This is a genomic window from Bradyrhizobium sp. LeoA1Lang (assembly GCF_055413685.1).
The window spans coordinates 1-56000 of sequence record NZ_JBVAPG010000040.1 but is presented as its reverse complement, the minus strand read 5'-3'; the positions used below and the strand labels follow the sequence as shown (position 1 = coordinate 56000).

The 56000-nt window shown below is 62.5% G+C and carries 55 protein-coding genes, 1 tRNA gene and 1 pseudogene (1 of these 57 running past the window's edge); 42 read left to right on the top strand and 15 right to left on the bottom strand.

The window, feature by feature from the left end; genetic code table 11:
* From ACZYOF_RS16105 to ACZYOF_RS16095, 3 genes are all read left to right on the top strand, one after another.
* On the top strand, nt 1–503 hold the 3' end of the coding sequence (locus ACZYOF_RS16105; RefSeq protein ID WP_463716366.1) for an acetyl-CoA carboxylase biotin carboxylase subunit. The gene continues 1513 nt to the left of window position 1, outside the view; the window shows 503 of its 2016 coding nt (coding positions 1514–2016); the start codon falls outside the window, past its left edge; the stop codon is at nt 501–503.
* Nucleotides 504–573: 70 nt separating this feature from the next.
* Nucleotides 574–1440 carry an isocitrate lyase/PEP mutase family protein gene (locus ACZYOF_RS16100; protein WP_394566739.1) on the top strand — a complete coding sequence of 289 codons (867 nt, stop codon included), beginning with the start codon at nt 574–576 and terminating at the stop codon, nt 1438–1440.
* Nucleotides 1437–1736: an acylphosphatase gene (locus tag ACZYOF_RS16095; RefSeq protein WP_130577735.1), complete on the top strand. Its 300-nt coding sequence runs from the start codon at nt 1437–1439 to the stop codon at nt 1734–1736. The genes ACZYOF_RS16100 and ACZYOF_RS16095 overlap by 4 nt, the downstream gene beginning before the upstream one ends.
* A gap of 106 nt (nt 1737–1842) precedes the next feature.
* Here ACZYOF_RS16095 and ACZYOF_RS16090 read toward each other — a convergent pair whose 3' ends face one another.
* Nucleotides 1843–2217 carry a winged helix-turn-helix transcriptional regulator gene (locus ACZYOF_RS16090; RefSeq protein WP_130577736.1) on the bottom strand — a complete coding sequence of 125 codons (375 nt, stop codon included), beginning with the start codon at nt 2215–2217 and terminating at the stop codon, nt 1843–1845.
* 48 nt (nt 2218–2265) lie between these two features.
* Between ACZYOF_RS16090 and ACZYOF_RS16085 the strand changes: the two genes are divergently transcribed.
* The 4 genes from ACZYOF_RS16085 (at nt 2266) to ACZYOF_RS16070 (ending at nt 5877) form a co-directional block, all read left to right on the top strand.
* Nucleotides 2266–3075 carry an SDR family NAD(P)-dependent oxidoreductase gene (locus tag ACZYOF_RS16085; RefSeq protein WP_282528225.1) on the top strand — a complete coding sequence of 270 codons (810 nt, stop codon included), beginning with the start codon at nt 2266–2268 and terminating at the stop codon, nt 3073–3075.
* A 124-nt stretch (nt 3076–3199) separates the two neighbouring features.
* Nucleotides 3200–3757 (top strand): GbsR/MarR family transcriptional regulator, encoded by a 558-nt coding sequence (locus ACZYOF_RS16080; protein WP_282528226.1) that lies wholly within the window; start codon nt 3200–3202, stop codon nt 3755–3757.
* A 21-nt stretch (nt 3758–3778) separates the two neighbouring features.
* Entirely contained in the window at nt 3779–4444 is a 666-nt protein-coding gene (locus ACZYOF_RS16075; RefSeq protein WP_463716365.1) for a DUF4166 domain-containing protein, read from the top strand.
* Nucleotides 4441–5877, top strand: coding sequence for a TIGR01777 family oxidoreductase (locus ACZYOF_RS16070; RefSeq protein ID WP_463716364.1), 1437 nt, complete (start codon nt 4441–4443; stop codon nt 5875–5877). The genes ACZYOF_RS16075 and ACZYOF_RS16070 overlap by 4 nt, the downstream gene beginning before the upstream one ends.
* A gap of 14 nt (nt 5878–5891) precedes the next feature.
* On the opposite strand, the gene lipB is transcribed toward ACZYOF_RS16070, so the two are convergent.
* The gene (gene lipB, locus ACZYOF_RS16065; protein ID WP_463716363.1) at nt 5892–6617 is read right to left on the bottom strand and encodes a lipoyl(octanoyl) transferase LipB; all 726 of its coding nucleotides are present in this window, start codon (nt 6615–6617) and stop codon (nt 5892–5894) included.
* Nucleotides 6618–6677: 60 nt separating this feature from the next.
* Here lipB and ACZYOF_RS16060 point away from each other — a divergent pair, with 60 nt between their 5' ends.
* Both ACZYOF_RS16060 and ACZYOF_RS16055 read left to right on the top strand, forming a co-directional pair.
* Nucleotides 6678–6920: a FliM/FliN family flagellar motor switch protein gene (locus tag ACZYOF_RS16060; RefSeq protein ID WP_028164002.1), complete on the top strand. Its 243-nt coding sequence runs from the start codon at nt 6678–6680 to the stop codon at nt 6918–6920.
* A gap of 99 nt (nt 6921–7019) precedes the next feature.
* Nucleotides 7020–7104: transfer RNA gene (locus tag ACZYOF_RS16055), tRNA-Leu, on the top strand.
* Between the two features lie 24 nt (nt 7105–7128).
* On the opposite strand, the gene ACZYOF_RS16050 is transcribed toward ACZYOF_RS16055, so the two are convergent.
* The 8 genes from ACZYOF_RS16050 to ACZYOF_RS16015 form a co-directional block, all read right to left on the bottom strand.
* On the bottom strand, nt 7129–7569 hold the full coding sequence (locus ACZYOF_RS16050; RefSeq protein ID WP_463716362.1) for a hypothetical protein: 441 nt from the start codon (nt 7567–7569) through the stop codon (nt 7129–7131).
* Nucleotides 7570–7986: 417 nt separating this feature from the next.
* A complete protein-coding gene (locus ACZYOF_RS16045; RefSeq protein ID WP_130577742.1) occupies nt 7987–8835 on the bottom strand; it encodes a VOC family protein in 849 nt (282 codons plus the stop codon).
* Nucleotides 8836–8857: 22 nt separating this feature from the next.
* The gene (locus tag ACZYOF_RS16040; protein ID WP_463716370.1) at nt 8858–9739 is read right to left on the bottom strand and encodes a VOC family protein; all 882 of its coding nucleotides are present in this window, start codon (nt 9737–9739) and stop codon (nt 8858–8860) included.
* A 2-nt stretch (nt 9740–9741) separates the two neighbouring features.
* A complete protein-coding gene (locus tag ACZYOF_RS16035; RefSeq protein ID WP_463716361.1) occupies nt 9742–10491 on the bottom strand; it encodes a TetR/AcrR family transcriptional regulator in 750 nt (249 codons plus the stop codon).
* Nucleotides 10478–11563, bottom strand: coding sequence for an SDR family NAD(P)-dependent oxidoreductase (locus tag ACZYOF_RS16030; protein WP_463716360.1), 1086 nt, complete (start codon nt 11561–11563; stop codon nt 10478–10480). The genes ACZYOF_RS16035 and ACZYOF_RS16030 overlap by 14 nt, the downstream gene beginning before the upstream one ends.
* A 12-nt stretch (nt 11564–11575) precedes the next feature.
* A complete protein-coding gene (locus ACZYOF_RS16025; RefSeq protein ID WP_463716359.1) occupies nt 11576–12061 on the bottom strand; it encodes an aromatic-ring-hydroxylating dioxygenase subunit beta in 486 nt (161 codons plus the stop codon).
* An 11-nt stretch (nt 12062–12072) separates the two neighbouring features.
* Nucleotides 12073–13368 (bottom strand): aromatic ring-hydroxylating oxygenase subunit alpha, encoded by a 1296-nt coding sequence (locus ACZYOF_RS16020; protein WP_463716358.1) that lies wholly within the window; start codon nt 13366–13368, stop codon nt 12073–12075.
* Between the two features lie 23 nt (nt 13369–13391).
* Nucleotides 13392–14603 carry an NAD(P)/FAD-dependent oxidoreductase gene (locus ACZYOF_RS16015; protein ID WP_463716357.1) on the bottom strand — a complete coding sequence of 404 codons (1212 nt, stop codon included), beginning with the start codon at nt 14601–14603 and terminating at the stop codon, nt 13392–13394.
* 173 nt (nt 14604–14776) lie between these two features.
* Between ACZYOF_RS16015 and ACZYOF_RS16010 the strand changes: the two genes are divergently transcribed.
* The 6 genes from ACZYOF_RS16010 (at nt 14777) to ACZYOF_RS15985 (ending at nt 20737) form a co-directional block, all read left to right on the top strand.
* The gene (locus ACZYOF_RS16010; RefSeq protein WP_463716369.1) at nt 14777–15808 is read left to right on the top strand and encodes an amidohydrolase family protein; all 1032 of its coding nucleotides are present in this window, start codon (nt 14777–14779) and stop codon (nt 15806–15808) included.
* Nucleotides 15809–15812: 4 nt separating this feature from the next.
* Complete coding sequence (locus ACZYOF_RS16005) at nt 15813–16295, top strand: hypothetical protein (protein ID WP_394566754.1); 483 nt, start codon at nt 15813–15815, stop codon at nt 16293–16295.
* Nucleotides 16292–17809, top strand: a complete 1518-nt coding sequence (locus tag ACZYOF_RS16000; protein ID WP_463716356.1) for an AMP-binding protein — start codon at nt 16292–16294, stop codon at nt 17807–17809. Before ACZYOF_RS16005 ends, ACZYOF_RS16000 begins: the two co-directional genes overlap by 4 nt.
* Before the next feature lie 31 nt (nt 17810–17840).
* The gene (locus ACZYOF_RS15995; RefSeq protein ID WP_207230891.1) at nt 17841–18650 is read left to right on the top strand and encodes an alpha/beta fold hydrolase; all 810 of its coding nucleotides are present in this window, start codon (nt 17841–17843) and stop codon (nt 18648–18650) included.
* Entirely contained in the window at nt 18647–19426 is a 780-nt protein-coding gene (locus ACZYOF_RS15990) for a 2-keto-4-pentenoate hydratase (protein WP_282528238.1), read from the top strand. The genes ACZYOF_RS15995 and ACZYOF_RS15990 overlap by 4 nt, the downstream gene beginning before the upstream one ends.
* Nucleotides 19427–19507: 81 nt before the next feature.
* Nucleotides 19508–20737 carry an ABC transporter substrate-binding protein gene (locus ACZYOF_RS15985; protein WP_394566760.1) on the top strand — a complete coding sequence of 410 codons (1230 nt, stop codon included), beginning with the start codon at nt 19508–19510 and terminating at the stop codon, nt 20735–20737.
* 108 nt (nt 20738–20845) lie between these two features.
* Here ACZYOF_RS15985 and ACZYOF_RS15980 read toward each other — a convergent pair whose 3' ends face one another.
* Together ACZYOF_RS15980 and ACZYOF_RS15975 are read right to left on the bottom strand one after the other, a co-directional pair.
* Nucleotides 20846–22048: an ABC transporter substrate-binding protein gene (locus ACZYOF_RS15980; RefSeq protein WP_463716368.1), complete on the bottom strand. Its 1203-nt coding sequence runs from the start codon at nt 22046–22048 to the stop codon at nt 20846–20848.
* 52 nt (nt 22049–22100) lie between these two features.
* On the bottom strand, nt 22101–23240 hold the full coding sequence (locus ACZYOF_RS15975; RefSeq protein WP_463716355.1) for an acyl-CoA dehydrogenase family protein: 1140 nt from the start codon (nt 23238–23240) through the stop codon (nt 22101–22103).
* Nucleotides 23241–23261: 21 nt separating this feature from the next.
* On the opposite strand from ACZYOF_RS15975, the gene ACZYOF_RS15970 reads away from it, so the two are divergent.
* The 4 genes from ACZYOF_RS15970 to ACZYOF_RS15955 are packed head-to-tail and all read left to right on the top strand — an operon-like array spanning nt 23262 to nt 28504.
* Nucleotides 23262–24188: a FadR/GntR family transcriptional regulator gene (locus ACZYOF_RS15970; RefSeq protein ID WP_463716354.1), complete on the top strand. Its 927-nt coding sequence runs from the start codon at nt 23262–23264 to the stop codon at nt 24186–24188.
* A 55-nt stretch (nt 24189–24243) separates the two neighbouring features.
* Nucleotides 24244–25053, top strand: a complete 810-nt coding sequence (locus ACZYOF_RS15965; RefSeq protein ID WP_130577756.1) for an enoyl-CoA hydratase/isomerase family protein — start codon at nt 24244–24246, stop codon at nt 25051–25053.
* Nucleotides 25054–25060: 7 nt separating this feature from the next.
* Nucleotides 25061–27301, top strand: coding sequence for an acyl-CoA dehydrogenase family protein (locus tag ACZYOF_RS15960; RefSeq protein ID WP_463716353.1), 2241 nt, complete (start codon nt 25061–25063; stop codon nt 27299–27301).
* A 15-nt stretch (nt 27302–27316) separates the two neighbouring features.
* Nucleotides 27317–28504, top strand: a complete 1188-nt coding sequence (locus tag ACZYOF_RS15955) for a CaiB/BaiF CoA transferase family protein (RefSeq protein WP_282528244.1) — start codon at nt 27317–27319, stop codon at nt 28502–28504.
* Nucleotides 28505–28535: 31 nt separating this feature from the next.
* Here the strand turns inward: ACZYOF_RS15955 and ACZYOF_RS15950 are convergent, their stop codons facing one another.
* Complete coding sequence (locus ACZYOF_RS15950) at nt 28536–29036, bottom strand: MarR family winged helix-turn-helix transcriptional regulator (protein ID WP_463716352.1); 501 nt, start codon at nt 29034–29036, stop codon at nt 28536–28538.
* Between the two features lie 217 nt (nt 29037–29253).
* On the opposite strand from ACZYOF_RS15950, the gene ACZYOF_RS15945 reads away from it, so the two are divergent.
* The 15 genes from ACZYOF_RS15945 (at nt 29254) to ACZYOF_RS15875 (ending at nt 44825) form a co-directional block, all read left to right on the top strand.
* Entirely contained in the window at nt 29254–29571 is a 318-nt protein-coding gene (locus tag ACZYOF_RS15945; RefSeq protein ID WP_463716351.1) for a hypothetical protein, read from the top strand.
* Nucleotides 29572–29610: 39 nt separating this feature from the next.
* On the top strand, nt 29611–30930 hold the full coding sequence (locus ACZYOF_RS15940) for a Rieske 2Fe-2S domain-containing protein (RefSeq protein ID WP_463716350.1): 1320 nt from the start codon (nt 29611–29613) through the stop codon (nt 30928–30930).
* Entirely contained in the window at nt 30927–31988 is a 1062-nt protein-coding gene (locus ACZYOF_RS15935) for a PDR/VanB family oxidoreductase (protein ID WP_463716349.1), read from the top strand. Before ACZYOF_RS15940 ends, ACZYOF_RS15935 begins: the two co-directional genes overlap by 4 nt.
* 35 nt (nt 31989–32023) lie before the next feature.
* A complete protein-coding gene (locus tag ACZYOF_RS15930) occupies nt 32024–33247 on the top strand; it encodes an ABC transporter substrate-binding protein (RefSeq protein ID WP_463716348.1) in 1224 nt (407 codons plus the stop codon).
* An 84-nt stretch (nt 33248–33331) separates the two neighbouring features.
* Nucleotides 33332–34621 carry a CaiB/BaiF CoA transferase family protein gene (locus tag ACZYOF_RS15925; protein WP_463716347.1) on the top strand — a complete coding sequence of 430 codons (1290 nt, stop codon included), beginning with the start codon at nt 33332–33334 and terminating at the stop codon, nt 34619–34621.
* Nucleotides 34618–35808, top strand: a complete 1191-nt coding sequence (locus ACZYOF_RS15920; RefSeq protein ID WP_463716346.1) for a thiolase C-terminal domain-containing protein — start codon at nt 34618–34620, stop codon at nt 35806–35808. The genes ACZYOF_RS15925 and ACZYOF_RS15920 overlap by 4 nt, the downstream gene beginning before the upstream one ends.
* Nucleotides 35805–36272 carry a Zn-ribbon domain-containing OB-fold protein gene (locus ACZYOF_RS15915; protein ID WP_463716345.1) on the top strand — a complete coding sequence of 156 codons (468 nt, stop codon included), beginning with the start codon at nt 35805–35807 and terminating at the stop codon, nt 36270–36272. Before ACZYOF_RS15920 ends, ACZYOF_RS15915 begins: the two co-directional genes overlap by 4 nt.
* A 333-nt stretch (nt 36273–36605) precedes the next feature.
* On the top strand, nt 36606–37847 hold the full coding sequence (locus ACZYOF_RS15910; protein WP_463716344.1) for an ABC transporter substrate-binding protein: 1242 nt from the start codon (nt 36606–36608) through the stop codon (nt 37845–37847).
* Complete coding sequence (locus ACZYOF_RS15905; RefSeq protein ID WP_463716343.1) at nt 37844–38773, top strand: NAD(P)-dependent oxidoreductase; 930 nt, start codon at nt 37844–37846, stop codon at nt 38771–38773. Before ACZYOF_RS15910 ends, ACZYOF_RS15905 begins: the two co-directional genes overlap by 4 nt.
* Before the next feature lie 56 nt (nt 38774–38829).
* On the top strand, nt 38830–39672 hold the full coding sequence (locus ACZYOF_RS15900; RefSeq protein ID WP_463716342.1) for an ABC transporter ATP-binding protein: 843 nt from the start codon (nt 38830–38832) through the stop codon (nt 39670–39672).
* Nucleotides 39644–40354, top strand: coding sequence for an ABC transporter ATP-binding protein (locus ACZYOF_RS15895; protein ID WP_463716341.1), 711 nt, complete (start codon nt 39644–39646; stop codon nt 40352–40354). Before ACZYOF_RS15900 ends, ACZYOF_RS15895 begins: the two co-directional genes overlap by 29 nt.
* A gap of 61 nt (nt 40355–40415) precedes the next feature.
* A complete protein-coding gene (locus ACZYOF_RS15890) occupies nt 40416–41297 on the top strand; it encodes a branched-chain amino acid ABC transporter permease (protein ID WP_130580654.1) in 882 nt (293 codons plus the stop codon).
* Nucleotides 41294–42367, top strand: coding sequence for a branched-chain amino acid ABC transporter permease (locus tag ACZYOF_RS15885; protein ID WP_463716340.1), 1074 nt, complete (start codon nt 41294–41296; stop codon nt 42365–42367). Before ACZYOF_RS15890 ends, ACZYOF_RS15885 begins: the two co-directional genes overlap by 4 nt.
* Nucleotides 42368–42436: 69 nt before the next feature.
* A complete protein-coding gene (locus ACZYOF_RS15880) occupies nt 42437–43957 on the top strand; it encodes an aldehyde dehydrogenase family protein (protein WP_463716339.1) in 1521 nt (506 codons plus the stop codon).
* A 208-nt stretch (nt 43958–44165) separates the two neighbouring features.
* Nucleotides 44166–44825, top strand: coding sequence for a GntR family transcriptional regulator (locus ACZYOF_RS15875; protein ID WP_130580668.1), 660 nt, complete (start codon nt 44166–44168; stop codon nt 44823–44825).
* A 36-nt stretch (nt 44826–44861) separates the two neighbouring features.
* On the opposite strand, the gene ACZYOF_RS15870 is transcribed toward ACZYOF_RS15875, so the two are convergent.
* The gene (locus tag ACZYOF_RS15870; protein WP_463716338.1) at nt 44862–45536 is read right to left on the bottom strand and encodes a GntR family transcriptional regulator; all 675 of its coding nucleotides are present in this window, start codon (nt 45534–45536) and stop codon (nt 44862–44864) included.
* 118 nt (nt 45537–45654) lie between these two features.
* On the opposite strand from ACZYOF_RS15870, the gene ACZYOF_RS15865 reads away from it, so the two are divergent.
* The 8 genes from ACZYOF_RS15865 to ACZYOF_RS15830 all read left to right on the top strand — a co-directional run bounded on the left by ACZYOF_RS15865 (nt 45655) and on the right by ACZYOF_RS15830 (nt 55264).
* A complete protein-coding gene (locus ACZYOF_RS15865) occupies nt 45655–46446 on the top strand; it encodes an enoyl-CoA hydratase/isomerase family protein (protein ID WP_463716337.1) in 792 nt (263 codons plus the stop codon).
* A gap of 10 nt (nt 46447–46456) precedes the next feature.
* Nucleotides 46457–47701, top strand: a complete 1245-nt coding sequence (locus ACZYOF_RS15860; protein WP_282528260.1) for a CaiB/BaiF CoA transferase family protein — start codon at nt 46457–46459, stop codon at nt 47699–47701.
* 72 nt (nt 47702–47773) lie between these two features.
* The gene (locus ACZYOF_RS15855; protein ID WP_130580660.1) at nt 47774–48766 is read left to right on the top strand and encodes a Bug family tripartite tricarboxylate transporter substrate binding protein; all 993 of its coding nucleotides are present in this window, start codon (nt 47774–47776) and stop codon (nt 48764–48766) included.
* Nucleotides 48767–48824: 58 nt separating this feature from the next.
* A complete protein-coding gene (locus ACZYOF_RS15850) occupies nt 48825–49307 on the top strand; it encodes a tripartite tricarboxylate transporter TctB family protein (RefSeq protein WP_463716336.1) in 483 nt (160 codons plus the stop codon).
* 12 nt (nt 49308–49319) lie between these two features.
* Nucleotides 49320–50873, top strand: coding sequence for a tripartite tricarboxylate transporter permease (locus tag ACZYOF_RS15845; RefSeq protein WP_463716335.1), 1554 nt, complete (start codon nt 49320–49322; stop codon nt 50871–50873).
* A 416-nt stretch (nt 50874–51289) separates the two neighbouring features.
* Nucleotides 51290–51421, top strand: coding sequence for a hypothetical protein (locus ACZYOF_RS15840; protein WP_282528264.1), 132 nt, complete (start codon nt 51290–51292; stop codon nt 51419–51421).
* A 125-nt stretch (nt 51422–51546) separates the two neighbouring features.
* Nucleotides 51547–52053 (top strand): hypothetical protein, encoded by a 507-nt coding sequence (locus tag ACZYOF_RS15835; protein ID WP_463716334.1) that lies wholly within the window; start codon nt 51547–51549, stop codon nt 52051–52053.
* A 106-nt stretch (nt 52054–52159) separates the two neighbouring features.
* Nucleotides 52160–55264, top strand: a complete 3105-nt coding sequence (locus tag ACZYOF_RS15830; RefSeq protein WP_463716333.1) for a DEAD/DEAH box helicase — start codon at nt 52160–52162, stop codon at nt 55262–55264.
* A gap of 468 nt (nt 55265–55732) precedes the next feature.
* Here the strand turns inward: ACZYOF_RS15830 and ACZYOF_RS15825 are convergent.
* Nucleotides 55733–56000, bottom strand: a pseudogene (locus tag ACZYOF_RS15825) (IS5/IS1182 family transposase); the annotation flags it as partial.

Sequence of the window (56000 nt, the reverse complement as noted above, 5' to 3'; positions counted from 1 at the left end):
ACCGCGAGGAGATCGCGCTCGATGTCGCGCGCGAGGCCGACGGCGTCGCGGTGCGCTTCATCGCCAGCGATGGGCTGCCGGGCAATCCGCACAACCTGGTCTCGAACTGGGTGCCGGGCGAGCCGGTGTGGCAGGGCACGATCGACGGCCAGTTCGTGGCGATGCAGGTGCGCCCGATCAACAACGGCTTCCGCCTCGCGCACCAGGGATTTGAGGTTTCGATCTACGTCTTCACCGAAGCCGAAGCGACGTCGGCGCGTCTGATGCCGGTAGTGTCGGCCGCCGATACCGGCAAGAAGCTTTTGTGCCCGATGCCGGGGCTGGTGGTGTCGATCGCGGTCAGCGAAGGGCAGGAGGTCAAGGCCGGCGAGACGCTTGCGGTGGTCGAAGCCATGAAGATGCAGAACGTGCTGCGCGCCGAGCGCGACGGCACGGTGAAGAAGATCCACGCCGCGCCCGGCGCAACGCTGGCGGTCGACGCCCTGATCCTCGAATTCGCGTGAGGCATGATCCGGAACGTAGACATCAGTTCTCCGAAAGGATCGCGCCGAAGCTGAGATAGAGAGAATTTCCATGACCTTCCGCGCGCGACGCGAAGCACTGCGTTCGATCCTTGCGGGCACCGGCTGCGTCCGACCGGGCTCGGTCTATGATGCGACGTCGATCCGGATCGCCGAGGATCTCGGTTTCGAGGTCGGCATGTTCGGCGGCTCCGTTGCCTCGCTCGCGGTGCTCGGCGATCCCGATATCGCCCTGATCACGCTGACTGAGCTTGCCGAGCAGATGCGGCGGATGTCACGGGCTTCGGCTCTTCCTGTGCTTGTCGATGCCGACCACGGCTATGGCAACGCGCTCAACGTCCGCCGCACCGTGCAGGAGCTCGAGGTCGCCGGCGCCGCCGGCCTCACCATCGAGGACACCTTGCTGCCGCAGGCGTTTGGTCAGGCCAAGACGCAACTGATCCCGCTCGATGAAGGTGTCAGCAAGATGAAGGCCGCGCTCGACGGCCGCAGCGATCCATCGCTTGTCATCATTGGCCGCACCGGCGCGGTGTCGATCACCGGCCTTGACGATGCGATCGCGCGAGCAAAGGCCTATGAGGCCACCGGTGTCGATGCGCTGTTCTTCACCGGCATCAAGGTCAAGGCGGAGCTGGAAGCGATCTCCGCGGCAACGACACTGCCGATCGTGCTTGGCGGTGCGCCGGAGGAGATGGCCGCGCCGGATTATCTCGCGGGCCTGCGCGTGCGGATTGCGCTGCAAGGCCATGCGCCGTTCGCAGCGGCGACGCAGGCGGTCTACGAGACGCTGAAGGCGCTGCGCGAGGGCGCGTCGCCGAAAAGCCTGAAAGGGCTGCCATCCCCGGAACTGACCGGCCGTGCGATGCGCGAGGCTAAGATGAAAGCGCGCAGCAGCGAATTCCTCGGACTGAAGAAGTGAGCGACACGATCCGTCATGTCATGATCCGCGGTCGCGTCCAGGGCGTCGGCTACCGCGCCTGGGTCGAATACGAGGCGCGCGTGCGCCGACTCGAGGGCTGGGTGCGCAACCGACGGGACGGCAGCGTCGAAGCGGTGTTTGCCGGGCCCGAGACCGTTGTGTCCGATATGATCGCCGCGTGCCAGCGCGGACCGAGCGCGGCGCGTGTCGATGCCGCGCAGCACGATGCCGGCAGCCCCGATCTCCTGAACCTGCGCGACGCAGGCGAGGGTTTTTCGGTCCTGCCTACGGTATAACCACCATAAACTGGGGACGCCATTGGGCCGCCGCGGTCGTCGGAGGTTTGGCGGGCGCGACCTCGCTGACGGCGTCTCGTGACGACTTCAGGGCGTAGGGCGAATTCTAGACAGGGTAGCGTACCGAAAACGCCCTTGCCTCCATGAGCACAGGCATAAGCCCTCGCCCCCTATCGGTGAGTTGATATTCGACGCGCGGCGGCTGCTCGCCGAAGTCTCTTCTCTCGATCAGGCGATCATTCTCCAGCTCCCGCAGGTGCTGTGTGAGCATCTTCTGCGAAACGCCCGGCATGTCCCTTTTCAACTGCAAGGTCCGCAATGATGGCGCCGCGTAGAGGCGGAACAAGATCGGCAGCTTCCAGCGTCCGGTGATCATTCGAAGCATTCTGGTGACATGTGCGACAGAACCGTCGGGGCCAAGGCAAGCTGACCGCTCCTCGTGTCCTATGGGCACTTTTAAGTGCGTAATTGTCTCGGTCATCGTTCCGTCCATTCTATGAGCCGTCGACTTCAAGGTAGGTGCTCGGCAATGGATTTGAAACTGGACGGAAAGGTCGCGCTCATTACCGGGAGCAGCAAAGGCATAGGAGAAGCGATAGCCAGAGGGCTCGCCCGCGAGAAGACGATCGTCGTCGTCCACGGACGCGATCGAAACCAGACGGAGAGGGTCGCTCACGACATCTCCGCGCAGGGAGGACATGCTCATGCCGTGGTCGGAGACCTCACTGTTGACGATGAAGTGTGGCGCCTGGTCGATGAGGCACAGGCCCTGGCCGGCCCGATAGACATCCTGGTCAACAATGCCGGCGGTTCAGGCGATGCCGAAGACTGGACGAACAGTCGCCCAGCTTCTTGGGCGTCCGCCTACGACCGCAACGTCCTCGCCGCCGTGAGGGTGACTACCCGGCTGCTACCGAGGATGCAGGCAGCCAGGTGGGGACGTGTCGTAAACATTTCCAGCCTAGTTGGTTTGATGCCTCCGGCCTCCAGGCCCGACTACTCCGCCTGCAAGGCGGCGATGAACGCCATGACGGCGTCGATGGCCAAAGCCGTTGCGGCCGATGGCGTGACGGTCAACACGGTGTCGCCTGGCACGATACGTAGCGCCAGGCTGGATACCCGGTTCCGCGAGGTCGCAGCAGAGCGCGGGCTTGCGGACGGCTCTCCATGGAAACTGATTGAACAGACCGTCCTGCCCATGTTCGCCCAGGTACCCGTCGGCCGCGTCGGAACACTAGAAGAGATAGCTGATGCCATCTCATTCCTCGTCAGTCCCAGAGCGGGATACATAACCGGTGTCAACCTCAGGCTCGACGGCGGGATGCTGCCTAGCATCTAGTGGGTCGCATCTGACATTTGATTCCCGGCAGGGATTCCTCCTGAGCCTGCCCATCGGACCGAAGCGGCAAAATCCCGCTGGGGCACCGGTTGACACTCGCTCCGTTTTATCAGATATTTCTGTCATGACAGAAATAACCGGCAAGAGAAAACTTCCTCCCGCGGTCGAGCGCTTCATCCTGCATTGGGGCGACATGGGGGATGAGTGGGGTGTCAACCGCTCGGTCAGCCAGATCCACGGCCTGCTCTATCTCGCCGAAGCGCCGATGACGGCGGAGGACATCGCCGACACGCTCGGCATGGCGCGCTCGAACGTCTCCAATTCGCTCAAGGAGCTGCTTGCCTGGAACCTGATCCGCCGCGTGCCGATCCTCGGCGACCGGCGCGATCATTTCGAAGCGGAAACCGACATCTGGGAAGTCGCAGCGCGGATCGCCGCAGGCCGCAAGGAGCGGGAGATCGATCCGGCGATCGCAGCGCTTCGCGCCTCCGTGTCTGACGCCGCCGACGATCCCACGATCAGCCCGGTCGCGAGCAAGCGGCTCAAGGAGATGCTGGCTTTCACGGAGCTCGTCGACCGCTGGTACAGCCAGATGCTCAACGTGCCGCGGCCGCGCCTGGTCGCGCTGATCAAGCTCGGCGAGAAAATCGTGAATCTGCTGCCGATAGGAAGAGCCAAATAGGCAAGCAAGTGGGAGCATGCGATGGCGTCAGCAAGGATATCCAGCCTCAAGACATCACCGGCTTCCAACGCAAGACTGCACAACGACAACAGGTTTCGTGCGCTGCTCGCCGACGAAGATTGGGGTCGGCTGCCGGTCGCGGTCTGGCGGCGCTTCTCGAAGCGCCTCGCCGAGGGCGGGACCATCATCTATGTTGGCGAGATCGATGAAGTCACCTTCAATCGCGCCGGCTGGTGGCTGGCGCAGGCGGCGCGCCTGATCGGCGGGCCGCTGCCGACTGGCTCCGAGACCGGCGTCCCGGCCATCGTCACGGTGACCGAGGATGCCGCCGCGGGCGGCCAGATATGGAGCCGCATCGCCACGCGCAGCGACGGCTTTCCGCAAGTCATTCACTCTTGCAAGCGCTTTGCCGGTCCGACGGGGCTGGAGGAATATGTCGGCTACGGCGTCAGCATGGCGCTGAAGATATCGGTCGCGCAGGACGCGCTGGTGTTTCGCAGCACCGGCTATTCGCTGCAGCTTGGTCCGTTCCGATTGCCGCTGCCGGAATGGCTCACGCCGGGCGATCTCACCGTGACCCATCGCGATCTCGGCGGCGATGAATTCCGCTTCACGCTCGAGATCATTCATCCCCGCTTCGGCATGCTTATCCGTCAGTCTGCCGTGTTTAGGGAGGCCATGCCATGACGCCGCTGCTTTGGACCCTGATCGCCATTCAGATCCTGATGGGGGTGTTCGACACCTTCTATCACCATGAGTTCACCGAGCGCCTGGCGTGGCGTCCGTCGCAGCGTTTCGAGCTGCAGCTCCACGCCGTGCGCAACATGTTCTATGCGCTGCTTTTCCTCATTCTCGGCTGGCTGGAGGTGCACGGCGTTTTCGCTATGCTGATTATTGCCGTGCTGGTCGCAGAAGTCGTCATCACGCTGATGGATTTCGTCGAGGAGGATTTGAGCAGGAAGCTGCCGGCGAGCGAGCGTATCAATCATACGCTGCTCGCGATCAATTACGGCGCCATCTTGGTCCTGCTGCTGCCGGTCCTGATCGGCTGGGCGATGCAGCCGACCGGGATCAAGTCGGCTTACACGGACCTTCTCAGCATCGTGGCCGCGGCCGCCGCTGTCGGCGCGGCGCTTTGCGGCTTGCGCGATTTCACGGCCGCCAGACGCCTGGCGCGCATGGCCGTCGCGCCCGCGCGCGAGCTTGTGACGGGATTGCCCGGCCGGCAGACCGTGCTTGTCACCGGCGCCACCGGCTTCATCGGCAACCGGCTGGTCGGAAGCCTCACCGCCGCCGGCCATCAGGTCATCGCGCTGATCCGAAATCCGGCGAAGGCGGAGCTATTGCCGCCGCCGATCACGCTGATCACGAGCCTCGATCAGATTCCTGCGGAGACCAGGATCGACGCCATCGTCAATCTCGCGGGCGAGCCGATCGGCAATGGCCTGTGGACCGAGGCCAAACGTCGCGAGATCCTTGCCTCGCGGATCGATATCACCGGCGACGTCGTGAAACTGATCGCGCGCCTCGAACGCAAGCCCGCCGTCCTTGTCAGCGGCTCGGCGATCGGCTGGTACGGGCTGTGGCAGGACCAGGTGCTGACCGAATCGGCCAAGTCGCACGCCTGCTTCAGCCACGAGCTCTGCGAGGCCTGGGAGAAAGCGGCGCGTTCCGCAGAAGAATTCGGCGCCCGCGTCGTCTGCTTGCGGATCGGCCTGGTGCTCGGCACCGATGGCGGCTTCATCACGCGCATGCTGACGCCGTTCGAGTTCGGCCTCGGCGGGCCGCTCGGTTCGGGCAGGCAATGGATGTCCTGGATCGAGCGCGACGATCTCGTCCGCCTGATCGCCCATGTGATCGCAAGGCCCGATCTCTCAGGTCCGATCAACGCGACCGCGCCGATCCCGGTGACCAATGCCAAATTCACCGAAGAACTCGGCCGCCGACTGCATCGCCCTGCGATCTTTCGCATCCCCGCCGGCCTGCTGCGCCGGGTCGGGGGCGATTTTGCCAAGGAGCTATTGCTGGGCGGTCAGCGCGTGCTGCCCAACAAAGCGCTCAGCAACGGTTTTGTCTTCCGCCACGAGACGCTGCGCAGCGCGTTCGAGGCGATTTTGTGAGGCCGTACGCGGCCCTAAGTCGTCTCTGGCAGCCGCGCCTCGGCTGCGCCAAACACCTCAGCAAAGGCTTGACGAAGCGCGACGTCGACGTCAGGGAGCGTCACCGGCAGGCCGAGGTCGACCAGGGACGTGACGCCGTAGCGTGGGTCGACCACGCCGCAGGGCACGATCGCGGAGAAATGCGCCAGATCCGGCTCGACGTTGATCGCGATGCCGTGAAAGGACACCCAGCGCTTCAGCCGCACGCCGATGGCGGCGATCTTGTCCTCGAATCCCGGTCCCTTGTCGGGCCGCCTGACCCAGACGCCGACGCGGTCCTCGCGGCGCTCGCCGCGGACATTGAAGGCGGCGAGGGTGCGGATGATCCATTCCTCCAGCGAGGCGACATAGGCGCGTACGTCCGGCCGGCGCCGCTTCAGGTCCAGCATCACATAGGCCACCCGCTGGCCCGGGCCGTGATAGGTGATCTGGCCGCCGCGTCCGCTCTCAAATATCGGGAATCGCGCCTCCAGGAGGTCGCCGGCCTTGCCGCTGGTGCCAGACGTGTAGAGCGGGGGATGCTCCACGAGCCAGACCAGTTCGGGCGCTTTCCCGGCCGCGATATCGGCGACGCGTGATTCCATCGCGGCGACGGCGTCAGGGTAGGGCACCGGAGCATCCGAAATCCGCCATTCCACGGCTTCGCCGCCGTCCGGGTGCGCGAAAATCGTCAAATCAAGGTCTTGGCGGACATTAACCATTGGCTAACCATCACGTGGTCAGGTGGAACCACAATCTAATCCCGGTTTGGCGGTTCAAAAGTGCCTACCCTCGATAAAGTCAGTGTCGATCTCATGGTGGTGCTCGGCACCACCACGATGCCCATCCACCAGGTCATGCGGCTTTCCCGCGGCGCCATCATCGAACTGGATGCCACCGAGGCCGACGAGGTCAAGATCCTCGCCAACAACCTGCCGATCGCCAGCGGCGTGGTGCTGGTCGACCGCAACCGGATCGCGGTCGAGGTCAAGCAAATGCTGCCGAAATCCCCGGATGTTAGATAGTCGATTAGCCACTTACCGGCTTGTCCCCCACCTTCCGATTTGTTACATCCCGCGCCGTCGATCCGGTGGCGGGCCTTTAGGTTCCCTCCGGCATCCCAAGCGCTCGTGGCGGAATTGGTAGACGCGCTGCCTTGAGGTGGCAGTGAGTAAAATCGTGGGGGTTCGAGTCCCTCCGAGCGCACCATACCCACGTTTTCCCTTGAAATCCTTACGCTTTTTTCCGGGTGTTACCCGGGAATGTTACCACTCCGTTCCCGTGCGGCGTTCGCACGTTGTTCGCTTTAGGTGCCCATAGAAAGTCGTCAAATGACTGGCTCTGATCGAACGCGATGATCTTTTCCATACCACTGACGCCGAGCTTCTCTCGATTCGCCTGAGCGATGTAGTGCGCGGGCATTTTCGGATCGGTCCAGCCGAACATGGCCATCATCTGGCTCTCGGTGCAGTCGGCGTAAGCAGCAACCTCGGCGCGGGCTTTGCGCACTCCATGGCAGCTCTTCTTCGGCTCGTTGACGTCGGCCAGGATCACGTATTTCTTGAACTTGGCCGCCCATGCCTTCTTCTTCATTGGCAGAACGCAACCGCGCACGACCTTGCCGGTGAAGGCATTTCGCGAGCGATGAGGGACAAGGATTTCGTTGAGCGGCAATGGGCCGGATCGGAGTTGAGGCAAGCAGACTTTCTTGATTGCTCTATTTGGCTGTAACTAGCCCAAATTGGCCCCATGATGGATTGGAACGAGAGTTTAAGTTTTTCAATTGGTTCGAACGCGGCGTGTGCACCGGGAGATCAAGAAAAATCTCATCACAGCAAGGGTGTGCAGGCGTTCTGAAGTAGGGCCGCGCGCTGCCTCCGGTTGGTGCGCCTGAAGGACCAAAATTCCGAGGGTAGGGTGACAGGTGAGTGCTGACGAGCGACATTAGTTCTCGGAGCTAGAAAGCGTCACTCCTTTACCGCGCATTTGCGCAGCTCCGTTGATCCAACTGAGAACGAGCAGCTCTTGTAGCGCTTCCCTGACTCGAACCGCCGACTCGCTACGCTGCCTGCCGAGTGTCGTTTGCCGCGTCTACCGCGCGCGCTTTGATTTCGATCCCCACATGCAGAGACTTGTCGGTTCGAATCCGAACTGGCGCGGCCGATGCGTTTCCTCGTTCTCGATCTCGTCCACCCCAACCGAATATTCGAACACCATGCCGTCGGGGCCCTGGAAGTAAAGGAAGCGCGCGCCGGACGTCGGGTGACGGCCAGGGCCGAAGACGATCGGCACCCGTTGCTCGGACAAGTGATAAAAGGATCGCAGCACGTCGTCGTTGCTCTGCACCTGATGATTGATGTGCTGGATCCCGGGACCTCTGGCCGGCGCAAGCGCGATGGTGTGGTGGATCGCGTTCACGCGCATCAGCGCAATATCCCCGATGCGATCGCTGACGCGCGCGTTGCAGACCTCCGTCCAGAACTTCTCGTCGCGGACCGGATTGGTCGAATTCAAGCCGACATGACTGAAGCCGGTGATGCCGGCGTCCCGTGCAGCAAAATAGCGGCGGCCATGCTGCTCCGGACGAACGACAAGCTCGATCTGATTGCCGCTCGGATCCTTGAATCCGATGAAGGCGCGAACCTTGCGTGCCGAGCATTCGGCGGCCGCGCCGACATGCACCGGATGACCAAGCGAGTCCAGGGTCGTGGCGGCCTCGTTCAACTCGCTCTCGTTCTCGACCTCGAATCCGATGGTCTGATCGGCCGGGTCGCCTTCGAAGTAGCACAGCGTATGCGCACGTTCGTCCGAACGCAGATAGAGTGAGTTCTGCGATCGCTCGCTTACCTGAAGACCAAGGCATCTGGTCGCAAATGATTCGGCTTCCTCGAGGCTCGAGGCCCCCAGCCGCGCATAGGTGACATCTTTGAGCTGGATCATCGTTGCGCTCCTTTTGCAGAGATCAGGTGATGGCTTGCCGCAGCTCCGGAATCTCGGAGCATTCGCTTCCCCATTCGCATAGTGAGAAAGCTGCTGGCGCAAACTGCCTCGCACGGTGCCGGGCATCGATGTCGGCCAGCCCATGCCCGTACGAGAAGACGTGTCCTTCCGGTCCGGCAAATCGCAGGAAGATCTGACCGGACGCGGCCTCACGGCCAGGGCCGTGAAGGATCTTGATCTGTCGCTCCTGCGCGAAGTAGTGATTCTGCATGATCGAATCGAAACTTTCGACTCCGTAGCAGACGTCGAGCAGTCCGGCCCGACCGGAAGGGTAGAGCGCAATCCGGTGATGCTTCCGGTCGATGCTGAGATAGGCAATATCGCCGACCCAATCGCTGACCGTGGCTCCCAGGATCGTGGTCCACAGCTTCAGGTCATCCTCGATCGCGCGGCTGCGAAGGCCCACGCATTGCAAGCCGGTGACACCCGCATCGCGGCTCGGAAAGTAGCGCCGGCCGCTAACCGCCGGGCGCGATACAAGGTCGATCTCATTGCCGCTCGCGTCGCGCACGATCAGCGCGCGCCGAACAAAACGCCGGCTGCATTCCTCCATGGATGCCTCGCGAACTTCAAATCCGTCTCGCTGCAGGGCATCGGCCGCTCGATCGAGGTCATCGGCCGAGGCAATCTCCACGCCGATGCTCGACCTGTCAGCGTCTTCCACGAGGCAAAGCGTGTGGAAGCGCTCGTCCGACCGGAACAGAAATTGCTCCTTGTCATCAGTAATGCGCTGAAGCCCCAGGACGTCGGTCACGAAGGCAGCGGCGGCTGCGCCGTGCTGTACCGCAAGCCTCACATAGCAGAGCTGGATCAACGGGATAGGGGCGAGCTGCTTTGCGTCCATTTTCAACCACGGTTCTTCTGGTCGTTCGCCATCGCCGTCTGGAGATGTTGGCGGACGATGTCGCGCCACACTTTCAGAAGGCGACTGAACTGCTCAGGGTCTTTTTCGATCAAAGTTCGAACGGAATAGCCGCGGACCACGCTCAGCGTGAGCGACAGGATATCGCTGGCGAGCTGCTTGGGAACGCCCGACGACATCAGCGCTTCGAGCCAGGCAGCCTCGACCGAAAACCGGCTGGTGCGGGAGTTCCTGTACGTCTCGCGCTTGAGAATGCGCGAGTCGCTGTCCGCGCTCATTGCGATCGCGAGCTCGATGAAGAAATAGTCGCCGAAATAGAAATCCTGCGCGTCCTTGATGATCCCTTCGATCGGATCGTTTCCGCTATTCTGGGCAAGGTGCGCCCGGCGGGCGCTCTCCACCAGCGAGACTTCGTTGACGTGCCTGATGACGGCGACAAGAAGATCGTGCTTGCTCTTGAAATGGTGCAGCAGGGCGCCGCGGGAGACGCCCGCGAGTTCGGCCACTTCAACCGTACGCAGGCCGCGCAACCCGTTGGCGCGGACAAGCTTCACCGCCGCCTCGATCAATTGGGTCTGCGTCGCTTCGCTGCGCTCCGCCTGGGTTCGTTTGGAGGCGTATTTCGGTTCGCTGGAGCTGTTTCGGCGCGATTGCAGCCGTTGCCGCGTCGCCGTGCGGGGCAGGGACGCCTGGCCTCCGCGCCCTTCTGGCTTCGTCTTGTCAGCATTCGACATAAACGTCCTCTTCGCTCAGTTTGACCCGGAAGGTCTTCAGCGCGACCGTGCAGGGCATGCCGGTCGGCTGCCCATTAGTGACGTCGAACGTGCCGAAGTGCCACGGGCACTCGACGATTTTCCCCGTCAGAATGCCCTCTTCCGACAGCGACGCCTCGCCATGGGTACACAGATCGGCCGTGGCATAGATTGCTCCATCCACATTGTACACGGCGATATTGGTGCCATCCGGCAGCGTCGCCTGGCGGACCTCTCCCGGCGGGAACTCGTCGAGCCTTCCGATCAACACATCCTTGGTCATCGTCGTACTCATAGCATCGTGCTTCCGCCGTTCACGCTGATGACCTGGCCTGTGACGAACGAAGCTTCCCTGGAGGCCAGATAGCAGACCATGGAAGCCACTTCGTCCATCTCCCCGGGGCGTCCCATCGGCACGACGTCGATGAATTTCCGGATTGACTGCGGCGCCTTGGGCGGCCGCGCGTTGCACCTGGGGCGTATTCACGATGCAGGGTGCAACGACATTGACGGTGATCTCGTCGGTCGCGAATTCGCGCGCCAGCCCGGTGGCGATGGCGTGAACGCCGCCTTTTGCCGCGTTGTAGGCAGCGTGGTCGTAAAGCCCGTTGCGGACGGAGTCGGCGCCGATATTGACGATCCGGCCGTAGCGCTTCGCCTTCATCACCGGCACGGCGTGCCACGTGCACCACAGCATTGTCCAAAGATTGCGATCGATGGTCGTCCGCAGCGTCTCCGGAGTATGCTCCAGGAACGGCTTGATGATGCCGCCGCCGGCATTGTTCACGAGGACGTCGATGGTGCCGAACGCCTTCACGGCATCGCCGATCAATCGGCCGGCGACATCTTCCTGCGAGAGATCGCCGCCTCGGATCAACGGCTTCTCGCGACAAAGCGAGCAGAGACCGTCGGCAGTGGTGGTCAACCCCTTCTCGTCCAGGTCCGAAAGGACCAGCCTGGCACCCTCTCGGGCAAAATGCTGTGCGATCACGGCGCCGATGCCGTTGGCGGCGCCGGTGATCACCACAACCTGTTCGGCAAATCGTTTTTCCATCAGAGCTGTCTCTCAGAGCACAATGGAAATCCGGCCATGGGGGCGCAGGCCTTCGCCCCCAAGCAGGCAGCGCTTTTCGCTGATCTTTATCCTGTTGTCGTCGACCTTCAGGCGGTAGTTGCTGGTGCCGAAATAGAGATCGGTCGTGCCGTCCTTGGTGCGGAAGGTCTGGAATACGGCGCTGACGTCGATGTTGTCTTCACCGCGTCCACGGATACGCACATTGCCGACGATGCGGCTGGTCTTGGAGTGCGGGAATTCGGCGTGCGCGGTTCGCTTCATCAGGCGCTTCACGCGCTCGCCCAGCCGGAACCGGTCGTCGGCGATATAGAACAGGTTGTTGTCCGCCGAGGCGTCGGGCGGCAGGTCAGTGCAGGGGACCTCGTAGGTCGCGTCATCGGTGAACAGCTCCAGCCATTCCGGCAGTCGCCATTGATCGAGCAGGCCTGCTTCGTGAAACAGGAAGTCTTCTACGTCTGATCGTTCGATTGCGCGCATGACGATCTCCCTCAGGCCGCGACGTTCTTGATGCTGGAGATCGGAGCCGGGAACATCATCGCATTCCACTGGGTCCAGAACGCGCGCATCTGAAGCTCGTCATTGTAGGCAGGGCGCTCCTTGCCCATTCCCTTGGAGATGTCGTTCCATTGCGCTTCCTTGGCGTTGTTGAAGCCGCGCTGGCAGTGTTCGAGCGCCTCGGCATCGTCAGGCGTCGCGAAGCCGCCGGGCCCGAGAAATTCGAGAAAGTTGTTCAGGCGATATTTGCGAGCCCAGGAGGTCTCGTCGTTCGGGCCCAAAGCCCAGGCGCTGATGACCATGTAATCAGCGGCCATCGGGAAGTAGGTGCGGACGGTCAGCGCCATGATGTCGTTGACGACGAGATTCGGGAAGATGAAGAGATTGCGATTCTTGCGGGAAATGCGGTCGGCGCGCTCCGTGCCGAAGCGCTGCACCAGATTGTCGTAGAGGCGGCTAATTTCCTGCTTTCCGCTATCGCCCCACGCAGGAATCCACTGCGCGACTGGCCGGCCCCATGGCGCGCCATATTCCAGGACTGCGTGGCCGTTGCCGAGATCGTAGCCATATCCGCCGCCGCCCATGCCGGTGGCGAGCCCATCTGTCGTGTTCATCAGATAGTCGAAGTAGCTCGCATGCGTGGTGGTCGCATGATAGCCATCGATGCTGTTCTCGGTGAGCAGCTTCCAGTTGGCCCGGATCGAGTATTCCTGGGTGCCGGCAATGATCGAGAGGCCCGCATCGGTCTGATCGCAGATGAGATCGAGGTATTCCTTCGCGCCGGCGAGGTACTCGACGAGGGGGACGATGTTCCTGTCAAAGGAGACGAAGCAGAAGTCACGGTAGGTCTCGAAGCGCGGAACTGCCTGCATGTTGGAGGATTCGCGGTTCTTGAATCCTTCCGCATAGGCTTCCTCGCCGGGCTGACTGCGCAGCTTGCCATCGGCTCCGAACACCCATCCGTGGTAGAAGCATTGAAACGATTTCGCATTGCCTTTCCGCTCGCGGCAAACCTGCGCGCCGCGGTGAGGGCAGGTGTTGAGGAGCGCGCGAAGCGTTCCCTTGCTGTCGCGCGTGAACAGGATGCTGCGACCGGCGACGGTCCGGCTCACGAAGTCGCCGGGCTTGGGAAGCTCGGATGCATGGCCGAGATAGAGCCACGAGCGCTCGAACACGAGCTCCTTCTCCGCCTTGAAGATCTCGGGATCGGTGAAGTTGCGGCGTGCAACCTTGAAGATCTGCTGGGCGGGATCAACCAGGATCGCTGGCTGACGGCTGTCGGTCTGCATGTCGTTTCCTCCGTCTGCGCTCTTCATGAAGCGAGAGCTTGTTTCAAGTCGAAAGCGGGATTGGCGATGTCGGATGGATTGACCCGCTTCCGGGAAGCGGCAAGCCTTCGTAGCAGCGCCATGTCCTTGGGCGAGCTCACGGTGACGGCGCCGACCACTTCGCCGTCGCGGAGGCTGATGGTGGTGAAGCGTCCGCGCTCGACATCCCCGCGCACGATCTCGTCGGCGCCGCCGGGATGGCCGATCACCTGGATGTTTGCCTCGAACTGATCCGACCAGAACCAGGGCGGCGCCTCGTAGCTGACACCCTGGCCGACCATGTTTCTGGCCGTCGCGATCGCCTGATTCTGCGCATTCGCCCAGTTCTCCACCCGCATCCAGCGTCCGTGCCAATCGCTCCATTGCTCGGCGACGTCGCCGGCTGCATAGATGCCTTCGATATCGGTCATGCCGGAGGGGCCGACACGAATGCCTTGCACGACCGCGAGTCCCGCCTGGCGGGCAAGATCCGCCGCTGGCTCAACGCCGACGCCGACGACGACAAGAACGGCCGGAACGATCCTTCCGTCGGACAACTGGATCCCGTTGGCCGTGGCGCCCACGATGGTCGCGTCGCAGCAGATGGCAACGCCGCGGTCGCTGTGCAGCCGCCTCAAATATCCGCTCAGCGCGGGCGAGCCGACCTGTGGCAACAGCCGGTCGGCCTTCTCCAGTACAGTGACCTCGCAGCCGCGGGCGATGGCTGCAGAGGCGACCTCGAGGCCGATCACGCCGCCGCCCACGAGCGCCACCTTGGTGCCCTGCGTGAGATTGCGCCTGAGTTCGCGCGCATCGTCGATGCAGCGCAGGTAGCAGACGCGCAATCCGCAATTCTCGAGATCGCGCAATCGACGCGGCCGCGTGCCGGTCGCTAGCAGCAGACGATCGAATGAAATCTCGCGGCCGTCCGACAGCCCGATCGCTCGACGGTTCACATCAATTGCAATGGTCGGCGAGGAGGTGCTCAGCTCGATCTCGATCGCCGCCCAATCCTGCGAATTCCGGATGAAACGCGGTTCTTCGTCCGCGTTGATCAGCATGGCTTTCGAAAGTTGCGGGCGCTCATAGGGCGGATGTTCTTCTTCGCCGAGCAGGGTGATCGGCCCGCGATGCCCGGCAGCCCGCAACGCCTCGGCTGCGCGCGCCCCGGCCTGGCCTGCGCCCACGATGACGATGCGTGTCCGGGATAGATCCAATGCGTTCACTCCCCTTGGGCGGTTGTTTGCCGCTCGCAGCGTTCCTCTCGCGGCCGCTTGACAACCAGAATAAAAACAATCATTCCTGTTTGTAAAGTGAATTATCCTGCGCAACTCGAAAGCGGTTCGCGGCAGCGCGGGGATCAGGGAAGGAAAGGAGGGCGCCATTGCCAGTGGTGGATGCCCATACGCATGTCGTGCCTGCACGGCTCCCGGCTGACGCCGCGCGCGATCGGCGGTGGCCGAGCGTGGAGCTTTCGGGCGACAAGGCCGCGGTGGTGATTGGCGGAAAGGTGTTCCGAAAGATCGACTCGCGCTCGTGGGACGTCGGGCGCAGGCTGGCGGACATGGAGGAGGATGGCACCACAATGCAGGTGCTCTCCCCGATGCCGGAGCTTCTGTCGCATTGGTTGCCGGCTCATGACGCCGAGCACCTCGCGGATACAATCAACGAGCACATCGCCGTGATGGTCAGCGAGGCCCCGCGCCGCTTCGCCGGAATCGGCATGGCCTGCGTTCAGGACGTGCGGCGCGCGCTAGCGCAGCTAGAGCGCATCAAGGCGCTTGGTCTTTCCGGTATCGAAATCGGAAGCCATGTCGATGGCATAGCGCTCGGCAGCGAAGTGCTCCATCCGCTCTATGAGGCCGCAGAGGCGCTCGATCTCTGCATCTTCGTTCATCCATTGCATCCGGCCGGGCTGGAGCGGATCGGGGCGGGGCCCGAATTCGCGGCGACGGCGGCATTTCCGCTGGAGACCGCGCTGGCCGCAGTGTCGCTGCTTGCGGCCGGCGTTCTCGAGAAATTTCCCAAGCTCCGCATCCTGCTCAGCCACGGCGGCGGCGCGCTGCCCTGGATCCTGCCGCGGCTCGATTACGGCTGGTCGCTCGGCGGGGAGATGCAGAAACGGATGACGCGATCGCCAAGGGAAATCGCGCGCGGCTTCTTCTACGACTCGATTCTCTACGATGCCCCCGCGCTTCAGTTCATGTCGTCGGTCGTGGGATCGGACCGCATCGTGGTCGGCTCCGACTATCCCTTCACCATTCGCCAAAAGCATCCCGGCGCATTTGCCCGCGCCGCGCTCCCGGATTGCCCGGGCGTTCTCGCCGACAACGCCTTCGCTTTCCTTGGCCGTGCCTTCGATCTGGAAACCCAGCATGCAGCAACTGGCGATCGTCACTCCGTCGCGTCACAGCAGGCCTAGCGTCATGATTGCCTGCAGGTCGCTTCCGCAGATGTGCCTGCTCGGTCCTGTCCCGCCGCGGACGCCCGGCCGCAGCGATGCGCAGGTCCCATCCGACGCTGCGCTTGGCGCCAGCCGCTACGCGCGCATCTCCTATGTGTATTTCTACAGCGAGGACGAACCCGATGACGTCGCGTTCGGCCTGCTCGACGTGGAGATCGCCGTTCAGCGTCGGGGCCGCAACGAATTCGCCCTGGAGATCTACTGTATCGGCGACGGCTATCAGAGCGGGCACGGCTCGAGCGCGGCGGCACCGCTGACCGTGGAGCTCAAGGCCGGCAGCCGCACGGTGGCGACTGTGCGCTGGAACTATCCCGATGTGCTCAATGGCCACATGGATCCGCTGACATTCACCACGTCGATCACTTTGTCGGAAGCGGACTTCCAGGCGCTCGACCACGTCTATCTGCCCTCCGCTCGCGCCGAGGCGGTGATATGCCTGGAGTGAGAAAACGGGACCGATCGATCGTCATCGGAACGCACAGCGTTTCGTGCGACGCGCTGCTGGCGCAAGGCAAGCGCGCTGCGTCGGCGCTTGCGGCAGCGGGCGTCAACGAAGGCGATGCGATCGCGCTGCTGATCCGGAACGATCCGATCTATTTCGAAGTGATGCAGGCCGCGTCTCTGCTCGGGACCTATGTCGTGCCGCTCAACTGGCACAGCAGCGCGGACGAAATCCGCTACATCCTCGCCGATTGCACGCCGCATGCGCTGATCGGCCATGCCGGCCTGCTGCAGGATGTTGCGACCGCAATTCCAGCGGACCTGCCGACGTTCTTTGCGACGCCTGCGGGCGTCGGCGTCGCGGCCGCGTCGGATGCTCCTTCGTGCGCCCGTGCCTGGGCTCCCTATCGGGACAGTTTTGCCGAATGGTCGGAACCGGCGCGCGTCCCGCGCGGGACCATGATCTACACCTCGGGCACCACCGGCCGACCGAAAGGCGTGCGTCGCGCGCCGATGAGCGCGGAGCAGGTCAAGAGGAATGCCGCCTTGCTGCGACAGATCTATGGCATTGAGGAAGGCATGCGCGCATTCGTGTGCGGCCCGCTCTATCATGCCTCTCCGGGGGCATTTGCCAGGCAGGCCTTTCAGCATGCCGACCTCGTGATCCTCCAGCACAATTTCGATCCCGAAGACTTGCTGAAGACGATCGAGGAACATCGCATCACCCATCTCACGATGGTGCCAACGATGTTTGTGCGCTTGCTTCGGCTCAGCGAGGAAGTGCGATCGCAGTACGACGTTTCCTCCATTCGCTGGGCGACCCACACCGGCGCCGCATGCCCGCCTGACGTGAAGCGGCGCATGATCGAATGGTGGGGGCCGGTGATTCACGAAACCTACGGCGCAACCGAAACCGGGCCGGCCATCGGCTGCAACTCCCACGAATGGCTTGCCCATCCGGGCACCGTCGGCAGGGCGATGCCGGGCACGACCTTGCGCATCTACGACGACGAAGGCCGCGAGCTCGGCACGGGACAGACCGGGGAGATCTATCTGCGCACGGAAGCCTATGCCGATTTCACCTATCACGGCAGGCAGGAGCAGCGGGAGGAGATCGATCGGGGCGGGCTCGTGACGTGCGGCGACGTCGGCTACGTGGATGCCGACGGCTATCTGTTCATCTGCGACCGCAAGCGCGACATGGTGATTTCCGGCGGGGTCAACATCTATCCCGCAGAGATCGAGAATGTCCTGGTGAACTGTCCGGGCGTACGGGACTGCGCGGTGTTCGGCGCACCCGACGAGGAGTTCGGAGAAAGCCTGGTCGCTGCCATCGAAGCCGAGGGCGGGATTCGGCTCGGGGCCGAAGCCATCGCGACATTCCTGGAACGCCATATCGCCCGGTTCAAGATCCCGAAGCGGTTCGTGTTTCATGATGCGCTGCCGCGCGAGGCGAGCGGAAAAATCTTCAAGCGGAAACTGCGCGACGCCTATCTGCAGGCGCACGCGCAAGCCTGACAGAATTCATCATCGAAGTCGGAGATTAATAGTGGAACTGAAGGGTAAGCATGTCGATGTCGCGGGGACGCGCACGCATTACTATGACGTCGGGCAGGGAGAGCCCACCATCCTCATCCATGGCGGAGGCCCGGGCGCTTCCGGCCTGAGCAATTATCGCAAGAATGTCGAGGCTCTCGCCGCGCGCCGTCGCGTGATCGTGTTCGACCTTCCCGGATTTGGCGAGACCGAAGGGAAGCTGAAGGACGGCCCGATCTTCGAAGCGATGGGTGACTTCACCCGCGCGTTCATGGACGCGATCGACGTCAAGAAGGCGAGCTTCGTCGGCAATTCCCTCGGAGGCGCAACTTCGCTGATGGTGGCCTTGCGCGCGCCCGAACGGGTCAACCGGCTGGTGCTGATGGGGACCGGCGGAAGCCAGGCGATCTTCTCGCCGATGCCGACCGAAGGGCTGCGGCGGATGGCGATGTTCCATGCCGGCGAGGGGCCGACCTTGCAGAAGCTGAAGGGCGTGATCGATCTCCTGGTGTTCGACCAGTCCTCGATCACCGAAGAATTGCTCGCCGAGCGGCTCAAAGCCGCCACCCGCCCCGATGTCATCGACATCTTCAAGCGGCCGCCGCTCGATATCTGGCGTGAGAATCTCGCGGCGCTCAAGCACCGCACGCTTCTGATCTGGGGGCGCGAGGATCGGGTGGTGCCGCTCGATTCCAGCTTCATCCTGCTGAAGACCATGCCGAACGCACAGCTTCACGTCTTTCCCAAATGCGGGCACTGGGCGCAGTGGGAGAAGGCCGACGAATTCAACGCGCTTGTCGCTGACTTCCTGGATCGGCCATGAGCAATATCGTTGAGAACATCGCGACACGCCTGCAGGAAGCGGAGGCGGCATGCCGCCCGATTGCGCCGATCGCGGGCGATATCGGCGAAGGGCGAGTGGAGGTGGCCTATGCGATTCAGGCCGAAGTCACCCGTCGCGGGATCGCCGGCGGCCGCCGGCTCGTGGGCCGCAAGATCGGCCTGACGTCCAAAGCCGTCCAGCAGCAGCTTGGAGTCGATCAGCCCGACTACGGCGCGCTGTTTGCCGACATGGAGATCCCGACCGGCGAACGGATCGAGGTCGCGCAACTGATCCAGCCGCGTGTCGAGGCGGAGGTGGCGCTCGTCCTGGAGCGGGATCTGGCTGACGATGACATCACCCTCGGCGAATTGATGCGATCGACGGCCTATGTCGTCTCCGCGCTCGAAGTGGTCGACAGCCGGATCCGCGATTGGAAGATCACGATCCTGGATACGGTGGCCGATAACGGCTCGAGCGCCCGCTATGTGCTCGGCGCCTCGCCGCGTCGCCTGACCGATGTCGATCTGGAAGCCTGCGGCATGACGATGACGCGCAACGGCGCGATCGTCTCCGTCGGCTGCGGCGCGGCCTGTCTCGGCCACCCCTTGCGCGCCGCGCTCTGGCTTGCCCGCACCATGGCAAAAGCCGGCCAACCGTTGCGGTGCGGTGATGTCGTGCTGACCGGCGCGCTGGGACCCGTGTCGCCGGTCTCCGCAGGCGAATTCTACGAAGCAAAAATCTCAGGATTCTCGCCCGTGAGCGTTTCGTTCGTTTAGCTCACCGGGTTCACGCTGCCGGAGAGCAGCAGGCCCGTTGCAGCATCCACTTATAGCCAAAAATGAAAGGGAGGAGCCGAAATGATATTGATCTCGCGGCGAACAACCATCGCCGGCCTCGGCGCTGCGGCACTCACGTGCGGTCGAGCGTCGCGCGCCGCTGCAAACAATTACGGGCCTGGTGTGACCGACACCGAAATCAAGCTCGGGACCACGGCGCCCTATAGCGGACCGGCGTCCGGCTACGGCGTCTACGGACAGGCACAGACGGCCTATTTTCAGATGGTCAACGACAATGGCGGCATCAACGGCCGGAAGATCAACTTGGTTTCGCTGGATAATGCCTTTTCGCCGCCGAAAGCCGTCGAGCAGACGCGCAAGCTCGTGGAGTCGGAGGAGGTCTTCGCAATCGCCGGTTTCCTTGGAACGGCAACCAATGCCGCCGTACAAAAATATCTGAACGCGAAGAAGGTGCCGAGCCTGTTCCTGACATCAGGCGCCGAGCGTTTCAACGATCCGAAGGAGTTTCCCTGGATCGTTCCGTTCTATCCGATCTATGTCGCGCAAGGCGCGGCCTTGGCCACGTTCATTCTCAACGAAAAGCCGAACGCCAAAATCGCCGTCCAATATGTCAACGACGATCTCGGCAAGGACTTCCTTCGTGGCCTGAAGAAGGGGCTGGGCGGCAAGTCGAGCGCCATTGTCAAGGAGGTCAGTCACGAGATCACCGAGCCCACCATCGACAATCAGGTCGCCGATTGCAGGGCGACCGGTGCCGATGTGTTCGTCCAGTTGACCTATTCCAAATTTGCCGCGCAAGGCATCCGGAAGGTGGCGGCGATGGGCTGGAAGCCGCTGCACGTCGTCAATTCGAATTGCAGCTCGATCGGAGGCACGCTTGCCCCGGCCGGCCTGGACAACGCCAAGGGCTTGATCTCGGCATGGTGGGAGATCGTCGTGACCGATCCAAGACACCGGGACAAGCCAAGGGTGAAGGCCTATGTCGACTTCATGAAGAGATACATGCCCTCGGTCGGCATCGACGACAATACGGCGACGCCAGGCTACAACAACGCCTACATGATCGAGCAGGTTCTCAAGCGTTGCGGCAACGATCTGACGCGGGAAAACCTCTTGAAGCAGGCGACGTCGCTCAAGGGCGAACTGCCGCCGCTTTTCCTCGATGGCATCAAGGTGGAAAATTCTCCAACCGACTATCGCGCCATCCACAACTTGCAGATTTGCCGCTTCGATGGTGAGAACTGGATTCCCGTCGGCGACATGATCGATCTCGGGGCGATTGCGTCCTGAACCCTCACGAATCTCCGGGACGGCTGGGCGAGGGCGGCAAATGCCGCTCTCGCCTTTTTCTGATGGAGAAATTGCATTCGCGAGCAATGCTGCAAACGCCCGGATGGATCACTGAGCCGACAGCGGATCGCCTGCCAGTGTCCAGCTCTCTCCGTCGAAAATCGCGATCCGAAGCGTCTTGAACGGTGTGTAGTCGTCGGGATGCATGCTGATCGAGATGCCCGGAAGCATCATCGGCAGCCGTTCGCCATGGAGCGATGTCGCCTGGCGAATGAGATTGTCCCGCGTCAACTGATCGCCGCATTTCTTCAGGGCGAGCGTCACGGCATGCACGTTCATATAGGCGACCAGGACGGAGTAGTCATCCGGATTGGCCGACGACGCATACTTCTTCAGGAAGCTCTTGTAGGCCTTCACCTCTTCGTCATCCGCCCATGCCGGGTCGCCGGGCTGTTTGAGGAACTGCGTCGTGACCAGTCCTTTTGATGCCTCGAGGCCTGCCGGCTTCAGGATGGTCTCTACCGACGCCGTCGAGCCACCGATCACGTGGAGCGGATTCCACTTAAGCTCGTAGACTTTCCGTATCGATTGCGCGGCTGCCTTCGAGGACGATTGTTCGATCAGCGTGTCGATGCCGGCGGCTTTCAACTGAACGATTTGCGAATCGATCGTCGGATCGGCGAGTTCGTAGGAAACCGCCGTGACGATCTGCGCCGCCTTTTCGCCAAGCCCGGCCCGCAAGCCCTTGAGATAGTCCTTTCCGTAATCGTCATTCTGATACAGGACGCCGATCTTGGCGTCGGGTCTTGTCTTCGCGATATATTTGGCGACGACGCGGCCTTCCGTCTCGAAATCGGGATAGAGCGGCACGGTCCACGGGAAAGCCTTGGGATCGTTGAAGCGGCGTCCACCGGCGGTGATGAAAAGCTGCGGCACCTGTTTGGAGTTGAGATATTTCTGGATCGCAACATTCGGCGCCGTTCCGATGGTCCCGACCTCGGCCAGCACGCCGACGTCTTCTATGAGCTTGCGCGACTGCTCGACCGCCTTGGGCGCACTGTAGGCATTATCCAGTTGCGTGAAGCTGATCTTGCGTCCGTTGATCCCTCCTTGCGCGTTCAGCATCTCAAAATAGCCGACGACCGCCCGTCCTGCGCCGGCACCGAAAGCAGAGGCGGGACCGCTGAGCGGGGTTGATTGGCCAAGCTTGATCTCGGTATCGCTGGCTCCCGGGCTATAGGCTTTTTGCGCGTAAGCTGGTGTTGCGGCAAGAAGTGCGGATATGGCCACAGTGCGCCAAATCCGGTGGATGGTGCAGGTCAAGATCGTTTCCTCCATGTTGTATTTGATTATTCAGTTTTGTTTATCGCAGCAGTTCGCGGGCGATCACCACGCGCTGGATCTGATTGGTGCCCTCAAAGATCTGGGTCAGCTTGGCGTCTCGCATCATGCGTTCGACCGGGTAATCCATGGTGTAGCCGTAGCCGCCGAAGATCTGGACGGCGTCGGTGGTGACCTTCATGGCGGTGTCGCTGCCGATGCACTTCGCCATGCTGGCGAGCAGGTTCAATCGCTTCCAGTCGCCTTCATCGCCGGCACGCGCGCATTCGTAGACGAGCGCGCGCGCCGCCTCGATCTGCATGGCCATGTCCGCAAGCATGAACTGCACGCCCTGGAATTCCGAGATCGATCGCTCGAACTGCTTGCGTTCCTTCGCATAGGCGATGCAGGCGTCGAGCGCGCCCTGCGCCAATCCCACAGATTGGGCGCCGATGGTCGGGCGGTTGAGATCGAGTGCGCGCATTGACGCGCGAAAACCCTTGCCTTCCTCGCCGACGAGATTCTCGGCTGGAACCCGCACATTGTCGAAGAAGATCGGCGTATTCGGAGCGCCGTGAAAGCCCAGCTTTCGCTCGTGTCGCCCGAACGAGATGCCCAGCATCTGCTTCGGTTCAACGATGAAGGCGCTGATGCCGTCCGCGCCTGAGCTGTCGCTCGTCCTCGCCATCACCACGATGTAGTCGGCGACGACGCCGTAGCTGCACCACTGCTTGCGGCCGTTGAGGATATAGCAGTCGCCGTCCTTCCTGGCGCGGGTGTTGAGCGCGGAGACGTCCGAGCCGGCCTGCGGTTCGGAGATCGCGATCGCGGTCACGACGCCGCCCTTGGCGATGATCGGCAGGTATTTCTTGCGTTGCTCCTCGGAGCCGAAATGGAGCAGCGGCATGATGAACATGGTATTGAGGGCTGCGATCGAGGCACAGGCGGGCGAGACCTTCGAGATTTCCTCGCGCGCGATGCAGGCCATCGTCAGGTTGCCGTTCGGTCCGCCATACTGTTCCGGCACCCAAAGCTGCATCAGCCCCATCTCGCCGAACAGCTTCACGATCTCGAGCGGGAAACGATCAGACTCGTCGATCTCGGCGGCGATCGGCGCCACGTGTCTGGCGACCATTTTTCGGATGTTGTCGCGGAACGCGATCTGCTCCTCGGTGAAGCTCATGGGTTTCCCGCCTGCTTTTTTGTGAGGAAGCTCCAGAAAGGGGCTTCCATTGAATGGATGATCCATTTAATAATTCACCCGATGAACACCAAGTCAAGCCCTCGTAACTCGGTCCGACCGCGGTTGGCGTCGCCCAGCCGGCGGGAACGTGCCCCCGATCACGGTGCAGCCGGGTCGCCGGCTGCATTGCAATTCCGGCCGATCCACACCCGTCGCGCGTTCGAGGAAATCTGCGAGCGTATTCGCGAGCAATTGGCGCTCGGTGTGCTCAAGCCCGGGGACAAGCTTCCCGCCGAACGCGACCTGGCGCAGCAACTCGGCGTGAGCCGCAATGTCCTGCGAGAGGCGCTGCGAAGCCTCGAGATGGCGGGCGTGCTGCGGCTGCAGAAGGGCGTCAAAGGAGGAGCCTTCATCCGCGAGGGCGATACCAGCCGCATGAACGACGTCATGCGAGACATGCTGAGCCTTGGCACGATTTCAGTGCGCGAATTGTCGGAAGCGCGCGTCCATGTACTTGATCTCGTCGTACGGCTGGCGTGTGCGAATGCGCGGGCGGTCGATCTCGACGCGCTTGAGGCGAATGTGGAGCGCACCGAACTTGCCACGCGCGAAGGCCGGCTGCTCGACCGGGTCGAGTGCTCGCGGGAGTTCTACAAGCTGCTGGCCGCGGCGACCGGAAACAAGGTGATCGCCATGATCATGGATTCGGTCACGGAGATTCACATGCGCTTCGTCTATGCCAAGGTGGCGTCGAGCGGCGTCGCGATGGCCCGGCTCGCCGAGAAACGCCGGCGGTTTGTGGCTGCGCTGCGCGAGCGCAATGTCTCGTCCGCCACGCGCCTGATGCGCACGCATCTCGAATCCGTGCAGCGGATGCTGGAGCAGGATCCCGGCGCCATGTCACTTCAAGTCGCCTTGGCGGAGGTCCAGCCTGGTATCCGCCGTTGAGCGGCGGCATGTGACGACCAGCCTCGCCTGAACAAGAGTATAAACGGAGGAAAATGTGTCCAGATACGCCAATTACGAGTGCCTGAAGATCGAGGTTGCGGACAAGGTGGCGACCGTGACCTTGAACCGCCCGCAGGCGCGCAATTCGATCAATCAAAAGCTGATCCGCGAACTGCGGACGATCTGGGATGACCTCGCCGATGATCACGCCGTCAATGTCGTGGTGCTGACCGGCGCCGGCGATTTCTTCAGCGTCGGTGGCGACGTGAAGGCGATGTCCGAGCGGCCAGGCGGCGACGTCCTCGAAGAGGGCGAGGTCCATGATCCCATGATCAGCCGGCGCGGGGTCACCCGCCAGCTTGAGCTCGACAAGCCGATCATCGCCGCCATCAACGGCGATGCCATCGGCCTTGCAGCGACTCACGCGCTCCTGTGCGACATAACGGTCATGGCCGATGACGCGCGGATCGGCGACACGCACGTGTCGCGTGTCGGCCTGGTCGCGGGCGACGGCGGCACCGTGATCTGGCCGCTGCTCGTTGGGATCAACAAGGCCAAGGAATTCCTGATCCGCGGCACGCTCCTGAGCGGCAAGGAGGCCGAGAGGATCGGGCTGGTCAACCATGTGGCGCCGCGCGCGGAGGTGCTGGCCAGGGCCCGCGATATCGCCGTGGAGCTTGCGAACGGCCCGACCTGGGCCATTCGCTGGACCAAGCTGTCGATCAACCAGATCGTCAAGGATCGCGTCAACTTGCTGCTCGAAGCCTCTATGGCCCTGGAGCAGGTGACGTTTGAGACGGCCGACCACAAGGAAGCGACCATGTCGTTCAAGGAAAAGCGCAAGCCGAAATTCGGCCAGGCGTAGCGCGGCCATGAGCGCGACCGAGCGCCCAACTGACGACACCAGGAAGATGCTGGCGGATTCCCTGCGCGGGTTTCTCGGCCAGCATTGGCGCGTCGACACCGTGAAGCGTGGCCCGTGTCCGCAAGAGATCGCAGCGATCTGGAGCAAGCTCGTGGGTCAGGGCGTTGCGTCGCTTGGCAGCGATCCCGACATGGGAGGGCTGCGCGAGATCCTAGTGGTGATGGCGGAGCTGGGCCGCGCCGCGTGCCCGGCGCCGATGTGGTCGGCGACTCTCGCCAATTTCGCGCTCGCGGGAGCAATGTCCGAGGCTTCGGTTGGTTTACTAAGGCGCCTACATGCGGGCACCGCGCGCATCGCGTTTTCGTTTGGGGCATTTGATCCGGACCGCGCGGCGGGCAGCATCGAGGTCACGAACGTCAAGGCAAGCGGACTGCTGCGGTTTGTCGAGGCGGCGGGAAGCTGTACGCATCTGCTTGTGCCGATCAGTCCATCGGCGCTTGCGCTTGTTGCGATGGATGGCCCGGGTGTCGGCGTTGAACCAACCCGTGCGATGGGCGCCTGGAGCCTTCACCAGGTTCGGCTGAACGCTGCGCCGGCTGAAATCATCGAAGTCGAATTCCTTGCCGTCCATGACCTATTGCGCAAGGCCAAGCTGGCGCTGATGGCGCGGGCGCACGGTGCCGCCCGGCGCGCGTTCGAACTGGCGGTCGACTATGCAAAGGAGCGCCGGCAATTCGGGCGGCCGATCGGACAGTTCCAGGCGATCCAGCACAAGCTGGCCAATTGCTTCATCCTGCTCGAAGGCGTGCGCCTGATCCTCGACCATGCAGGGGAACTGCATGATCGTGGCGATCGTCATTGGCCGTATTTCGCCGATTGCGCCGCATCTTTTTCCGCCGAGGCGCTGCGGCGTGTTTCGCTCGGAACCCAGCATACATTCGGCGCCATCGGCTATGCTGAGGAGCACGAGGCGCCATTGCACTTCAAGCGCGTGCATCTCGATACGATCGCGCTCGGCGGCGCGGCGCATGCGAGGCTCGGCATAGGCTCTTTCCTGCTAGATGATGGTGGTGCGGAACTGCCGCAATACGATCTTGGTCCGGCCGGCAATGCGCTGCGCGAGCAGGTCCGGCAATGGTTGGAGGAGAATTGGTCGAGCGAGCGCAAGGCCGCCTTCGACGCGCAGCCATTTGCCAAGCGCGAGTTCGATGTCGAGTTCGCGCTTGATGTCGGCAAGACCGGCTGGATCGGGTTGGGATGGCCGGGCAAATTCGGCGGGCAGGGGCGCTCGCCGCTCGAGCAGATCGCCCTCATCGAGACGATGGAGCGGGACGAAGCGCCGCGGATTGGAGCTGCGATCCAAGCCAACGCGCTGATGATGTTCGGCACGCCGGAGCAGCAGCAGAAATATCTGCCGGAGATTCTCCGCGGCGAAGCCATGCACGGCATGGGCTACAGCGAACCCCAGGCAGGCTCCGATCTCGCCGCGCTGCGCACCGGCGCGGAGCGTGATGGCGATCAGTGGGTCATCAACGGCCAGAAGATCTGGACCACGACGTGGTGGGGCAAATACATGTTCCTGGCTGCGCGCACGGACAGGGACGCAAAGCCGCCGCATGCGGGCATCAGCATGTTCATCGTGCCGATGAATACGCCGGGCATCTCCATTCATCCGGCGACGACCATGTATGACGGCTCCTTTGCCAATATCTTCTACGACAACGTCCGTATTCCGCTGGACAACCTCGTCGGTGAGGTCGATGGCGGCTGGAAGGTGCTGACCGGGGCGCTCGCTTTCGAGCGCGGTCTGGTCGGCGGCGGCATCGTCCTGAAGGTCGCCCACGCCTTCGAACAATTGCGCCGGCATATCATGGCGGCAGAAGCCGACAGGCCGCCGCTCGCCAATGACCCGATCGTCCGCGACAGAATGGCCGTACTCGCGTCTAAAATCGAGGTCGGCCGTCAGTTGATGATGCATTGCGCGGAATTGGCGGCCGATGGCATCACCCCGCCGGAATATGGCGCGATCAGCAAGGTGTTTTCCAGCGAGCTGATGGAGCGCTTCGGCGAAACCGCGCTCGACATTCTAGGCCAGCGCGCCGCGCTTTCCGAGCAGATGCCTGATGCAATCGACAATGGCCGCTTCGAGCAGAACCTGCGTCATTCGCTGATGTGGGTGATCAGCATTGGAACCAACGAAATTCAGCGCAGCCTGATTGCGCAGCGGGCGCTTGGGTTGCCGAGATAGATAGGGAGTGATCGCATGCCGCAGCCAGACGTCGCGACGGCGCCCCTCAATGGCGTCAGGGTGCTCGATTTCTCGATCATGCTGGCTGGTCCCTATTGTGCGCGGCTGCTCGCGGATGTCGGCGCGGAAGTGATCAAGATCGAGCCGCCGGAGGGCGACGACATGCGGCTGCGCGCACCCCTGCGCGACGGCCACAGCGCCTATTTCGGCCAGCTCAATGCCGGAAAGCGGAGCCTGGCACTCGACCTGAAGAACAGTGAAGCGATCAGCCTCGTCCACAGGCTGGTCGAGCAGACCGATATCGTCGTGGAAAATTTCCGTCCCGGCGTCATGGATCGGCTGGGACTTGGCTATGAGGCGCTGCGCGAGATCAATCCGCGTTTGATCTATTGCTCGATCTCCGGCTATGGCCAGTCTGGTCCGGCGGCGGAGCGTGCGGCCTATGCCATGATCGTTCACGCCGAAAGCGGGTTCGACCGTGCGCTGATGCGATATGCGGGCGATCGCGACCGTCCCGCAGCGGGTGCCGTGTTCGTGGCCGATCTGTTGGGAGGCATCTTCGGCTATTCGGCGATCCAGACTGCGCTCGTGCAGCGATCGCGCACTGGAGTGGGGCAACGGATCGACGTCGCGCTGATGGATTGCATGCTGAACCTGCTCGTCTACGAGCTGCAGGAGGCGCAGTTCCCGGTGCATGCGCCGCGGCCGACCTATGGTCCGGTGCGGGCCAGCGATGGTGATATCCTGATCGCGCCGGTGACATCGCGCAATTTCGCCGCCCTTTGCGAGGTGACGGGAGACCGCGCCTTGGCCGAGGATGCCCGCTTCAACACTGTGCCGGCGCGTGGCGCGAACTGGGGCGCAATGATGCAGCAGATCGAGAGGTGGACCGAGCTCCACACGGTGCGAGAATGCATCGCGGCGCTCGATCGCGCCGGCGTTCCCTGCGCCGAATATCGCGATCCCGGCGCGGCGCTGACCGACCCGCATCTTTCGCAGCGCGGCGCCTTTGCGACGATTGCGGATGGCGCAGGCGAATTTTTCGGGGTCAATCCGCCTTGGAGGATGTCGGGAGCGGACTGCTCGATGCGGCGCGAGGTGTCGGCGGTCGGCGCGCACCGCGACGAGGTGCTGTCACGGGCGCTGGGATTGTCATCCGCGGAAATCGCCAGCCTAGCGGACGTAGGAGCGTTCGGAAAATAGTTCGCCCGCGTCAGCAATACTGCAGAAGAATTCAATCCTCGGATGATCCGGAAGAGCCCGATGGCGTCGCCTTTGCGATCGCCAGCATGCATTTCAGAAAATGCGCGCGATCTTCCTTGCGCAACGGCGCCAGCATCAGGTCCTGCAGTTCAGCAGCAGCGGGAACGACGCTGAAGAGCGCGGTCTCTCCCTTGGCGGTGATCTGAACCTGCACGGATCGCCGGTCTTCCGCATTGCTCTTCTTCGAGATCAGCTTTCGCGCCGTCATTCTCTTGAGCATTTCGCTCAGCGTATTCCGGTCGCAACTGATGTGTTCCGCGAGGATCGACGGCGTGAGCGGGCCGCGTTGATACAGCGCCATGAGTACGCCGAACTGTCGGGGGGTGATGTCACTCTGGCGCGTCACCTTCTGATAGAGGACGTCGTAGCGGGCTTCGAGCAGCCGAAGAAGAAAGCCGATGCCGCCTTCGAGCTGCCAATTGCGCGCGAGCTCCGCGGCCAAATCCGTCTTCATTGCCTTGTCGGCTGACATGCCGTTGTCGACCTGCGCTGTAGTCCATCTGACCCCAAATCGGCATAGCCGTTAGCAGCTTGGTGTTCCGTCCTCAACCCTTGGGCTGGGTGCCGAGAGCAGGCCCGATCCGAAACGCCGGTCCCAAAGGCCACATCGGGCCTTGCAAGATGAGAATCGATATAGTACGTATACGTAACAAATGTAGACGCGAACGGATCAAGGTTCGCGAGGGAGGGTGGTTTTGGATCTGCGCCAGTTTTTGTCGATCCCGTATCTCCTTGAGGCTGAAGCCGTCGAAACCGAGCCAGGCAAGTGGCTTCTGCGGCTCGCTTATCCGGAGCTTCCGGGCTGCATCGCGGAAGGGGTTGTCGTCGAGGACACGCTCAAGGAGCTCGAACGACGACGGGTCGAACAGATCGTGAGCCTGGTGGAGGCGGGCAGTGAGCCTCCTGTTCCCCGAAAGCCGCTTGCCGCATCCGATCCGCTCTGGACTGCCCGCGATCTGGGCGTGTCGCCCCGCATCGCTGCTCTCCTCGAACGCGCGGCCAAATAGCGCCTCGGGACGAATCGTTGAATTGAACGGAGGAAGCTCATGCTGTCGCACGAAGACAATGAAAGGTTGGTGAGGGTCGGAAAGGGCACGCCCCTTGGAGAGCTGTTCCGGCTGTATTGGATTCCGTTTCTGCCGTCCGCCGACCTCGTGAAGGACGGACAGCCGAGGCGCATCCGGCTGTTGGGCGAAGATCTGGTCGCCTTCCGCGACACCGAGGGCCGCGTCGGATTGGTCGATCATGCATGCCCGCATCGCGGCGCGCCGCTGATGTTCGGCCGCAATGAAGATTGCGGATTGCGGTGCGTCTATCACGGCTGGAAGTTCGATGTGACGGGGGCGGCAACGGACATGCCGGCCGAGCCGGTTCGGAGCCGGCTGAAAGAGCGCGTGCGGATCAAGGCCTATCCCTGTAAGGAGCGGAACGGAATGCTTTGGACCTATATGGGTCCAGATGCTGCGAATCCTCCGCCGCTTCCGAACGTGGAGTGGAATCTGGTGCCGGCGGACCAGGTGCACATCTCGGTGCGGGTCCAGGAATGCAATTGGCTGCAGGCGCTCGAAGGCGAGATCGATTCAGCTCACGCGCCGTTGCTCCATGGCCGGCTCGATTCGCAGGGCACCACCAGCGCATGGATTCAGAAGCGCGATCTCCGTCCGACGTTCGAATGCATCAAGCAGGATTTCGGAATGAGCATCGCCGCCCGCCGGAACTACGACGCCAACACGCTGTACTGGCGCGTCAATCAGTTCGTGATGCCGTTCTATACGCTCGTTCCACCGCTGTCTCCGTTTCCGGATCTGAGCGGTCATGCCTGGGTCCCGATCGATGACGAGAACACGCTCTGCATCATGTTCTCGTATCACCCCTCGGAGCCATTGCTGCCGAAGACCCGTCAGATTTTCGCCGAGGGGCACAACGGCCGGGAGAGCGGGCACGCCAGTCGCCATGCGCTGGTCCAGCACCCCGTCACCGTTCCCTACGCCGGATACTGGACCAAATACAATCCGCAAAACGGCTTCCAGTTCGACTACGAGGCGCAGCAGACCACCTGGTTCTCGGGGCTGCCCGGGCTGTGGGTGCAGGACGGCGCTTGTCAAAGCGGTGTTTCGCCGATCTACGACCGCACCAAAGAGAACCTCTGCTCCAGCGACACCGGCATTGCGATGACGCGGCGCTTCCTGCTCGAAGCGCTCGGCGCCTATCGCGATCATGGCATCAAGCCAAAGGGCGTGACCGATCCGGATGTGTTCATGGTGCGCGCGGTATCCCTGCAGCTTCCGCCAGAGGACTCCTGGGCGGATGTCGGCGCGCCGTTCATGCGGGCGAAGTTGGGCGCCGATTTCGGATACAAGCTGTGAGCGCGTCCGCTCTCGCGAAGATCGACGATCGGGCATGGGAGGAGCCGGCGCTCGATGGCGCTGCCTCCATTGCCTCCGGAGGACAATCGAAGCCGATGGCCGAGAACATGATGCAAGTCCGCGTCAAACGGATCAGCTACGAGGCCGAGCGCATCAATTCATACGCATTGGTCGCTCCAGGCGGCGGCGATCTCATTGCGTTCACGGCCGGCTCCCACATCGATCTCCATCTCGCCAACGGAATGATCCGCAGCTATTCGCTCGTCAACGATTCTCGCGAGCGACACCGCTATGTCGTTGCCGTCAACAAGGACGCCGCAAGTCGGGGCGGCTCCAGTTTCATCCATGACACCGTGCGGGCGGGAGACATCATCACGATCTCGCACCCGAGGAACAACTTCGTCCTTGAGGAGAATGCGACGCATTCGGTGCTGATCGCAGGCGGCATCGGAATCACGCCGCTGCTGTCGATGATCCGCCGGCTCCAGACACTCGGTCGCTCCTGGAAGTTGTTCTATGCAGCAAGGACGCGTTCCGCTGCGGCATTCATCGATGAACTGCATGCGCTGCGACCCGACATTCATCGAAACCTTCACGTGAATTTCGACCAGGAGCCGGCGGGGTGCATGCTCAACCTCGCCGAGATCGTCAAAAACGCGCCGGCGGACGCGCATCTGTATTGCTGCGGCCCGGTGCCGATGCTCGAGGCGTTCGAGGCGGCGACCGCGGGAAGGCCCGCCGGTCACGTGCATGTCGAATACTTCAAGGCGAACGAAAAGCCGGCCGTCGAGGGCGGGTTCGAGGTCAGGCTCGCCCGGAGCGGACGAACCCTGACGGTTCAGCCGGGTCAGACGATCCTGGAGGCGCTGCTGGATGCGGGGATCACGGCGAACTACGCCTGTTCTGAAGGTGTCTGCGGCACTTGCGAGACCCGCGTCATCGAGGGGATTCCGGATCACCGCGATCAGTTTCTCAGCAACGAGGAGCGAGCGGCAAACAAGACAATCATGATCTGCCGCTCCGGCTCCAAATCATCGACGCTCGTCCTGGATCTTTGAGCGTACGTTACGACAATCAGAAATTGGTGCATGACATGAGAAGCCTGCCGTATTCACTGGGACTATCCCTCCTCGCGCTCTGCGTTTCCTGGAGCGCGTCGGCGCAGACGTCGCGGTCGATGAAGATCGGCGTCCTCAACGATGCCTCCGGTCCTTACTCCGACAACGCCGGCGCAGGATCGGTGACGGCTGCGAAAATGGCTGCCGAGGATTTCATGAAGCAACATCCCGACTTCAAGGTCGAGATCGTTTCGGCGGATCACCAGAACAAGGCCGACGTCGGCGCCGGTATCGCTCGGCGATGGATCGATCAGGACAAGGTGGACGCGATTGCCGACGTGCCGAACTCGGCCGTGGGCCTCGCCGTGAACGAGGTCGTCCGCGGCACCAGGGCGGCGCTGATCGCGTCAAGCGCCGCTTCGTCCGATCTTACCGGACAATATTGTTCGCCCAACACGATCCAGTGGACCTTCGACAGTTGGGCCGCCGCGCACACCATCGGCGACTACCTTGTGCATCACGGCGGCAAGAAATGGTATTTCATCGCGACCGACAATGCGCTTGGCAAATCCATGGTTCGCGATGGAACGTCGGTGATCAAGTCGGGCGGCGGCACCGTCGTCGGCTCCGTCAATGTTCCCATCGACAACGCCGATTATGCGTCCTTCATTCTGCAGGCGGATGGCTCCGGCGCCGAGGTGATCTCCTTCGCCACCGCCGGTGGCGACACGATCAATCTGATCAAGCAGTCGTCGGAGTTCGGGCTGAAGCAGAACGGGCGTACCTTCGCGGCGCTGCTCACCACGACGAATGACGTCGAGTCGAGCGGCCTTTCGGTAGCGCAGGGGCTCATCATCACCCAGCCGTTCTATTGGGATCTGAACGACGCCAGTCGGACCTGGTCGGCCCGGTTCGGCGAACGGCAGCACGGGCACTCGCCCACCGCATTCCACGCCGGCGTCTACTCGTCCATACGCGCCTATTTGAATGCGGCTCTGGCTGCAGGAACGAATGACGCCCAGGCGATCATCCACGAGATGAAGCGCGAGCCGATCGACGACGATCTGTTCGGGCCCGTCGTCGTCCGTCCGGACGGGCGCGCCATCCACAACATGTACATCTTCCGCGTCAAATCGCCCACAGCATCGAAGAGCAAATGGGACCTCCTGGAGCAGGTCGGCGTGCTCACCGGGCCCGAAGCGTTTCGGCCGCTCGATGAAGGCGGATGTTCGCTGCTCCAGCAGGCAAGGAACAACTGACGGACCATCTGCAGCGGCCGCGCGCATTCACGGAAGGCGGCGCCGATCTCGGATATCTGAACGACCAACCGATAGGGATGAAAGATGCTGGATCAGCTGGAAGCGGAATTTCCGGAACATGCGCCTCGTCGCTCCGATGCGCCAAAAGCGCTGGATGAAATTCGGGTGATCGATTTCTCGCACTTCATCGCCGGTCCCCTCGCCACGATGATTCTCGCCGACATGGGCGCGGAGGTCATCAAGATCGAGGCGCCGGAGAAGGGCGACGATCTTCGCCGTTATCCGCCCTTGCATCCCGATCTCAGGCACGGCGCTCCGTTTCTCTGGACCAACCGCAACAAGCGCAGCGTCGCGGTCGACTTGAAGTCGGCGGAAGGCCTCAAGGTTGTGCGTGAACTGATTGCCACGGCGGACGTCGTCGTCGAGAATTTCTCGACCGGCGTGATGAAGCGACTGGGCCTCGATTACGACAATTGCCGCAGGATCAAACCTGACATCATCTATTGTTCGGTGTCGGCCTATGGCCGGGACGGCGCCTTTGCCGATCGGCTCGGTTTCGATCCGATCGCGCAGGTCGAGAGCGGGTTCGTGTCCATGAACGGCTATGCCGATCGCGAAGGCGTGCGCGCCTTGTCGCCGGTCATGGATATCTCTACGGCGATGATGGCCTCCAATGCGATCCTCGGCGCGGTGGTCGCGCGCCAGCGCAGCGGTGTCGGGCAAGCCATCGAGGTGTCCCTGTTCGACACCGCGGTGCTGATGACGGGTTACGCCACGCTGCAACATCTGTTCAGCGGCGCTGATACACAGCGGCACGGCAACACGTCTCCCGATACCTGCCCGTCGGGCGTGTTCCAGGCGCAAGACCGCTCCTTCTATATCAACTGCGGCAACGACAAGATCTTTCAGCGGCTGATGGCGCAGGTGATCGGCCGCGCCGACATGGCCACGGCCGAAATCTACGCGACCGGCCCCGAACGCATCCGCCGGCGCGACGAATTGTTCGCGATCCTTGGTGAAGCGTTCGCGCAGCAGCCATGGTCGTACTGGCAATCGCGGATGCGGGCGGCGGGCGTGCCCTGCGGGCAGGTGCGCAGCGTCGGCGAGGCCATTCGTTCTCCGGAAGCGCGGGAGCGTGCGATCGTGACACGCATCCCGCATCCCACGGTTGGATGGGTGCCGAATGTGAGCCTGCCGATCCGATATTCTGAAACCCCGGTCGTGGATCCCGTCGTTGCGCCGGCCGTGGGCCAGCACACGGAGGAAGTTCTGCGCGAGGTGCTCGGCTACGACGACGCGCGGCTGGCACGCCTTGCGGAAGAGGGCGGGCTTGGCGCTCGTCGCCAGCCGGCGTCGGCGGACAAGCAGGCATGAGCGGGCGGAGCGATCGTACGCTCAGGGGCCGCGTTGCCGTCATCGGGATCGGCGAGACCGAGTATTATCGGCACGGCGCCTCGCCGGACGCGGAATTCAAGCTCGCGCTGAAGGCGATCCTCGCCGCCTGCAATGATGCCAGGCTCGATCCGCGCGACATCGACGGCTTCGCCTCGTACAGCGACGACCGCAGCGATGCGTCGCGGCTTGCCGCCGCGCTCGGCACGCACAGGCTGCGCACTGCGACGATGCAGTGGGGCGGAGGCGGTGGAGGGTGCTGCGCGGCGGTGGCGAATGCGGCGGCTTCGATCGTGGCCGGTCTCGCCGATTGCGTGGTCGCGTTCCGATCGCTGGCGCAGGGCCAGTACGGCCGCTTCGGGCAGACCACGGGCATCGATAACATCTCGGGCGAGAAAGCCTACCTGATGCCGTATGGCGTGCTCGCGCCGCCGCAGCGCTTCGCCATGCGGGTGCGCCGCTTCATGCATGACCATGGCGTGCGGCAGGAAGCCCTTCGCGCGATTGCGCTGGCGTCCTATCACCATGCGCAGGCGAACCCGCGCGCGGTCATGCATGGCAAGCCGCTTGATCCGGCGAAATACGATGCTTCGCGCTGGATCGTGGAGCCCTTTCATCTCTACGATTGCTGCATGGAGAATGACGGTGCGGCGGCGCTCGTGCTCGTGCCCGAGGAGCGCGCGAAGGACTTCCGCCAGAAGCCGGTCTACGTGCTCGGTGCAGCCGTCGGATCGGGGCATCGCACGGGTGCGATTCCGCACAATTCGCCGCTCTATGCCAGTGCCAGCTTCGATACGGTGGCGCTCGACCTTTACCGGATGGCTGGCCTCGGCCCATCCGATATCGGCGTGGTCCAGAGCTACGAGAACTTCACCGGCGGGGTCGTGATGGCATTGGCGGAGCATGGCTTCTTCAGGCCGGAGGAGGCGAACGACTTTCTCACCCTCGAGAACCTGATCGCGCCCTCCGGCCGGCTGCCGCTCAACACCAGCGGCGGCAATCTCGCCGAATGCTACATGCATGGTTTCGGGCTTGTGCTCGAGGCCGTGCGCCAGGTGCGCGGCACATCGTCAAACCAGGTCGCACGGAATGATGTGGCAATGGTCATCGGTGGCCCGATGGTGACGCCGGTCAGCAATCTTCTTCTCGGCTCGAGTGCAACGTTATGAGCAGCAGCGCAAGCGCGACCTATCTTCCGAAAGGCCTGCCGGTTCCGGTGGCCGAGCCCGATGGCTTGTCGGCGCCTTACTGGGCAGGCTTGCGGCAAAACCGGCTTCTGGTGCAGCGCTGCAGCCATTGCCAAACCTGGCAATTCGGACCGGAATGGATTTGTCATCGCTGCCACGCCTTCGATCCCGAGTGGGTCGAGGTCGAGCCGCGCGGCCGTATCTTCAGTTGGGAGCGTGTGTGGCATCCTTCGCATGCGGCGCTCAACCAGCATGGTCCGTACCTCGTCGTGCTCGTGGAGATTCCGCAGGCCGGCGGCGTCCGCATGGTGGGCAACGTGCTAGGTGATCCCCTGCAGGAAGTCTTGATCGGAGCGGATGTTAAAGGCGTGTTCGAGCATCATCCGGATTCCGATCCGCCATACTCGTTGCTGCAGTGGCACGTGGTCGATGCGGTCAGGTCGTAATTGATGTGTCTGCGGATCGCTATCGCCAACGGAGTCGAATAAAGTTCCTCTGATTACGACGACTGCGGTCCCGCCGCACGATAGGAGTGTCATCGCTGACGTTCCTCAGTCGCGACTGAAGAAGATGCTGAAGCCCGAACAAATGACCTTCGTCGGATCGGCGCGTCCGGATCACGTCGCAGCGCAATATCCTTAGGCGCTTTATAAATATATATATCTTGATCCAAAAAATACTTCGTGTCTTAATTCGCGCTAAGGGTGCGCAGCATCCAAAAAATATCAGGGAGGAAGACGATGTCGCACGCGCGGCCACGCGATGCGTGGGGTTGTCTGTTGTCGTTAGCGTTGGGGGTGGGTGCAGCCACCATCGTCGCACCGGCGCACGCAGAGAATGGCATTACTGACACTGAAATTGTGATCGGCATCTCGGCCGCATTGTCCGGCCCGAATGCGGGTTACGGCGCGATCGCCCGCGGCACGGAAGCGTGCTTCAATTACCTCAATGCTGAGCAAGGCGGCGTCAAGTTCGGCGACGGCAAGACGCGCAAGATTCGGCTTGAGATCTTGGATGATGCGATGGAGCCCGCGCGTGCGGTGCAGAACGCGCGTCGGCTGGTGAGCCAGTCCAAGGTGTTCGCGGTCGTCGGCAATGTCGGCACCGGCGCCAATCTTGGATCGCGGCCGTACTATAATGCCGAGCATGTGCCGCAGATGTTCATCGCAACGGGCGGCCCGATGTTCGGCGCAAAGTCCGAGGTCGAAAAGAACCCTTGGACCATGGCCGCGTGGCTCGCCTATAACACCGAAGCCGCCATCTACGCGGCGTTCATCAAGCAGAAATTCCCGGACGCCAAGATCGCGCTGCTCAACGATGACAGCGGCGGTCCGTTCTTTGCCGATGCGTTCCTGAAGTCGGCCAAGGAGCTTGGCCTCAACATCGTCGCTCGCGAAGAACACACCTATAGCGAACCGACGATCAACGCGAAGATCAGCCGACTTGCCGCTTCGGGCGCCGATCTGTTCGTCGACGCCACCACGCCAAAATTCGTCGTGCAGGCTCTCAAGCAGATGGCGGCGATCAACTGGAGGCCGGTGCACATCATCTGGGGTGTCGGATCGAGCATCGGTGGCGTGTTCGAGCCGGCCGGCGTCGAGACCGCCAAGGGCGTCTACAGCGGCCAGTGGATGAAGGACCAGACCAACCCGGCCTATGCCAACGACGAAGACATGAAGCTCTACATCGCCAAGCTCAAGCAATATGGCGGCTCGCTCAATCCCGCCGACCAAAACGCGGCGGCCGGCTGGTACGCCTGCCACGCGACCAAGGGGCTGTTCGAGCGGATGGAGCAGCCGACCCGCGAGGCCTTCATGAAGGCAGCCCGCAGCATGAAGAACCAGAAGGAGCCGCTGATGCTCGACGGCATCACGCTGAACACCAATGGTGCCGAAGACGGCTACCCGATCGAGTCCGTGCAGATATCCCAGTTCGACGGCGTGAAGTTCGTGCCGGTCGGTCCTGTCCTCAATTACGAGGGTAAGACGCCGCTCTACGAGCCACCAGCCAAGTCGCAATGACACGTCGTAACGAGGAGACAACGTCCATGACCAACAACACATTCAAGACCATCGGATTCATCGGGCTGGGCGCCATGGGCAGCCAGATGGTGAAGCATCTGAAGGGGATTGCGGACATTCTCGTCTACGATACCGATGCGGCCCGTGCGGCCGAGGCCGCAAAGGCAAGCGGCGGCCGGATCGTCGACGGTGTGAGCGGCATGAGCTCGGCTGATGCAGTGATCCTCATGCTGCCGACAAGCGCGATCGTCGACCAGGTGCTGCACGGCGCCGATGGCGGCAAGGGCCTGCTCGATTATCTGCCCGCCGGCTCCATGGTGATCGACATGAGCTCGTCCGCGCCGACCAATTCGGTCGCGAACGCGGAGATCGCCGCCAAGAAGGGAATCCGCTTCATTGACGCGCCGGTCTCCGGCGGCGTCAAAGGGGCGGAGGCCGCAAGCCTGGCGATCATGGTCGGAGGTGCGCAGGCTGATTTCGATCGGGCGCTTCCGGTGCTGCAGAAGATGGGCGCCAAGGTCTTCCTGGTCGGCAAGGTCGGGTCGGGCCATGCGGTCAAAGCGCTGAACAACTTGCTCGCCGCCACGGCCTTCGCCGCCACCAGCGAAGTCTTCGCGGTCGGCGCCAAGTTCGGCCTTGATCCGACGACGATGCTCAAAGCGATCGATGCGTCGTCCGGCCAGAGCTTTCAGACCACCCATGTCTGGCAGAAGGCGGTCATCGACCGCACCTTCCAGTTCGGCTTCGCACTCGCTTTGATGGAGAAGGATGTCCGTGTGGCAATGTCGCTGTTCGACGCGATGGGATCCGATGCCCAGCTCTCGCGCACGGTGGCCGCGATCTGGACCAAGGCGCTGGCGAGCGCGGCGCCCGGCTCGGACATGACAGTCGTCGCCAAACAGGCTGAAGCTGCACTCGGCCTGTAACGCCCGGGATTGTCGAGGCAACTCTCTTTAGCCCTCACCGTGGGGACGAAGATCACATGAACGGCTCAACGGCTCATCTGTCCCCGCGGAAGGCGCCGGCTGCGACGGCGCCGCCGAAGCTGGCGGTGGACAATCTGTCGCTCAGGTTCGGCGGCCTCGTTGCGATCAATGCGCTATCGTTCCAGGTCGGGCGGGACGTCATCTGCGGCCTGATCGGCCCCAATGGCGCCGGCAAGACCAGTTTGTTCAACTGCGTCAGCCGGCTCTACGATCCGACGGACGGCAGGATCACCTTCGACGGGACTGACATCACACGCTATCGGTCCAAGGACATCGCGAAACTCGGCATCGCTCGCACCTTCCAGAATCTGGCGCTGATGAAATCGCTAACGGTTCTGCAGAATGTGATGCTCGGAGGCTATCACCACGGTCGCACCTCGCTCTTGCGCGCGCCGTTCGTGCCGGTGTCGCTTCGGTCCGAAGAAGCCGCCCAGCGCCGCGCGGCGATGGAGTTGCTGGCGCGCCTGCAGCTTGATCACCTGCACAATGAACGCATCGACAGCTTGCCTTATCCGACGCTCAAGCGGGTCGAGCTTGCCCGCGCGCTGGCGTCTCGTCCCTCGCTCTTGATGCTCGACGAGCCGGCCGGCGGGCTGTCGCACTCGGAGGTCGATGAACTCGCCCACACGCTGGTCCGGGTGCGCGACGAATTCAGCCTGACCTTGCTGCTGGTCGAGCATCACATGGGCATGGTGATGAGCGTCTCGGACGACATCATCGTGTTGGACTTCGGCAACAAGATCGCCGAAGGCAAGCCGGCCGACGTCAAGGCGGACCCCCGCGTCATCCAGGCCTATTTGGGGAAACAGCGTGAGCGTTCTCGAGATCAAGGGCATTAGCGCCGGCTACGGGCGCATTCCGGTGCTGCACGACGTTTCGCTCGCGGTCGGCGAAAGGAGTATCGCCGTGCTGCTCGGCGCCAACGGTGCAGGCAAAACGACGACGCTGCGCGCCGTCAGCGGTATGGTCAAATATACCGGGCAGATCTTGCTGGATGGCAAGGACCTGAAGGGGCTAGGCCCCGACCGGATCGCGCGCCTGGGCATCGCCCACGGCGTGCAGGGACGCGGCACCTTCAGCGACCTGACCGTCGAGGACAATCTGGCGGTCGGCGCCTTCCGTCGCCGCGACAAGGCTGAGATCGCAGCCGACATCGACCAGATGTACACCCTGTTTCCTCGCTTGCGCGAGCGCCGCAAGCAGAAGGCTGGCAGCCTCAGCGGCGGCGAGCAGCAGATGCTGGCCGTCGGCCGGGCGCTGATGCTCAAGCCGCGGGCAATGCTGCTCGACGAGCCGTCGCTCGGGCTCGCGCCGGTCATCATCGATGACCTCTACGAGGCGTTGCAACGCGTCAACCGATTGCAAGGCATCGCGATGCTGATCGTCGAGCAGAACGCCAATCTGGCTTTGGAGATTGCCAATGACGCCTACGTGCTTGAGACCGGCTCGATGGTGCTGTCGGGCACGGCCCGAGACGTGTCCAAGAACGACGGCGTCCGCGCTGCCTATCTTGGTAACTGATTATCCGCGACCGGTCTTGGCGCATGCAGGCTACTCCAATAACTGAATAGAGAAGCTGACGATGCAGTACTTCTTTCAGCAGATCGTCAACGGCATCGGGGATGGCGCGATCTACGCGTCGCTGGGCCTTGCCCTGGTGTTGATCTACCGAACGACGAACATCGCCAATTTCGCCCAAGGCGAGATGGCGACATTCTCCGCCTATCTCGCCTGGCAGATGGTCGATTGGGGCGTGCCGCTGTGGTGGTCGTTTCTCATCGCAATCATCCTGTCGATGGTGGTCGGCGTGCTGGCCTACTTGCTGCTGGTCCGGTGGGTTCAGCACCGGGATGAATTGACGATCGTGATCGTGACGCTCGGCCTGTTCCTGGCTTTCAACAGCTTCGACGGCGCGATCTGGGGATTTCTGCAGCTCTCATTGCCGAGCCCGTTCCCCGAGAAGAGCTTCGCCATTGGCGCGTTTCGGTTCAATGCCGAACTGCTGGGCACGATCGCGCTTCTGATTGCGATCTCGACCTGCATGTTCCTGCTGTTGCAGCATACGCGGCTCGGCACCGCGCTCCGCGCCTCGGCCTCCAACGCCACCTCCGCGATGCTGGTGGGCGTCCCGTTCACGGCAATGATGGCGATCGGATGGGGACTGGCAGCCGGGCTCGGGGCGGTCTCGGGCCTCTTGGTCGGACCGAAGCTGACGCTCGATCCCAACATGATGGGCGCCATCATCATCTACGCCTTCGCGGCGGCCGTGGTCGGCGGATTGACGAGCTATCGCGGCGCGGTTGTTGGCGGCGCCATCGTCGGCATCTCGCAGGCACTATCGATGGCTTATCTTCCCTGGCTCGGTTCCGATCTGCAGATCCTGCTGCCGCTGATGCTGATCGTAGCTGTGCTGATCATCAAGCCTGAAGGTCTGTTCGGCAGCACCGTGGTGGTACGCGTATGAGCAGCATCGGAATTCCCGCCACGCAATCGGTCCGGCATGGCGAGGTGGTCGTCACAAAGATCGGCGTCGGCTTCGTTTTGGCAGTGATCCTGCTCGGCATGCCGCTCGTGATCCCCGAGTATCAGACATTCCAACTGACCGGCGTGATGACCTATGCCGTGGCGGCGCTGGGCCTCAACCTGATCACCGGCTATGTCGGTCAGGTCTCGCTCGGCCACAATGCCTTCTTTGCTTTGGGGTCGTATGCCGCCGTGCTTAGCGTCGCGTATCTGGGCGTCAACGATGTCCTGGCGGTCCTGATTGCGGCAGTTGTCACATTCATCGCCGGCGTGCTGGCGGGTTATCCGGCCAAACGGCTGCGGGGACTGTATCTGGCCTTGATCACGCTGATCCTCGCCGTATCCGTCGTCCCGCTGGTCAAGCAGTTCAAGGCCTATACCGGCGGCGCGGCCGGCCTGATGGTCGACAAGCCGGTGCCGCCGGCATGGTTCACGCTGGGCCAGGACGCATGGATCTATTACATGGTGCTGGCGTTCACCGTCGTTGTCTTCTGGCTGGTCAGGAACTTCGTCGGCGGCAGTAATGGCCGGGCGCTGGCCGGCATCCGCGAAGGCGAACTCGCCGCGTCGTCGATGGGCGTAGATGTCAACAGACTCAAGGTGATCGTGTTCGGGGCCGGTTCGATGCTGGCGGGCGTTGGTGGCGCACTTGCGACTTTTACGATCGGTTTCATTGGCCCGGACTCGTTCACGCTGATGCTGTCGATCAGCTTCCTGGCGGCGATCGTCGTGGGCGGGCTCGGAACGATCTGGGGAGCTTTGGTCGCCGGCCTGTTCCTGCAGTTCGTGCCGTCCTATGCCTCGGATCTCGGTCAGGCGTTCTCCGGTGCGGTCTATGGTGGTATCCTGATTGCATGCATGACCTTGATGCCGAATGGGATCGTCGGCTCACTAATGAAGATCATCGGCAATCGGCGCGAGGCCAGGAAAGCTGCCGATAGAACTGCTCCGAAAAGCGCCGAGAGAACGGCCGTGAAAGCCGCTGCCGACAGGGGCGTACGTGCCACCTGATCGCTCCGCCGGCTGCTCATGAAGGATGCGGCTCGGCCGGTGGTCGCTATAACGATGGAAGGAAAGACCATGACTGTACAAGTGCAAATCAATGGAAGGCTGAAGGCATCCGTGAGCGAGGCGGACAGCTCCGTGCGCCTTGGACCGACGCTTCAACTGTTGAATGGCGAATGGGTCGGCAGCGTCGATGGTCGCACGCTGGCGGTCGAATGCCCCGCCACCAAGAAGACGATTGCCCACACCCCGCGCGCGTCCGGGCAGGATGTCGAACGCGCGGTGATCGCTGCGGAAAAGGCCTTCGTGAGCTGGAAGAAGGTGACGCCGTCTCTGCGCGGCAGGGCGCTGCTCAAGATCGCCGACGAGCTTGAAGTCCGCGTTGAAGAGTTGGCCCGCATCATCGCCCACGAAACCGGCAATGCGCTGCGTACCCAGGCGCGTCCGGAGGCGCTGACCTGCGTGGAGGTCTTCCGCTACTTTGGCGGTCTGGCAAGCGAACTGAAGGGCGATACGCTGCCGCTGGGCGATGACATATTGAGCTACACGAGGCGTGAGCCGCTCGGCGTTGTTGGCGCGATCGTGCCCTGGAACGCGCCGGCGACATTGTCGTCGATCAAGATCGCGCCGGCCGTGTGCGCCGGCAACACGCTGGTGCTCAAGCTGGCCGAAGACGCGCCGTTCGCCGCCTTGTTCATTGCCGAAATCTGCAATCGGCATCTGCCGCCAGGCGTGTTGAATATCGTGACCGGCCTTGGTCCAGAATGCGGCGCAGCGCTCGCCACCCATCCGCGCATCAGCAAGGTGTCGTTCACCGGCTCGACCGCGGTCGGCCGCAGCATCCTGGCTGGCGCGGCGGACCGCATCGTGCCGGTATCGCTCGAGCTTGGCGGCAAAAGTCCAGCTATCGTTTGCGAAGATGCCGACGAGGATTGGGTCGTCCAGGGCGTTGCATCCGCGATGCGCTTCACGCGGCAAAGCCAGTCATGCACCGCCGGATCGCGCCTGTTCTTGCACCGGTCGATCTACGACAAGTTTCTCGACAAGCTGGTCGCGCTGACGAACAGCTACAAGATCGGTAATCCGCTCGACGAAGCCACCGACATGGGGAGTCTGATCAACAATAAGCAATATGGTCGGGTCTGCGGTTACATTGAAGACGGCATCAAGAACAAGGACGTCAAGCTGATCGCCGGCGGCCTGCCACCGAAGGAGGGCCCGTTGAGCGCCGGCTATTTCACCATACCGACGCTGTTCGCCAGCACGTCGAACAACTGGCGTCTCGCGCAGGAGGAAATCTTCGGCCCGGTGCTGGTGGCGATCCCATGGAGCGACGAGGTCGAGGTGCTGAAGATGGCCAATGACAGCCACTACGGCTTGGCCGGCTATGTGTTCTCACGCAACACGTCGCGCGCCATCCGCATGGCCCATGAGATCGATTCCGGCTGGGTCCAGGTCAACCAGGGCAAGGGCCAGATCATGGGCCAGCCCTATGGCGGGTTCAAGCAGAGCGGGCTCGGCAAGGAAATGTCGCTGGGTTCGATGCTCGAGGGCTTTTCGCGGCTGAAGACCGTAACTGTCAACTTGACGCTCTGATCGGCTTGCCTGGATTGGGGGAAACCGGGTACCGGTTTCCCGTCGATGATGGAACGCGCTTTGCGTGGAGATCATGCATGGAGGCAGACTGAAGCGCGATCGCTATTCGAACTGAAGCTATTTCCTTTTACGTCGGGGACCGAAACGTGTCGACCATGGCCCGGACGATCGCCTTCCGAAGTTGCCCAGGACCCATGTAGTGACCGAAATGAAGGTGAGCGACCGCATTTACAGTGTTGTCGAAAGGCAGATCAGCCAGCGCGAGTTGCTGCCTGGGGATCCGGTCGACGAAGAAAACCTGATGAGCCAGTTCGGCGTGTCGCGTACGCCGGTGCGCGAGGCCATTCTGCGCCTCAAGGCCGAGGGGCTGGTGTCCAGTATCTCCCGCGGCGGCGCCATCGTCTCGAAGATGGACTTCGCGCAGCTCCTGTCGGTGTGGGAGTTGCTGGCGGAGCTCGAAGGCCTATCGGCCCGCTACGCCTGCGAACGCATGACTAGCAAGGAGCGCGAGGCCTTGGCTGACGCCCATAAGGCGTCCCGCAGCGTTGTCGAACGTAACGACGCGCTCGGCTGGCAGCAGGCCAACATGGCGTTTCATGAGGTGCTGTACGCGGGATCCCGCAATCCGTATCTCCGTCAGGAGATCCTGCGGATGCGCACGCGAACCAGCGCCTATCGCAATCATTCGTTCGATGCGATGGGCTACATCAGTAAAGCTTATCAATATCATGGCCTGATCCTCCAGGCCATTCTCGAACAGGATCCATCCGCCGCCGCTAAGGCGGCTACGGCGCACCTGACGCCCGGCGAGGGAGCGCCTGGCGTGATGGAAATCATGCATAAGCTTCCGAAGGCTCTGCTAGGATGAGCCACTGGCCGCCTGCTGAGAACAGGCTAGCCGATTTCAGACCCGGACTCGATCCGGCATGGTGGGATCGCCGCTTTCCGCCTCGGCGAACCCCGCCTGCAGAACCTCCTCGCGCTTGTGACGGAGATGGGTGCGCAAGATATGGGAGAGGCCGACGCCGTCGCGACGCTGCAGCGCGTTGAGGATCGCTTCGTGCTCATGAAGCGCTAACGCCCAGCGGTCGGATGTCATCGGCGTGACATAGCGCGCGCGCCGAATACGCGCCGTGACCGAATTGTACAGACCGATGAGCACGGGATTGCCGGCCGCCGCAACGATCGCCTCGTGAATGGCCCGGTTGCAGCGGTAGTACTGAATCAGATCGCTGTTACGATAATGATGTGCCATCGCGGCATGCGCAGCGGCAATCTCACCTATTTCTTCCTCAGTGATGCGCTCACACGCAAGCTCGCCGGCCAGGGCTTCGAGCCCTTGGCAGACCTCGAACAGGTCACGCATGTCCTTGTCGGTAAGCCTGGCTGCGCGGGAGCCGCGGTTTGGCAGCAACTGCACAAGGCCTTCGGCCGCCAGCACTTTGAGGGCTTCGCGCAGCGGCGTGCGCGAGATCTGCAGCCTTTCGCATAGATCGCGCTCGGGAATCCGAGCGCCAGGCGGTATTTCGCCGTCGAGCAGGATCGCGCGAATGCGGCTGACGACCTCCTCATGCAGCATTTCGTCGAGCCTCCAATTTTGAATTCAAAATGGAAGAATACCTACAGGATGGCGGCAGTTCCAGCTTGATAAACCCAAATTTTGCATTCAAAATTGTGAAAACGATTGGATCGAGGAAATGGATCAGGACGTGGCGGAAGATCTCGTTTTCGAGGTCGCGAGCGGCATTGGACGGGTCACGTTCAATCGTCCTCAGGCCAGAAACGCCTTCACTTTCGAAATGTACGAGCGGCTCGCCGAAATCTGCGAGCAGGCGAACAGCGATCAGGCAATCAAGGTGCTGGTGCTTCGCGGCGCTGGCGACAAGGCCTTCGCCTCGGGAACGGACATCAACCAGTTCCGCGCCTTCACGACGCCGCAGGACGCACTCGATTACGAGAACCGTATCGACCGCGTGCTCACCACGCTCGAGCAGTGCAGGGTGCCGACGATCGCCGCGATCAACGGCTTCTGCACCGGCGGCGGTGCCGGCATCGCCGCGGCCTGCGATCTGCGCATCGGCACCAGAAGCGCGCGGATCGGCTTTCCCATTGCCCGCACGCTCGGCAATTGCCTGTCGATGTCGAATGTCAGCCGGCTCACCGCCCTTGTTGGACCGGCGCGCGTCAAGGATTTGATCTTCACGGCGCGGCTGGTCGAAGCCGCCGAGGCCGCGGCGATCGGCCTGCTCACGGAGGTGGTCGACGATCTCGCGGCGCTCGACGGGCGTGCCGATGAGGTCGCTCGGCTCCTTGCCGGCCACGCACCGCTGACGCTCAGCGCGACAAAGCAGGCGGTCGCACGCTTGCAGAAGCGGCTGACGCGCGATGAGGGCGAGGACCTCATCGTCATGTGTTACATGAGCGAGGATTTTCGCGAGGGGCTGGATGCGTTTCTCAACAAGCGCGCACCGCAATGGCGCGGGCGATAGGGATATGACGATGCAAGGCAACCAATCGCAGTCCGCTGCTCGCCCGCAAGGACCGCTCGCCGGCCTCAAGGTCGTCGACCTCACCCATGTCATGGCGGGACCGACCTGCACGCTGATGCTCGCCGACATGGGCGCCGATGTCATCAAGATCGAGAAGTGGCCGAACGGCGATGACACGCGCCATTCGGTGCCGCCGAAGATTGGCGACGAGGCGGCCTCGTTCCTGATGATGAACCGCAACAAGCGTGGCGTGGTGCTGGACCTGAAAACCGCCGGCGGCAAAGAGGTGCTGCGGCGGCTGATCGCACGTGCCGATGTGCTGGTCGAGAATTTCGCGCCGGGTGCGATGGAGCGGCTGGGCTTCGGCTATGAGGCGTTGCACGATGAGTTCCCGGCGCTGATCTATTGCTCGCTCTCGGGGTTCGGCCGCACCGGACCCTACAAGCATCGCCGCGGCTTCGATCTGGTCGCCCAGGCCATGAGCGGGATCATGAGCTTCACTGGCGAGCGGCCAGACGGCCCGCCTGTGAAGTGTGGTCCACCCCTATCGGATATTACCGCGGGCCTCTTGGCCTGCATGGGAATCCTGGCTGCGTACACGCATCGACTGAGGACCGGTGAAGGGCAGTGGGTCGAGACCTCGCTGTATGAGGCGGCGCTGGTGCAGACCTACTGGCAATCGACCATCGCGCTCGCCACCAACACGGCGCCGCGCGCGATGGGCTCGGCGCATCCGCTCAACGCGCCATACCAGGCATTCGAGGCTTCGGACGGCTGGCTCGTTGTCGGGGGCGCCAATAACAAGAATTGGCTGTTGATGCTGGAGGCGCTGGGCGCAACCGAGCTTGCATCCGATCCGCGCTTCGTGACCGGCGCTGATCGCATGGCGCATCTGAAGGAGCTCGAAGCGGTCTTGAGCGAGCGCTTCCGCGCGGGGACACGGGCGCACTGGCTCACGGTCTTGGGAGGGAAGGGCGTGCCATGCGGTCCTGTCCACGACATGCTGGAAGCGCTGAACGATCCGCAGACGCTTGCGCGCGAGATGGTCGTGGAGGTCGAGCATTCGACGCTCGGACCGGTGAAGACGATTGGGCTCCCGGTCAAGTTCTCGGTGACGCCCGGGAAAGTGCGTTCTGGCGCGCCGGTCTATGGCGAGCATACGCGCGAGGTGCTGTCCGAGTATGGGTTCGATGACAGTCAGATCGAAGCGCTCGAGAAAGAAGGCGCAATCGTCTCGGCAGCCATCGGTCGATAAAAGCAGCTCGTGTAACGTCGCGATAGGCCGATACGACAAACAAAACAGGCAAAAAATCAGCCGGAGGAAACCATGGACGTCACGTCGAGATTCCTGCTGCCTGCCGCCGCAATCCTGCTCGCCGGCACGATTCCGGCGGGCGCGGCCTGGCAGCCGCAGAAGCCGATCGAGTTCGTCGCGACCGCAGGGCCGGGCGGCGGCACCGACAATCTGGCGCGTGCGGTCCAGAACATCATCACCAAGTACAAGCTGACCGACCAGCCGATCGTGGTCGTCAATAAGGGCGGCGGCAGCGGTGCGGAAGGTTATGTGTACGGCAAGGCTTCGGCCGCCGATCCCCACAAGGTGATCTTCGGCACGTCGAACGCATGGCAGCAGCCGCTCGTGTCCAAGGTCGCCTTCAACTACACCGATCTCACTCCGATCGCCGCGATGGCGCAGGATGAGTTCCTGCTCTGGGTCAAGCAGGACGCGCCGTACAAGACGGTCAGCGACTATCTGAAGGCGGCGGCCGCGAATGAATTCAAGATGGGCGGAGCGCAGTCGAAGGATACCGACGAGGTGCTGACCCGTATGATGGAAAAAGTCGGGCACATCAAGTTGACCTACATTCCGTTCAAGAGCGGCGCCGAGGCCGCCGTGCAGCTCGCGGGCGGTCATATCGACTCTCACGTCAACAACCCCTCTGAAAGCCTGGGGCAATGGCGCGGCGGAACGCAGCGCCCGCTCTGTGTCTTCAGTCCTAAGCGACTGTCGCAGGGGCCTAAGGTCACCGCGACCGAAGGCTGGAGCGACGTGCCGACCTGTGTCGAACAGGGACTCGACATCTCGCAGTATGAGCAGCCCCGCACCGTCTGGCTGCCCGGCAAGGTCACGCCGGAGCAGACTACCTTCTATGTCGAACTCATGAAGAAGGTGCGAGCGACACCGGAATGGAAGGACTACATCGAGAAAACCTCGCAGGTCGACACCTTCCTGACGGGGGCCGAGTTCGACAGCTACATCAAGCAGGACCTCGAGCACATCAAGCAGGTCGCGGCCGAGCAGGGGTGGCTCGTCAAGTGAGCCGGTCGGCCACGTCGAGCGAAGCTATCAGGGCTTAGCGCCGGGCTGGAGCAGATCGATGGTCTCACGCCGTGCTCTCGAAATTGCAACCGCCATTCTCACCGGCGGCTTCGGTGTCGCCGTGGTGGTGTCCAGCTTCGACAACGGCATCGGCTGGGCGGCCGCCGGAGTCGATGCCGGCACCTTTCCGTTCCTGACCGGTGTGATCATCGTTGCTGGCAGCCTCTACAATCTCGCCCGCGGTGTCCTGCCGGGCGGCACGCTGGCAAGCGTTCCCGTGGCCATCACAGGAACCGAGCTGCGCCGCCTCGCAGGGCTGTTCGTGCCTGCCGCTCTCTTCGTGGCGCTGATCCCGATCGTCGGGATGTATGTGGCCTCAGCCGGCTACGTCTTCGCTGTGCTGGCGCTGCCGAGGCATCAATCGCTGCTTCGCTCGCTGGCGATGGCATCGGCCACGCCGCTCGCGCTGTATGTGGTGTTCGAGCGCATGTTCCAGGTGACGCTGCCGCACGGCGCGCTCGCCGCCGCATTCGGGCTCTAAGGGGGAGAGCGAATGGAAAATCTCCAGGAGCTCCTGCACGGCTTCACGATCGCGGTCACCGTGCCGCATCTGGTGCTGATGGTGATCGGCGTCCTGCTCGGCATTCTCGTCGGCGTGCTGCCGGGCCTGGGCGCGCCGAACGGCGTGTCGCTGCTGTTGCCGCTGACCTTCGGGATGCAGCCGGTCTCGGCCATCATCCTGCTTTCGAGCATGTATTGGGGCGCGCTCTTCGGCGGCTCCGTCACCTCGATCCTGTTCAACATTCCCGGAGAGCCGTCGTCGGTCGCCACCACTTTCGACGGCTATCCGATGGCGCGCGACGGCAGGCCGACGACAGCGCTTGCCACCGCCTTCGGTTCGGCCGCGTTCGGCGCCCTGGTCGGGGTCATTCTGATCACCTTCCTCGCATCGTGGGTGGCGCAGGCCGCGCTCGCCTTCGGGCCGCCGGAGTACTTCGCCGTCTATTTCCTCGCCTTCGCCAGTTTCGTTGGCATGGGCGGCGCGGCGCCGATCAAGACGGTGGTCGCTCTGGCAATCGGCTTTGCGATTGCTGCGATCGGCATCGATACCGTCTCCGGCAGCGTACGCCTGACAATGGGTATCGATGAGCTGGTGAAAGGCGTGAGCTTCGTCGTGGCGGTTATGGGATTATTCGGCATCGGCGAGCTGCTGGTTGCCGTCGAAGAGGAGTTTCACGCACGCGGGGTCTCCTCAAGGATTGACTGGAAAGAAGTCTTCCGCGCGGTCGTCCGCCTGCCGCGGCATGGCATCGCTCTGCTGCGCAGCGCGGCCATCGGATGCTGGATGGGGATCACGCCGGGCGGCCCGACCGCGGCGTCTTTCATGAGCTACGGGATCGCCCGACGCTTCTCACGGCGTGGTCGCCATTTCGGCACGGGCGAAGTCGAGGGGATCATCTCCCCGGAGACCGCCGATCACGCGGCCGGCACCAGCGCGCTTTTGCCGATGCTGTCGCTCGGCATTCCCGGCTCGGCGACCGCCGCGGTGATGATGGGCGGCTTGATGATCTGGGGCCTCAATCCCGGGCCTATGCTGTTCGTCGACCAGAAGGATTTTGTCTGGGGCCTGATCGCCTCCATGTATGTGGGCAACATTGTCGCCGTCGCGCTCGTGCTGCTCACCGTTCCGATCTTTGCGGCCTTGATGCGGATTCCGTTCGTCATCATTGCGCCCCTGATCGTGATCATCTGTGTCGTTGGCGCCTATTCGGTGTCGAACTCCTATCTCGATGTCGTCATGATGCTCGGCTTCGGCGTCATCGGCTATCTCTTCAAGAAGATGTTCTATCCGCTGGCCCCGCTCGTGCTCGCGATCGTTATCGGCGACAAGGCCGAGGATGCCTTCCGGCAGTCGATGCTGATGTCCAAGGGATCGCTCGGGGTGTTCTTTGCCAATCCTCTCGTGACGAGCCTTGTCTTGGCCGGGCTGACGCTGTTGCTGCTTCCGCTCGCGCTGCAGATCGCGCACGTCCTGCGCAAACCGCGCGAGAAGGCCCTCGCGCCAGGTCCTGAAGACAGGAGCCAGCAGAAGTTGAGGATCACATGACCACAAAGCCGCTCATCGCACTTGCGTGGTAGATCCCGCCGGCATCGGCCCTGAGCTGACGGCGAAGCTTGTCGCGACGGGAGGAGATTCGACAGTTCGCCCGGCTCGTCGTGATCGGCGACCGTCTTCGACGGCCCGCGGAGCCGACTGTTCGCATCAACGGGGCAGTTCGGCCTCGGGACAAAATGCGCCAGGGAAATGCAGCTCTTGGGGCAAAGCGGACATCGCCCGCATATGTCTCAGAATGGCTGCCAACAGAAGTCACAGTTGTTTGGTCTTGTCTAGCCCGCGAGACTCATCCTATGCGCTAAGAGCCTAAGGCAGGCGAAGCTCCATTTTCATGGCGTGGGTCGAATATGCGGAAATCAACCCGAAATCTCCCTACAACCGGTTATGCCATCCTCGTGGATGGTCGTGTGAAGACTGAATTCGCAACGAGGGACGGCGTTGAGGGCGGGGCTAAGGATTTGAAGCGGCGCTTTCCGATGCTGCAAGTCAAGGTCTACGATGCGCAAACCAAGGCGGATCGCGAAATAGACGTGTTTTGACATCTACATTAGCGCGGAGTGAACCGCTGACCCGAGAAAGTGGCGTGGCTTGTCGCCCAGCAGTTCGCAATTTTGCGCTTTCATCTAACCAGTTCGCCGCGATATATCGCCTGTCGGAGAGCATGATGATGTTTCGAAGGCAGAAGAGCAGATATCGCGCACGTGATGCACGGCAGGTACAGCAAGGGTACGAGCGCAACAAGAGTTCCGGCGGGGACATCCAGGCCCGGATTGCCGAGTTGAGAAGCATGCCGCGGGAAAAGCTCGCGGATGCGGTGTTCCTGCTCTCGATGGCGACAAAGCAGCAAAGTGAGCGGATACGACGATCGATCAAGGAGCGCGCGGAGGCCGAGTTCGAGTTTGATCCGCCACCCAACGGAGATATCGCTGGCTATCTCGCGGAGGAAGCAGTCTCGGTTTTGCGCCATCATGAGGCTGATGTGCCGACGCTCATCGATATCTTGTCTCAGAGATCGCCTGACATTGACTTCACCGTTCATCAAACGGACGCCGTTTCAATGCTTGCCGCGATGATTCGGGAACAGCGGCTCGAAGGCATTCTCGAAGGTCTCAGGCTTGCTGGCCTCCTGAACGAACCCTCAAAGAATCGTCATGCCGGTTTTAGTTCGTAGGGGCGAATCGATTGGAGGGAAACTCCGCAAGGCGCCTGCGGAGAGTCGCGCAAAGAAACGAAAGACCCCTACGCGGACTGCGATCTCTTCTGCGTCCCCGCTCGGCATGATGGCTCTCCATCTGCTCGCGCAATGGAGAAAGTCTGGCAGCCATGGCATTGTCTTTCTTGCCGAGAACGAGAACAGAGCCGAGCGGCTAGGCGGCGTCATTCATGATCTCGACCGCTCGTGCGAGGTGCTGGTTTTTCCGCGGCTGAACACCCTGCCGTTCGATCAGTTGGAGCCGTCACACGAAATCGCCGGCAGACGGAGCTCGGTCTTGCGGCGCCTCGCCAGGCCCGAGGAGCCAATCCTGCTGGTGTCCACGGCGGAGGCGGTGATGGAGCGCCTGCCGCCGCCGGCGGCTTGGTCTCGTTCAAGTCTCCATCTGAAGGTGGGCGCTACATTCTCCGAGCAGGACCTCCGGTCGCGGCTGGAGGTTCTCGGATACGACCTCGATGATGAGGCGGAGTATCCTGGCAGCGCGCTGTTCCACGGGAAGACTTTCGAGATATTTCCCGCCGGCGCACTCGGTCCATTCCGCGTGGAACATGCGGGCCAGGTGATACGGCGGATTTCGTCCTTCAACCCGACAGAGCACGAGGTTGTTTTCGAAGCGAAGGAGCTCGTCATTGATCCGATGTCGGAGCGCCTAGCGTTCGGAAGCAAACGCGGAAAGCGCGCGACACTGATTGACTATTGTGGCCGGGCCAAGTGGATCGCCGATGCGACGGTTCCGGCGCACGCCGAGAGTTGGTTGAGCACGATCGAGGAGGCGGCCAGTCGCACGGACAGGGAGCGCGAATACCTTGGCAGGCGCGAATGGAAGCAGGCCACCAAACGCATGAAGGTGCTGTCCCGCAAGGCAGCTTTCATCCCCACACCGGACTTTTCGAAGGTCGCTTCACCCAGAAAGGCTCTGCGAGCGTTCGTCGACGAGACACGACGCGCCGGTTCGCGCCTCATCTTCGTAGCGGCGCAGGAGGAAGATCTGCGCGCCATGGAGCGGATGAGTGGTGTCAAGGCTGAGCGCTTTTCGAACTGGAACGAGGCGACGGCCGGACGCAATCGCGAAGCGGCGATTCTGGCCGACTTCGATGCGGGATTTGTCGAGGCTGGCCGGAAGCCCTTGGTCGTTGTGACGGCTTCCGATGTGCTCGGGAGCAGGGCCCATCATCCGCAGCCCATGGCCAGGGCCTGGAATGCCGCCTTCGACCGGGCAGATGTGCCGGAGCCGGGCACCGTGGTCGTTCATCTGCAGCGAGGACTGGCGTTGCTCGATGGATTGCAGACGGTGGCGATGGGGGGCGTATCGTCGCACGAAACGATCCGGCTCGTATTTGCAGGAGATGATGCCGTTCTCGTTCCGCCCGCCGACCTGACCCTGATTTGGCCCTACGCATCGGAGCCCGGCGAGCTGACGCTGGACAAAGCCGACGGGAGTACATGGTGGGCTCGGCGCACCGAGGCGGAGCAGGAAATTCAAATCGCCGGAAAGCAACTCGCCAGACATATCGGTCAGCGTCGCCGGCGGAGGGCAGCCAAACTCGTACCACCAGGCCCGGCTTACGAGAGGTTCGTCGCTCGTTTTCCCTATTTCACGACGGTCGACCAGGCGAAAGCCATTCGGGACGTCCTCGATGATCTCGCATCGGGGCACCCTATGGATCGGGTCATCTGCGGCGACGTCGGATTTGGTAAGACCGAGGTTGCCTTGCGAGCGGCGGCCGCAGTCGTACTGTCGGGGAGACAGGTGGCAATCGCGGTGCCGACAACTGTTTTGGCAAGACAGCATGCCGCGACGTTTCGCAAACGGTTTGCTCCGTTCGGTATTGAGGTGGGAAGCCTGTCGCGGGCCACATCAGCGCCGGAGACACGGCGGACGAGGGAAGGGCTAAAGAGCGGAAGGCTGAAGGTTGTGGTCGGAACGCAGGCTCTCGCCTCGAAGGACGTGAAGTTTGCCGACCTTGGTCTGATTGTCATCGACGAGGAGCAGCATTTTGGCGCAGCAGAGAAGGCAAGGCTTTCAGAGCTGGCCAAGGGTATCCATACGCTTTGGATGAGCGCCACGCCGATACCGAGGACGCTCGCGGCGGGTCTCGCGGGCTTCAGGGATCTCAGTGTCATTGCGTCTCCGCCCGCTCATCGCCTTCCCGTCCTGACAAAGATCGCTCCGCTTTCGGACGCTGCCATCGTCGCGGCCTTGTCGCGTGAACAAAGACGTCACGGGCAGAGCTTCTTGATTTGTCCACGTATCCAGGATCTCGATCCGATGCTGGCGCGCGTGCAAGCGATGGCCCCGGATCTTCGCATCGTTTGTCTCCATGGCAGATTGTCTGCCGACGAAATTGACGACCGGATGATGAGTTTCGTCGAAGGCCGCGCGGACGTTCTGCTGGCGACCAATATCGTGGAAAGCGGTCTCGATATCCCACGTGCGAACACGATCGTGGTCTGCTGGCCCGAGCGGTTCGGTCTCGCGCAACTCCATCAACTCAGGGGTAGGGTGGGACGCGGTGGCATTCGCGCGTTTGCGTATCTGTTGACGGATTCAAACTCGGAGCGATCCGAGAAACGGTTGGCTGTTCTGGAGGAGTTCAATAGGCCAGGTGCGGGCTTTGCGATCAGTGCTCGAGATCTAGACCTCAGAGGGGCAGGGGATCTGCTTTCCGAGCGGCAGTCGGGCCATGTGCAGGTCTTCGGTCCCGTGCTCTACAGCCACCTTCTGAAACTGGCCTCGGAGAAAGCCCACGACAGTGCCGCCGACCTGTGGGTGCCCGACCTCAATCTTCCGATCGCGGATATGTTGCCCCCAAGCTTCGTGCAATCGGAGCCGGTCAGGCTGGAAATCTACGCTCGTGCGGCCAGGTGTCGAAGTGAGGACGAACTGGATGACTTGGAGGAGGAGACGCAGCGACGGTTCGGCAAATTGCCGCCGGCAGTCCGCGATTTCTTTGCTGCCGCAAGGCTCAGGATCGACTGCAGGCGACGCGGCATCGTAAGATTGGATGTCGGTCAGGAGGCAGTCGCCGCGACATTCCTGCCGGGACGGCTACGAAAGTCGAGAGCGCGATCGTTCCAACGCGACGGCGATAGGGTCGTCCACACCAGCGAGCGCTGCGTCGGGCCGCTTGGCAAGGCGGAAGAGTTCCTGGACCTTCTGGACGAGTGAAGCCTGAAAAGCCGCAGAGTGCGGCGGGCGATGAGCGCGAGCAACGCAACGACATAGTTACCCAACCGCTCGGAAGCAGCCGTGAGCGACGATCAGAGCTCTAAGGGGAGGGATTGGGGGCGCTGACGAGCGACTTCGGTCTTGAAAGTGTCGCACTCCTCGCTCGGGCCTTTGCTCAACTCCAAACGATGATTGAGACCGTTGGCGCGACTTGTCTGAGATACGTTGCTGTGGGCCGCCGCCGGAGCCGTCCGGCTACAGGACCGACCGCTCTTGGCGCGAAACGGACTTTCGATCGGACGCACAAGTCGCCAAAGGGCCCAGGCCGTGTGAAAATGGTGCAACTTGGAGCGCACTGGCGCATTTCGTGGCCGCCGAGCTTCTAATTCGGTGGAATCGACCTCCTGTCATCTCAGTGGCAGCCTGGAGCTTCAGGTAGGCGCTGATTTGGTCGCGCAATGGCCGGCCTCAGGCCCGCATGGCTTCCAGCAATCCGCCCACGCCCACGATCATCATCACGCGCTTCAGGTTGTAGGCGAGCACGTTGAGCGCCATCTCGGTGGCCACCTTCGGCAGCTTTTTTGTAAGAAAGTGCGTTGCTCCCATCCAACACTTCATCGTGCCGAACGGATGCTCCGCTGTCTGGCGGCGGACAGCCATTGCATTGGGGTTGTGGTCGAGCCTCGCCTGAACTTTCTCCAGAACGGCCTCGTGCTCCCAGCGTGAGATGCGGCGC

What these genes read in the sequence shown, in the direction of transcription:
- ACZYOF_RS16100 (WP_394566739.1), top strand. Translation starts at nt 574, where the DNA reads ATGACCTTCCGCGCGCGACGCGAAGCACTGCGTTCGATCCTTGCGGGC.
- ACZYOF_RS16090 (WP_130577736.1), bottom strand. Translation starts at nt 2,217, where the DNA reads ATGACCGAGACAATTACGCACTTAAAAGTGCCCATAGGACACGAGGAG.
- ACZYOF_RS16085 (WP_282528225.1), top strand. Translation starts at nt 2,266, where the DNA reads ATGGATTTGAAACTGGACGGAAAGGTCGCGCTCATTACCGGGAGCAGC.
- ACZYOF_RS16080 (WP_282528226.1), top strand. Translation starts at nt 3,200, where the DNA reads ATGACAGAAATAACCGGCAAGAGAAAACTTCCTCCCGCGGTCGAGCGC.
- ACZYOF_RS16075 (WP_463716365.1), top strand. Translation starts at nt 3,779, where the DNA reads ATGGCGTCAGCAAGGATATCCAGCCTCAAGACATCACCGGCTTCCAAC.
- ACZYOF_RS16070 (WP_463716364.1), top strand. Translation starts at nt 4,441, where the DNA reads ATGACGCCGCTGCTTTGGACCCTGATCGCCATTCAGATCCTGATGGGG.
- lipB (WP_463716363.1), bottom strand. Translation starts at nt 6,617, where the DNA reads ATGGTTAATGTCCGCCAAGACCTTGATTTGACGATTTTCGCGCACCCG.
- ACZYOF_RS16045 (WP_130577742.1), bottom strand. Translation starts at nt 8,835, where the DNA reads ATGATCCAGCTCAAAGATGTCACCTATGCGCGGCTGGGGGCCTCGAGC.
- ACZYOF_RS16040 (WP_463716370.1), bottom strand. Translation starts at nt 9,739, where the DNA reads ATGGACGCAAAGCAGCTCGCCCCTATCCCGTTGATCCAGCTCTGCTAT.
- ACZYOF_RS16035 (WP_463716361.1), bottom strand. Translation starts at nt 10,491, where the DNA reads ATGTCGAATGCTGACAAGACGAAGCCAGAAGGGCGCGGAGGCCAGGCG.
- ACZYOF_RS16030 (WP_463716360.1), bottom strand. Translation starts at nt 11,563, where the DNA reads ATGGAAAAACGATTTGCCGAACAGGTTGTGGTGATCACCGGCGCCGCC.
- ACZYOF_RS16025 (WP_463716359.1), bottom strand. Translation starts at nt 12,061, where the DNA reads ATGCGCGCAATCGAACGATCAGACGTAGAAGACTTCCTGTTTCACGAA.
- ACZYOF_RS16020 (WP_463716358.1), bottom strand. Translation starts at nt 13,368, where the DNA reads ATGCAGACCGACAGCCGTCAGCCAGCGATCCTGGTTGATCCCGCCCAG.
- ACZYOF_RS16005 (WP_394566754.1), top strand. Translation starts at nt 15,813, where the DNA reads ATGATTGCCTGCAGGTCGCTTCCGCAGATGTGCCTGCTCGGTCCTGTC.
- ACZYOF_RS15990 (WP_282528238.1), top strand. Translation starts at nt 18,647, where the DNA reads ATGAGCAATATCGTTGAGAACATCGCGACACGCCTGCAGGAAGCGGAG.
- ACZYOF_RS15985 (WP_394566760.1), top strand. Translation starts at nt 19,508, where the DNA reads ATGATATTGATCTCGCGGCGAACAACCATCGCCGGCCTCGGCGCTGCG.
- ACZYOF_RS15975 (WP_463716355.1), bottom strand. Translation starts at nt 23,240, where the DNA reads ATGAGCTTCACCGAGGAGCAGATCGCGTTCCGCGACAACATCCGAAAA.
- ACZYOF_RS15960 (WP_463716353.1), top strand. Translation starts at nt 25,061, where the DNA reads ATGAGCGCGACCGAGCGCCCAACTGACGACACCAGGAAGATGCTGGCG.
- ACZYOF_RS15955 (WP_282528244.1), top strand. Translation starts at nt 27,317, where the DNA reads ATGCCGCAGCCAGACGTCGCGACGGCGCCCCTCAATGGCGTCAGGGTG.
- ACZYOF_RS15950 (WP_463716352.1), bottom strand. Translation starts at nt 29,036, where the DNA reads ATGTCAGCCGACAAGGCAATGAAGACGGATTTGGCCGCGGAGCTCGCG.
- ACZYOF_RS15940 (WP_463716350.1), top strand. Translation starts at nt 29,611, where the DNA reads ATGCTGTCGCACGAAGACAATGAAAGGTTGGTGAGGGTCGGAAAGGGC.
- ACZYOF_RS15930 (WP_463716348.1), top strand. Translation starts at nt 32,024, where the DNA reads ATGAGAAGCCTGCCGTATTCACTGGGACTATCCCTCCTCGCGCTCTGC.
- ACZYOF_RS15925 (WP_463716347.1), top strand. Translation starts at nt 33,332, where the DNA reads ATGCTGGATCAGCTGGAAGCGGAATTTCCGGAACATGCGCCTCGTCGC.
- ACZYOF_RS15920 (WP_463716346.1), top strand. Translation starts at nt 34,618, where the DNA reads ATGAGCGGGCGGAGCGATCGTACGCTCAGGGGCCGCGTTGCCGTCATC.
- ACZYOF_RS15915 (WP_463716345.1), top strand. Translation starts at nt 35,805, where the DNA reads ATGAGCAGCAGCGCAAGCGCGACCTATCTTCCGAAAGGCCTGCCGGTT.
- ACZYOF_RS15905 (WP_463716343.1), top strand. Translation starts at nt 37,844, where the DNA reads ATGACACGTCGTAACGAGGAGACAACGTCCATGACCAACAACACATTC.
- ACZYOF_RS15900 (WP_463716342.1), top strand. Translation starts at nt 38,830, where the DNA reads ATGAACGGCTCAACGGCTCATCTGTCCCCGCGGAAGGCGCCGGCTGCG.
- ACZYOF_RS15890 (WP_130580654.1), top strand. Translation starts at nt 40,416, where the DNA reads ATGCAGTACTTCTTTCAGCAGATCGTCAACGGCATCGGGGATGGCGCG.
- ACZYOF_RS15885 (WP_463716340.1), top strand. Translation starts at nt 41,294, where the DNA reads ATGAGCAGCATCGGAATTCCCGCCACGCAATCGGTCCGGCATGGCGAG.
- ACZYOF_RS15880 (WP_463716339.1), top strand. Translation starts at nt 42,437, where the DNA reads ATGACTGTACAAGTGCAAATCAATGGAAGGCTGAAGGCATCCGTGAGC.
- ACZYOF_RS15875 (WP_130580668.1), top strand. Translation starts at nt 44,166, where the DNA reads ATGAAGGTGAGCGACCGCATTTACAGTGTTGTCGAAAGGCAGATCAGC.
- ACZYOF_RS15870 (WP_463716338.1), bottom strand. Translation starts at nt 45,536, where the DNA reads ATGCTGCATGAGGAGGTCGTCAGCCGCATTCGCGCGATCCTGCTCGAC.
- ACZYOF_RS15865 (WP_463716337.1), top strand. Translation starts at nt 45,655, where the DNA reads ATGGATCAGGACGTGGCGGAAGATCTCGTTTTCGAGGTCGCGAGCGGC.
- ACZYOF_RS15860 (WP_282528260.1), top strand. Translation starts at nt 46,457, where the DNA reads ATGCAAGGCAACCAATCGCAGTCCGCTGCTCGCCCGCAAGGACCGCTC.
- ACZYOF_RS15855 (WP_130580660.1), top strand. Translation starts at nt 47,774, where the DNA reads ATGGACGTCACGTCGAGATTCCTGCTGCCTGCCGCCGCAATCCTGCTC.
- ACZYOF_RS15850 (WP_463716336.1), top strand. Translation starts at nt 48,825, where the DNA reads ATGGTCTCACGCCGTGCTCTCGAAATTGCAACCGCCATTCTCACCGGC.
- ACZYOF_RS15845 (WP_463716335.1), top strand. Translation starts at nt 49,320, where the DNA reads ATGGAAAATCTCCAGGAGCTCCTGCACGGCTTCACGATCGCGGTCACC.
- ACZYOF_RS15835 (WP_463716334.1), top strand. Translation starts at nt 51,547, where the DNA reads ATGATGTTTCGAAGGCAGAAGAGCAGATATCGCGCACGTGATGCACGG.
- ACZYOF_RS15830 (WP_463716333.1), top strand. Translation starts at nt 52,160, where the DNA reads ATGATGGCTCTCCATCTGCTCGCGCAATGGAGAAAGTCTGGCAGCCAT.